The sequence below is a fragment of the Paenibacillus gansuensis genome, from assembly GCF_042684925.1.
GTDB classification, from domain to species: Bacteria; Bacillota; Bacilli; order Paenibacillales; family DY6; genus Paenibacillus_N; species Paenibacillus_N gansuensis.
This window is the reverse complement of sequence record NZ_JBHUME010000009.1, coordinates 229,599-287,269: the sequence shown is the minus strand read 5'-3', so window position 1 is coordinate 287,269 and position 57,671 is coordinate 229,599. Positions and strand designations below refer to the sequence as shown.

General features: G+C 50.3%; 54 protein-coding genes, 1 tRNA gene and 1 other RNA gene (2 of these 56 cut by a window edge). 41 read left to right on the top strand and 15 right to left on the bottom strand.

The window, feature by feature from the left end; genetic code table 11:
- From hisD to ACFSUF_RS16430, 20 genes are all read left to right on the top strand, one after another.
- Window positions 1-545: the final stretch of a histidinol dehydrogenase gene (gene hisD, locus ACFSUF_RS16525; RefSeq protein ID WP_377604428.1), read on the top strand. 745 nt of this gene lie to the left of the window's left edge; only the last 545 of its 1,290 coding nucleotides appear in the window; the start codon falls outside the window, past its left edge; it ends in the stop codon at window positions 543-545.
- Window positions 546-1,148, top strand: a complete 603-nt coding sequence (gene hisB, locus ACFSUF_RS16520; RefSeq protein ID WP_377604425.1) for an imidazoleglycerol-phosphate dehydratase HisB — start codon at window positions 546-548, stop codon at window positions 1,146-1,148.
- The gene (gene hisH / locus ACFSUF_RS16515; RefSeq protein ID WP_377604422.1) at window positions 1,148-1,765 is read left to right on the top strand and encodes an imidazole glycerol phosphate synthase subunit HisH; all 618 of its coding nucleotides are present in this window, start codon (window positions 1,148-1,150) and stop codon (window positions 1,763-1,765) included. The genes hisB and hisH overlap by 1 nt, the downstream gene beginning before the upstream one ends.
- 16 nt (window positions 1,766-1,781) lie before the next feature.
- Window positions 1,782-2,519 (top strand): 1-(5-phosphoribosyl)-5-[(5-phosphoribosylamino)methylideneamino]imidazole-4-carboxamide isomerase, encoded by a 738-nt coding sequence (gene hisA / locus ACFSUF_RS16510; RefSeq protein ID WP_377604420.1) that lies wholly within the window; start codon window positions 1,782-1,784, stop codon window positions 2,517-2,519.
- Window positions 2,520-2,524: 5 nt separating this feature from the next.
- Complete coding sequence (gene hisF / locus ACFSUF_RS16505; protein ID WP_377604418.1) at window positions 2,525-3,283, top strand: imidazole glycerol phosphate synthase subunit HisF; 759 nt, start codon at window positions 2,525-2,527, stop codon at window positions 3,281-3,283.
- The gene (gene hisIE, locus ACFSUF_RS16500; RefSeq protein WP_377604416.1) at window positions 3,280-3,969 is read left to right on the top strand and encodes a bifunctional phosphoribosyl-AMP cyclohydrolase/phosphoribosyl-ATP diphosphatase HisIE; all 690 of its coding nucleotides are present in this window, start codon (window positions 3,280-3,282) and stop codon (window positions 3,967-3,969) included. Before hisF ends, hisIE begins: the two co-directional genes overlap by 4 nt.
- A 5-nt stretch (window positions 3,970-3,974) precedes the next feature.
- Entirely contained in the window at window positions 3,975-4,781 is an 807-nt protein-coding gene (gene hisJ, locus ACFSUF_RS16495; protein WP_377604414.1) for a histidinol-phosphatase HisJ, read from the top strand.
- Between the two features lie 134 nt (window positions 4,782-4,915).
- Complete coding sequence (locus tag ACFSUF_RS16490; RefSeq protein WP_377604412.1) at window positions 4,916-5,869, top strand: ribose-phosphate diphosphokinase; 954 nt, start codon at window positions 4,916-4,918, stop codon at window positions 5,867-5,869.
- Between the two features lie 150 nt (window positions 5,870-6,019).
- The gene (locus ACFSUF_RS16485; protein ID WP_377604410.1) at window positions 6,020-7,762 is read left to right on the top strand and encodes a tetratricopeptide repeat protein; all 1,743 of its coding nucleotides are present in this window, start codon (window positions 6,020-6,022) and stop codon (window positions 7,760-7,762) included.
- A gap of 48 nt (window positions 7,763-7,810) precedes the next feature.
- Window positions 7,811-8,758, top strand: coding sequence for a thioredoxin-disulfide reductase (trxB, locus tag ACFSUF_RS16480; RefSeq protein ID WP_377604408.1), 948 nt, complete (start codon window positions 7,811-7,813; stop codon window positions 8,756-8,758).
- 153 nt (window positions 8,759-8,911) lie between these two features.
- Window positions 8,912-9,862 carry an ROK family glucokinase gene (locus ACFSUF_RS16475; protein ID WP_377604406.1) on the top strand — a complete coding sequence of 317 codons (951 nt, stop codon included), beginning with the start codon at window positions 8,912-8,914 and terminating at the stop codon, window positions 9,860-9,862.
- A gap of 44 nt (window positions 9,863-9,906) precedes the next feature.
- Entirely contained in the window at window positions 9,907-10,794 is an 888-nt protein-coding gene (gene rapZ / locus ACFSUF_RS16470; RefSeq protein WP_377604404.1) for an RNase adapter RapZ, read from the top strand.
- A gap of 12 nt (window positions 10,795-10,806) precedes the next feature.
- Window positions 10,807-11,793, top strand: a complete 987-nt coding sequence (locus ACFSUF_RS16465; protein ID WP_377604402.1) for a gluconeogenesis factor YvcK family protein — start codon at window positions 10,807-10,809, stop codon at window positions 11,791-11,793.
- Between the two features lie 6 nt (window positions 11,794-11,799).
- Entirely contained in the window at window positions 11,800-12,729 is a 930-nt protein-coding gene (whiA, locus tag ACFSUF_RS16460) for a DNA-binding protein WhiA (RefSeq protein ID WP_377604399.1), read from the top strand.
- Window positions 12,730-12,871: 142 nt separating this feature from the next.
- Window positions 12,872-13,141, top strand: a complete 270-nt coding sequence (locus ACFSUF_RS16455) for an HPr family phosphocarrier protein (RefSeq protein WP_377604397.1) — start codon at window positions 12,872-12,874, stop codon at window positions 13,139-13,141.
- Between the two features lie 147 nt (window positions 13,142-13,288).
- A complete protein-coding gene (locus ACFSUF_RS16450; protein WP_377604395.1) occupies window positions 13,289-14,053 on the top strand; it encodes an SIMPL domain-containing protein in 765 nt (254 codons plus the stop codon).
- Window positions 14,054-14,121: 68 nt separating this feature from the next.
- Window positions 14,122-15,846 carry a stalk domain-containing protein gene (locus ACFSUF_RS16445; protein ID WP_377604393.1) on the top strand — a complete coding sequence of 575 codons (1,725 nt, stop codon included), beginning with the start codon at window positions 14,122-14,124 and terminating at the stop codon, window positions 15,844-15,846.
- A 22-nt stretch (window positions 15,847-15,868) separates the two neighbouring features.
- Complete coding sequence (locus tag ACFSUF_RS16440; protein WP_377604391.1) at window positions 15,869-17,650, top strand: stalk domain-containing protein; 1,782 nt, start codon at window positions 15,869-15,871, stop codon at window positions 17,648-17,650.
- A gap of 127 nt (window positions 17,651-17,777) precedes the next feature.
- Complete coding sequence (locus ACFSUF_RS16435; RefSeq protein ID WP_377604390.1) at window positions 17,778-19,226, top strand: MBOAT family O-acyltransferase; 1,449 nt, start codon at window positions 17,778-17,780, stop codon at window positions 19,224-19,226.
- A gap of 17 nt (window positions 19,227-19,243) precedes the next feature.
- Complete coding sequence (locus ACFSUF_RS16430) at window positions 19,244-20,335, top strand: hypothetical protein (RefSeq protein ID WP_377604389.1); 1,092 nt, start codon at window positions 19,244-19,246, stop codon at window positions 20,333-20,335.
- 184 nt (window positions 20,336-20,519) lie between these two features.
- On the opposite strand, the gene ACFSUF_RS16425 is transcribed toward ACFSUF_RS16430, so the two are convergent.
- Entirely contained in the window at window positions 20,520-21,236 is a 717-nt protein-coding gene (locus tag ACFSUF_RS16425; RefSeq protein ID WP_377604388.1) for an alpha/beta fold hydrolase, read from the bottom strand.
- A gap of 115 nt (window positions 21,237-21,351) precedes the next feature.
- Here ACFSUF_RS16425 and ACFSUF_RS16420 point away from each other — a divergent pair, with 115 nt between their 5' ends.
- On the top strand, window positions 21,352-22,308 hold the full coding sequence (locus tag ACFSUF_RS16420; protein ID WP_377604386.1) for a helix-turn-helix transcriptional regulator: 957 nt from the start codon (window positions 21,352-21,354) through the stop codon (window positions 22,306-22,308).
- A 175-nt stretch (window positions 22,309-22,483) separates the two neighbouring features.
- On the opposite strand, the gene clpP is transcribed toward ACFSUF_RS16420, so the two are convergent.
- Together clpP and ACFSUF_RS16410 are read right to left on the bottom strand one after the other, a co-directional pair.
- Window positions 22,484-23,065 (bottom strand): ATP-dependent Clp endopeptidase proteolytic subunit ClpP, encoded by a 582-nt coding sequence (gene clpP, locus ACFSUF_RS16415; RefSeq protein WP_377604383.1) that lies wholly within the window; start codon window positions 23,063-23,065, stop codon window positions 22,484-22,486.
- Between the two features lie 219 nt (window positions 23,066-23,284).
- Window positions 23,285-23,359: transfer RNA gene (locus tag ACFSUF_RS16410), tRNA-Arg, on the bottom strand.
- Between the two features lie 207 nt (window positions 23,360-23,566).
- On the opposite strand from ACFSUF_RS16410, the gene ACFSUF_RS16405 reads away from it, so the two are divergent.
- From ACFSUF_RS16405 to ssrA, 11 genes are all read left to right on the top strand, one after another.
- Window positions 23,567-24,592: a sugar-binding transcriptional regulator gene (locus ACFSUF_RS16405; protein ID WP_377604380.1), complete on the top strand. Its 1,026-nt coding sequence runs from the start codon at window positions 23,567-23,569 to the stop codon at window positions 24,590-24,592.
- A 74-nt stretch (window positions 24,593-24,666) separates the two neighbouring features.
- The gene (gene gap, locus ACFSUF_RS16400) at window positions 24,667-25,671 is read left to right on the top strand and encodes a type I glyceraldehyde-3-phosphate dehydrogenase (protein ID WP_377604378.1); all 1,005 of its coding nucleotides are present in this window, start codon (window positions 24,667-24,669) and stop codon (window positions 25,669-25,671) included.
- 122 nt (window positions 25,672-25,793) lie between these two features.
- Window positions 25,794-26,975: a phosphoglycerate kinase gene (locus ACFSUF_RS16395; protein ID WP_377604375.1), complete on the top strand. Its 1,182-nt coding sequence runs from the start codon at window positions 25,794-25,796 to the stop codon at window positions 26,973-26,975.
- A 265-nt stretch (window positions 26,976-27,240) separates the two neighbouring features.
- Window positions 27,241-27,993 carry a triose-phosphate isomerase gene (gene tpiA, locus ACFSUF_RS16390; RefSeq protein ID WP_377604373.1) on the top strand — a complete coding sequence of 251 codons (753 nt, stop codon included), beginning with the start codon at window positions 27,241-27,243 and terminating at the stop codon, window positions 27,991-27,993.
- A gap of 1 nt (window position 27,994) precedes the next feature.
- Window positions 27,995-29,536, top strand: coding sequence for a 2,3-bisphosphoglycerate-independent phosphoglycerate mutase (gene gpmI, locus ACFSUF_RS16385; RefSeq protein WP_377604371.1), 1,542 nt, complete (start codon window positions 27,995-27,997; stop codon window positions 29,534-29,536).
- A gap of 28 nt (window positions 29,537-29,564) precedes the next feature.
- A complete protein-coding gene (gene eno, locus ACFSUF_RS16380; protein ID WP_377604369.1) occupies window positions 29,565-30,851 on the top strand; it encodes a phosphopyruvate hydratase in 1,287 nt (428 codons plus the stop codon).
- A gap of 138 nt (window positions 30,852-30,989) precedes the next feature.
- A complete protein-coding gene (gene secG, locus ACFSUF_RS16375; protein ID WP_377604367.1) occupies window positions 30,990-31,223 on the top strand; it encodes a preprotein translocase subunit SecG in 234 nt (77 codons plus the stop codon).
- Window positions 31,224-31,349: 126 nt separating this feature from the next.
- A complete protein-coding gene (locus tag ACFSUF_RS16370) occupies window positions 31,350-32,135 on the top strand; it encodes an alpha/beta hydrolase (protein WP_377604365.1) in 786 nt (261 codons plus the stop codon).
- Between the two features lie 86 nt (window positions 32,136-32,221).
- On the top strand, window positions 32,222-34,726 hold the full coding sequence (gene rnr, locus ACFSUF_RS16365) for a ribonuclease R (protein WP_377604363.1): 2,505 nt from the start codon (window positions 32,222-32,224) through the stop codon (window positions 34,724-34,726).
- Between the two features lie 172 nt (window positions 34,727-34,898).
- Window positions 34,899-35,378: an SsrA-binding protein SmpB gene (gene smpB, locus ACFSUF_RS16360; RefSeq protein WP_377604361.1), complete on the top strand. Its 480-nt coding sequence runs from the start codon at window positions 34,899-34,901 to the stop codon at window positions 35,376-35,378.
- Window positions 35,379-35,542: 164 nt separating this feature from the next.
- Window positions 35,543-35,905, top strand: a transfer-messenger RNA (tmRNA) gene (ssrA, locus tag ACFSUF_RS16355).
- A 21-nt stretch (window positions 35,906-35,926) separates the two neighbouring features.
- On the opposite strand, the gene ACFSUF_RS16350 is transcribed toward ssrA, so the two are convergent.
- Window positions 35,927-36,310 carry a hypothetical protein gene (locus ACFSUF_RS16350; RefSeq protein WP_377604359.1) on the bottom strand — a complete coding sequence of 128 codons (384 nt, stop codon included), beginning with the start codon at window positions 36,308-36,310 and terminating at the stop codon, window positions 35,927-35,929.
- Between the two features lie 250 nt (window positions 36,311-36,560).
- Between ACFSUF_RS16350 and ACFSUF_RS16345 the strand changes: the two genes are divergently transcribed.
- The 3 genes from ACFSUF_RS16345 (at window position 36,561) to gndA (ending at window position 40,009) form a co-directional block, all read left to right on the top strand.
- Window positions 36,561-36,995: an organic hydroperoxide resistance protein gene (locus tag ACFSUF_RS16345; RefSeq protein ID WP_377604356.1), complete on the top strand. Its 435-nt coding sequence runs from the start codon at window positions 36,561-36,563 to the stop codon at window positions 36,993-36,995.
- A 233-nt stretch (window positions 36,996-37,228) separates the two neighbouring features.
- Window positions 37,229-38,572: a glucose-6-phosphate isomerase gene (locus ACFSUF_RS16340; RefSeq protein WP_377604354.1), complete on the top strand. Its 1,344-nt coding sequence runs from the start codon at window positions 37,229-37,231 to the stop codon at window positions 38,570-38,572.
- Window positions 38,573-38,590: 18 nt separating this feature from the next.
- Entirely contained in the window at window positions 38,591-40,009 is a 1,419-nt protein-coding gene (gene gndA / locus ACFSUF_RS16335; RefSeq protein WP_377604352.1) for an NADP-dependent phosphogluconate dehydrogenase, read from the top strand.
- A 60-nt stretch (window positions 40,010-40,069) separates the two neighbouring features.
- Here the strand turns inward: gndA and ACFSUF_RS16330 are convergent, their stop codons facing one another.
- Window positions 40,070-40,486 carry a CHRD domain-containing protein gene (locus tag ACFSUF_RS16330; protein ID WP_377604350.1) on the bottom strand — a complete coding sequence of 139 codons (417 nt, stop codon included), beginning with the start codon at window positions 40,484-40,486 and terminating at the stop codon, window positions 40,070-40,072.
- A 333-nt stretch (window positions 40,487-40,819) separates the two neighbouring features.
- Window positions 40,820-41,470 (bottom strand): SGNH/GDSL hydrolase family protein, encoded by a 651-nt coding sequence (locus tag ACFSUF_RS16325; RefSeq protein WP_377604348.1) that lies wholly within the window; start codon window positions 41,468-41,470, stop codon window positions 40,820-40,822.
- Between the two features lie 209 nt (window positions 41,471-41,679).
- Between ACFSUF_RS16325 and ACFSUF_RS16320 the strand changes: the two genes are divergently transcribed.
- On the top strand, window positions 41,680-41,907 hold the full coding sequence (locus tag ACFSUF_RS16320) for a DNA-binding protein (RefSeq protein WP_377604346.1): 228 nt from the start codon (window positions 41,680-41,682) through the stop codon (window positions 41,905-41,907).
- Window positions 41,908-42,029: 122 nt separating this feature from the next.
- Here the strand turns inward: ACFSUF_RS16320 and ACFSUF_RS16315 are convergent, their stop codons facing one another.
- From ACFSUF_RS16315 to ACFSUF_RS16305, 3 genes are all read right to left on the bottom strand, one after another.
- Window positions 42,030-43,202 (bottom strand): MFS transporter, encoded by a 1,173-nt coding sequence (locus ACFSUF_RS16315; RefSeq protein WP_377604344.1) that lies wholly within the window; start codon window positions 43,200-43,202, stop codon window positions 42,030-42,032.
- Window positions 43,203-43,555: 353 nt separating this feature from the next.
- Window positions 43,556-44,884 (bottom strand): glycosyl hydrolase family 18 protein, encoded by a 1,329-nt coding sequence (locus ACFSUF_RS16310; protein ID WP_377604342.1) that lies wholly within the window; start codon window positions 44,882-44,884, stop codon window positions 43,556-43,558.
- 216 nt (window positions 44,885-45,100) lie between these two features.
- A complete protein-coding gene (locus ACFSUF_RS16305) occupies window positions 45,101-45,298 on the bottom strand; it encodes a hypothetical protein (protein ID WP_377604340.1) in 198 nt (65 codons plus the stop codon).
- Between the two features lie 107 nt (window positions 45,299-45,405).
- Between ACFSUF_RS16305 and msrA the strand changes: the two genes are divergently transcribed.
- Complete coding sequence (gene msrA, locus ACFSUF_RS16300) at window positions 45,406-46,062, top strand: peptide-methionine (S)-S-oxide reductase MsrA (protein WP_377604338.1); 657 nt, start codon at window positions 45,406-45,408, stop codon at window positions 46,060-46,062.
- Window positions 46,063-46,302: 240 nt separating this feature from the next.
- Here msrA and lepB read toward each other — a convergent pair whose 3' ends face one another.
- A complete protein-coding gene (gene lepB / locus ACFSUF_RS16295; RefSeq protein WP_377604336.1) occupies window positions 46,303-46,857 on the bottom strand; it encodes a signal peptidase I in 555 nt (184 codons plus the stop codon).
- A gap of 133 nt (window positions 46,858-46,990) precedes the next feature.
- On the opposite strand from lepB, the gene ACFSUF_RS16290 reads away from it, so the two are divergent.
- The gene (locus ACFSUF_RS16290; protein WP_377604334.1) at window positions 46,991-49,405 is read left to right on the top strand and encodes a bifunctional diguanylate cyclase/phosphodiesterase; all 2,415 of its coding nucleotides are present in this window, start codon (window positions 46,991-46,993) and stop codon (window positions 49,403-49,405) included.
- Window positions 49,406-49,433: 28 nt separating this feature from the next.
- On the opposite strand, the gene ACFSUF_RS16285 is transcribed toward ACFSUF_RS16290, so the two are convergent.
- Entirely contained in the window at window positions 49,434-50,252 is an 819-nt protein-coding gene (locus ACFSUF_RS16285) for a DUF6597 domain-containing transcriptional factor (RefSeq protein ID WP_377604332.1), read from the bottom strand.
- Window positions 50,253-50,377: 125 nt separating this feature from the next.
- Here ACFSUF_RS16285 and ACFSUF_RS16280 point away from each other — a divergent pair, with 125 nt between their 5' ends.
- The 3 genes from ACFSUF_RS16280 (at window position 50,378) to ACFSUF_RS16270 (ending at window position 54,234) form a co-directional block, all read left to right on the top strand.
- Window positions 50,378-50,827 carry an SRPBCC domain-containing protein gene (locus tag ACFSUF_RS16280; protein WP_377604330.1) on the top strand — a complete coding sequence of 150 codons (450 nt, stop codon included), beginning with the start codon at window positions 50,378-50,380 and terminating at the stop codon, window positions 50,825-50,827.
- Window positions 50,828-51,380: 553 nt separating this feature from the next.
- Window positions 51,381-53,390 carry a right-handed parallel beta-helix repeat-containing protein gene (locus ACFSUF_RS16275; protein WP_377604327.1) on the top strand — a complete coding sequence of 670 codons (2,010 nt, stop codon included), beginning with the start codon at window positions 51,381-51,383 and terminating at the stop codon, window positions 53,388-53,390.
- A 133-nt stretch (window positions 53,391-53,523) separates the two neighbouring features.
- Window positions 53,524-54,234: a DUF421 domain-containing protein gene (locus ACFSUF_RS16270; protein WP_377604324.1), complete on the top strand. Its 711-nt coding sequence runs from the start codon at window positions 53,524-53,526 to the stop codon at window positions 54,232-54,234.
- 303 nt (window positions 54,235-54,537) lie between these two features.
- Here ACFSUF_RS16270 and ACFSUF_RS16265 read toward each other — a convergent pair whose 3' ends face one another.
- The 4 genes in view from ACFSUF_RS16265 to ACFSUF_RS16250 are tightly spaced (at most 14 nt apart) and all read right to left on the bottom strand, a layout consistent with a single transcriptional unit that may run on beyond the window.
- Window positions 54,538-55,557 (bottom strand): acyltransferase, encoded by a 1,020-nt coding sequence (locus tag ACFSUF_RS16265; protein WP_377604322.1) that lies wholly within the window; start codon window positions 55,555-55,557, stop codon window positions 54,538-54,540.
- Complete coding sequence (locus ACFSUF_RS16260) at window positions 55,550-56,398, bottom strand: D-alanyl-D-alanine carboxypeptidase family protein (RefSeq protein WP_377604319.1); 849 nt, start codon at window positions 56,396-56,398, stop codon at window positions 55,550-55,552. Before ACFSUF_RS16260 ends, ACFSUF_RS16265 begins: the two co-directional genes overlap by 8 nt.
- A complete protein-coding gene (gene alr / locus ACFSUF_RS16255) occupies window positions 56,350-57,522 on the bottom strand; it encodes an alanine racemase (RefSeq protein ID WP_377604316.1) in 1,173 nt (390 codons plus the stop codon). The genes ACFSUF_RS16260 and alr overlap by 49 nt, the downstream gene beginning before the upstream one ends.
- Before the next feature lie 14 nt (window positions 57,523-57,536).
- On the bottom strand, window positions 57,537-57,671 hold the 3' end of the coding sequence (locus ACFSUF_RS16250) for a D-alanine--D-alanine ligase family protein (RefSeq protein WP_377604313.1). 942 nt of this gene lie beyond the right edge of the window; 135 of the gene's 1,077 nt are visible here — the last part of the coding sequence; the start codon falls outside the window, past its right edge; it ends in the stop codon at window positions 57,537-57,539.

Below are 57,671 nucleotides of genomic sequence, written 5' to 3'. Positions count from 1 at the left end.
CCGACATCCTTTCGCAGGCGGAACATGACGAGATGGCCTCCGCCATTCTCGTCACGCCGTCGGCCAAGTTGGCGGAGGCCGTCGCTCTCGAAGTCGAGCGACAGCTGAAGCTTCTGCCGCGCCGGGATATCGCGCGGCAGTCGATCGATAACTACGGCGCCGTGCTGATCGTGGACACGATCGAAGACGGCGTCAGCCTGATCAACCAGATGGCTCCGGAGCATCTGGAACTGATGACGGCCGAGCCGATGAGCCTGCTCGGCAAGATCGAGAACGCCGGCGCCATCTTCCTCGGCGCGTACAGTTCGGAGCCGGTCGGGGATTATTTTGCAGGGCCGAATCACATTATCCCGACCAACGGCACGGCGCGGTTCTCCTCGCCGGTCAACGTGGATGATTTCATGAAAAAATCCAGCATGATTTACTATAGCAAAGAGGCTTTGCTCGAGAACGGGCACAAGATTATGACATTAGCGCGGCACGAAGGCTTGGAGGCACATGCCAGAGCCATTGAGATCCGATTGCAGAAAGAAGGGAAACTGTAAATGGCAGAGCAGGAAAACGGACGGATATCGAGCATAGCCCGGAAGACGAACGAGACGGACATTCAATTGTCGTTCGGTGTCGACGGGACGGGGAAAGCGGAGATTGAAACGGATGTGCCGTTTTTGAACCACATGCTGGATCTGTTTACGAAACACGGACAATTCGACCTGAAAGTCGAGGCCAAAGGCGATGTAGACATCGATGACCACCATACGGTGGAGGATATCGGCATTTGTCTCGGCCAGACGCTTCGCGAAGCGTTAGGGGATAAGAAAGGCATCAAGCGCTACGCGAGTGTGTTTGTGCCTATGGACGAGGCGTTGGCTCAAGTAGTGATCGATATTTCCAACCGGCCGCATTTTGAATACAGAGCCCAATACCCTTCCCAGCAAGTAGGCAGTTTCTCTACGGAACTGGTTCATGAGTTTCTGTGGAAGCTGGCGCTGGAGGCCCGCATTACGCTGCACGTGATCGTACATTACGGACAAAATACCCACCATATGATCGAAGCGGTATTCAAGGCGCTTGGACGCGCTTTGGACGAGGCAACGAGCATCGATCCGCGGGTGCAAGGAGTGCCTTCGACGAAAGGAGTGCTGTAATGATCGCCATTATCGATTACGGCATGGGCAATCTGCATAGCGTTAGCAAAGCCGTGGAGAGGCTCGGGTTTGAGGCGCTGGTTACTTCCGACGAAAAGGAAATTCTGGCGGCGGACGGAGCTATTTTGCCCGGTGTGGGGGCTTTTGGCGATGCGATGGAAAATTTGAGGGTAACCGGCCTGGAAGAGACAGTACGCAAATATGCCGCATCCGGAAAGCCTCTGCTCGGCATCTGCCTGGGCATGCAGCTTCTGTTCGACCGCAGCGAAGAATACGGGGATCATAGGGGGCTGGGACTGCTTCCCGGCAGCGTTGTCCGCTTCCAAGGCAGCTACAAGGTACCGCATATGGGGTGGAACCGGCTGGAAGCGAAGAGAGGCTCGGCATTGCTTGAAGGGACCGGCAACGGCCACGTTTATTTTGTCCATTCCTATCATGTCCTTCCGGACCGGGAGGAAGATTTGCTGGCCGTGACGGATTACCATCAGCCGGTGTCAGCCGTGGTAGGAAGGGATAATGTGTACGGAATGCAGTTTCATCCGGAAAAAAGCGGCGAAGCAGGCATGCGTCTGCTGCGGAATTTCTTAGAGCTGGCTGAATCCACAGCAGCGGTATAAAGGGGAGCGAGAAGGCATGTCATCATTCATCATCTATCCGGCAATCGATATCCGGGGCGGGAAATGCGTCCGCCTAGTGCAAGGCGATTATAATCAGGAAACAGTCTATAACGAGAATCCGGGAGCGGCTGCCAGAGCATGGGAAGAGCAAGGCGCTTCCTGGATCCATCTGGTCGATCTGGACGGGGCTAAAGCCGGGCATCCGGTGAACGACGAGCTGATCGGTGAAATCGCGCGCAGCGTCAGCGTACCTGTGCAGATGGGCGGAGGCCTGCGGACGGAGGCAGATGTGGAGCGGCTGCTGACATTAGGCGTTTCCAGAGTTATTCTGGGTACGGCTGCCATTGAAGATAAGGCGTTTGTCCGTAAAGTGCTGCAGGAATACGGTGAACGCATCGCCATCGGGTTGGATGCCCGTGACGGCTATGTAGCTACCCGCGGCTGGCTTGAGACTTCGGAAGTAAAGGCTGAGGATCTGGCAGTAGAATTAGCCGGGTATGGAGCCAAAACCTTCATCTTCACCGACATTTCCCGAGACGGCATGATGGGCGGACCGAACGTGGAAGCGATTGTGTCTTTGGCGAAGGTATCCGGTCAAACGGTCATTGCTTCGGGCGGCGTAAGCCGGTTTGGCGACTTGGAGCGGCTTGCGGGGCACCGGGAGGAAGGCGTTGGCGGAGCGATCGTCGGCAAAGCGCTGTATACCGGCAGCATCGAGCTGTCCCAAGCGGTACGTGAACTGGAACGGAGGTAAACGGTATGCTGGCCAAGAGAATCATTCCTTGCCTCGACGTCAAAGACGGCCGGGTAGTCAAGGGAGTCAACTTCGTGAACCTGCGTGACGCCGGGGATCCGGTGGAACTGGCCTCTTTGTATGACAGGGAAGGCGCGGATGAACTTGTATTTCTCGATATCTCGGCTTCCGTTGAGGGCAGGGCCACGATGATCGAAGTCGTGAAACGCACAGCCGGCGAGATTACGATTCCCTTTACGGTGGGCGGCGGGATTTCCCAAGTGGAAGATATGAAGCGGATTCTCCGGGCGGGAGCGGATAAGATCGGGATCAACACCGCAGCTTTGAGCAACCCGGACCTGGTAAAGGACGGCGCGCGCAAATTCGGCTCCCAATGCATTGTGGTGGCGATTGACGCCAAGTACAACGACGCTTGGGGCGAGTGGGAAGTGTACACGCATGGCGGCCGCAATGCTACGGGTATCAAAGCGCTCGAATGGGCCAAAGAAGCGGAGAAGCTAGGTGCGGGCGAAATCCTGCTGACCAGTATGGATGCCGACGGAACCAAAGACGGATTCGACGTAAAGCTTACCCGGGCTGTTTCCGATTTGCTTACAATTCCGGTCATCGCTTCCGGCGGTGCAGGCAGAGTGGAACACTTCGAACAGATTTTCACCCAAGGGCACGCTGATGCGGGGCTTGCGGCAACGATTTTTCATTATAAAGAAATAGCGATTCAGGAAGTGAAGGAAGATCTGCGCAGAAAGGGAGTGGAAGTGCGATGACGAACGAAGCGGCTAACCCGGATTTACAGATCAAGTGGGATGCTCACGGTCTGATCCCTGCCATCGTGCAGGACGCGGCCAGCAAAGAAGTGCTGATGCTTGCCTATATGAACGAGGAGTCCTTAAAGCTTAGCATAGAGAGCGGTGAAACCTGGTTCTGGAGCAGATCGCGCCGGGAGTTGTGGCATAAAGGCGCAACTAGCGGGCACACACAGCGTATCCAGTCGCTCCGCTACGATTGCGATGCAGATACGCTGCTGGTGCTTGTGGAGCAGCAAGGAGCTGCATGCCATACCGGCAAATATACCTGCTTCCATAACGAGATCCCCATACATGACGGAAAGCCGGGGGCTGGGTCACTTTCCTCTGAAACCGCAACGGAGCGGTTCGGCATTCTGGCGTCCCTGGAGTCGCTGATTGCGGAGCGGGAAGCGGAACGTCCGGAAGGTGCATACACTACCTACTTGTTTGAGAAGGGTGTAGACAAAATCCTGAAGAAGGTCGGCGAAGAAGCGGCAGAAGTCATTATTGCCGCCAAAAACCGCGACAAAGACGAGCTGCGGTATGAAGCAAGCGATTTGCTTTATCACCTGCTTGTTCTGTTGCGCGAGCAGAAGCTTCCGCTGGACGATGTAATGAAAGAGCTGGGCAACCGCCATCATAAACCGAAAGCAAACAAGGAGTAGTCAAGATGCTGATCGATTACCATACCCACCATGCAAGGTGCGGGCATGCGCAAGGCAGCCTTGAGGAGTACGTAAAGCGCGGCATAGAGATCGGATTACAAGAGCTTGGGCTCTCCGATCACATGCCGCTGCTTCACGTTAACCCTGCGGAGTACCTGCCCGAAATGGCCATGCCGATGGAAGAGCTCCCTTCCTATTTTGAAGAATGCCTGGCGTTGAAAGAGAAGTACAAAGACAGGATCGATATCCGCATCGGCCTGGAAGGGGATTATATAGAGGGGCATGAAGAGAAGATCCGGCGCATTGTGGAAGGCTATCCATGGGATTATGTGATCGGCTCGGTCCATTTTCTGGGGGAGTGGGATATTACTGATTTCCGACAGACGGCCGGTTGGGAGAACAAGGATATCCATAGCGTGTATGAACAATACTATGATGCAGTGAAGAAGGCGGCGGCAACCGGCATGTATGATTACATAGGGCACATAGACGTAATCAAGCGGTTCGGGTATAAGCCGGAACAGGATGTAACCCCATTGGAGAACGATGCTTTGGATGCAGTCAAAAAAGCGGGCCTTGCCATAGAATTAAACGCTTCCGGCCTGCGGACGCCCGTTGCAGAAATGTTCCCAAGCAGGCGTATGCTTGAATATGCTTATCACATAGGAATTCCCGTTACCGTTGGATCTGACGCCCATCAACCAGAGCGGCTCGGCCAGTATTTGGAAGAGGCCCGTACCCTCCTGAAAGAGATTGGATATACTCAGCTGGCTACATTTCGACAAAGACGACGATTTTGTGTCGATTTTTGAATTATTGTAAATTCAATGTATAATAGAGCTGTAAATCAATAAATTCGTAAGTCCTATTTCCCATATATTTTTCGACATGATGCGAATTTTTCAAGGATTTCTTTTCTTACAATCTCTTTAGGAGGGTTTTTAAGTTGAACGACAATAAGATACGTATTTTTTCCGGATCTTCGAATCCGGAACTGGTCGAACGCATTTGCCGGGAACTAGGTCAGCCGGTAGGCAAAATTAAGCTTTCCCGTTTTAAAAGCGGAGAAATTTATGTGCACTATGAAGAGTCCATCCGGAACTGCGACGTGTTCCTGGTGCAGTCCTTCTCGCACCCGATTAACGAAAGCTTTGTAGAGCTGATGGTCATGATCGATGCAGCAAAGAGAGCGTCCGCCAAAACCGTAAATATTGTTGTTCCTTACTATGGCTATGCAAGGCAGGAGCGTAAAGCGGCTCCGCGGGAACCGATTTCCGCGAAGATGGTGGCCGACGTCCTGACAACGGTCGGCGCTACCCGTGTAATTACACTGGATCTGCACGCTCCGGCCATCCAAGGGTTCTTTAACATTCCGGTGGATCATTTGACGGCGCTTGACCTGATCAGCGATTACCTGAAGGCGAAGAATATCCCGAATCCGATTGTCGTGTCTCCTGACGCAGGACGCGCGGCAACGGCGGAGAAGCTGGCCAATTATCTGGATTCTCCTTTTGCGATTATGATTAAGAAGCGCCCTGCCCATAACGAATCCGTCATTACGCACGTTATCGGTGAAGTAGAAGGCCAGACACCGATTATTATCGAAGATTTGATCGACACGGGCAGCACGATTGTAAATGTAGTAGAAGGCTTGAAGGAAAGAGGAGCCAATGACGTGTATGTGTGCGCAACTCATGCCGTCTTCTCGGGCCCGGCGATTCAGCGCTTGGACCATCCGAACATCAAGGAAGTCGTCGTAACCGACTCCATCGCGCTGCCGCGTGACAGTTCGGACCGCTTTAAAGTCATTTCCATCGCTCACCTGCTGGCGGATGCCATCCAAATCATTCTTCAAGGCGGATCTATCAGCACGCTGTTCAAGAATAACGGCGGACTATAAGCTCCGAACCTCATGACAGGTGCCCTCCGGGCACCTGTATTCGCGTTTAAGGGGTTCGTTTCACAAGTCAAAAACTTAGGTAAACGGTAAGAACTATGATATACTTTGGCTTATGGACCAACTCAAAATGAAAGCAACCGGAGGTGCCTTATGAATAAAGAAACGAAGCTTGCAGCGAAACCTGCGAAGCCTAAAGTGATTTCCGTGCGTATGGACGCAGCGTTCTTCTTCGAGCGTGCCGTTCAGTCGATGGATCGGTTTCATTACGATAAGGCATTGAAATATTTTCGGCGGGCCGCCGAGTATGAACCGGAGAATCCGGTAAATCACTGCAATATGGCCGGCATCCTGTCCGAACTTGGCAACTATGAAGAGTCGAACCGCATTTTACATAACATATTGGCGGAGATTGATCCTACCATGACGGAATGTTATTTCTACATGGCTAACAATTACGCGAACATGGAACATTTTGAAGCTGCGGAACGCGAACTGATCCGGTATCTGGAACGTGATGAGGAAGGCCAGTATCTCGAGGAAGCCGAAGAGATGATGGAATATTTGAGCTTTGAACTGGAGCGTCCGGCGAAGAAAGCCGTTATTAAGAGCAGGCAGGGACTGAACGAGCATGACCGGGCCCGTGCACTGCTGGAAGAGGGCAAGTTCGGCGAAGCGGTCCGCGTTCTGGAGAAATTGATTGAACAGCACACAGATTTCATGGCAGCCCGCAATAACCTTGCGCTGGCCTATTATTATATGGGATATTTCGAAAAGTCCATCGAGGCGATCCATACGGTATTGGAGATGGAGCCGGGCAATCTGCATGCCCTCTGCAATCTGGCTATTTTCTATCAGCATATGGATAGAAAAGATGAATTGGCTGAGCTGACCTACCTGCTCAAAAAAACCTATCCGTTCCATCAGGAGCATGTGTTTAAGCTTGCTACAACGATGGGGATTCTAGGAGAACATGAGACGGCTTACCGCCATTTCCGCCGCTTGCTGAAGGACGGCGAGGCTTATGGGGACCCGAGCCTGCACCATTACACAGCCGTTGCAGCTTGTAATATCGGCCGCTACGATGATGCTGCAAGGCATTGGCTGCAGACCCAGAAGCTTGATCCGCAATCGGAGATTCCCCGGTTCTTCATGAGCCAGCTTCAGAAGATCCGGCTGGAAGAGACGAAATGTCCGCTGAATTATCACTACCATCTTCCGTTTGAGGAACAGTTTCAGCTGCTGGAGCGTTCCAAAGACGGCATTCCGGATCACATGAAGCGGGATCCCCTCGTCCGTTCGTCCTTCTTTTGGGCGTTGAGGCACGGGGATCATGAAACGAAGCTTCAGGTCATTCAGGCGCTGGGCATGCTGGCCGATGGAGAGGTGAAAGACGCCTTGCGCGCTTTCATCCTGGAACCTGACGAAGATGAGTATTTGAAGAAGGTGGCCATTTTCGTTCTTCGTACCATTGGCATGAAAGAGCCGATTCATGCCCATTTGGAAGGGAAACCGACCGTGGTCCATGCGATGACGCTCTCGCCCAACCTTCCCGTGTGGGAGGAGCAGTGGCAATCCGTGATGGAAATGGCGCTCAGCAAGATGGATAAGCGGTACGATATGGTACAGCAGCACGATCTTCAGACTTTATGGGTAGAATATTTATCGCGGGTTTACCCGAATGTGCCGAAAGTGGGTAAGAAAGAAGGGTGGGCCGCTGCGCTGGAATATTTAACGGCAAAGATGCATCGCCGGACCATTTCCTACCATGAAGTAGCCACGATTTACGGCGCATCGATAACCACAATCAGCAAGTATGTGAAGCTGATGGACGAAGCTTGCGGTATCCGCGAGAAGATGGAGGCCATCTTCAGGAAGTTTAATGAAAAGCTTTGATTCTCAGCATTCTAACATAGAGCAAATTATCTATAGGAGGCAATTTCTATGCACAAATCGATTATTATCGGTACCGGCCCGGCCGGACTAACGGCAGCTATTTATCTCGCGCGCGCGAACATGAACCCTTTGATTATCGAAGGGCCTGAGCCGGGCGGTCAGCTTACGACGACTACTGATGTTGAAAATTTCCCGGGCTTTCCTGACGGTATTATGGGGCCGGAACTGATGGCTAACATGCGCAAGCAGGCCGAGCGCTTCGGTGCGGAATTCCGCACTGGCTGGGTAAATAAAGCAGATCTGTCCCAGCGTCCGTTTAAGCTCCAAGTGGAAGGAATGGGTGAATTGGTTGCCGAATCGATCATCATTTCCACAGGAGCTTCCGCTAAGTATTTGGGTATTGAGAACGAACGCGAAAATGTAGGCCGCGGAGTGAGCACCTGTGCCACATGCGACGGGTTTTTCTTCCGCAACAAGAAGATCATCGTTGTAGGCGGCGGAGATTCCGCTATGGAGGAAGCCAATTTCCTTACAAAGTTTGCCTCCAATGTACGTCTTGTTCACCGCCGAGAGGAATTGCGGGCTTCCAAGATCATGCAGGACCGCGCACGCGAGAATGAGAAAATTTCATGGAGCCTTAACAATATTCCGCTTGAAGTCATCGCGGGTGAGAAAGGCGTTACCGGCCTGAAAGTCCGTAACAATGCAACGGGCGAAGAAGAAATTCTGGAAACAGACGGTATTTTCGTAGCGATCGGCCATACCCCGAATACGAAATTCTTAGAGGGCCAGATCGAAACCGATGAGGTCGGCTACATCAAGGTAAAGCCGGGCACAACCGAGACTAACATACCGGGCGTTTTCGCCTGCGGCGACGTTCAGGATAATAAGTACCGCCAGGCTATTACGGCTGCAGGGTCGGGTTGCATGGCCGCACTGGATTGCGAAAAGTTTTTGGATGGCCATATCGTACATGACTGGAGCGTATCGCTCTAAAACAAGGTGGGAAGGCGCCAGCCGCGGCAAGCGGGTGGCGCCTTCTTTGGCTTCGTGATGCCTGCGCCCGGAATGCCTTGACCTTCCACAGGGGTTAGCTTATAGTGGGTACAGAATAATTATTTTAAACATAAATATGAGGTGACTTGTAGGATGTCAGAAAAAATTTACATTGGTGCGGACATCGGGGGAACGGCAATTAAAGTGGGCATTTGCGATGAGAACGGCAAATTGCTTCAAACATTTGAAGGGCCGACCGGCACGGAGCAGGGCCAGGATGCGATCATGAACAATATCGCAGCTTATGTCCGCCAAATTGTAGAAGACTCCCCGTTTACATGGGAACAAGTCGAAGGCGTGGGCATCGGCATCGCGGGCTTCATGGATATTCCAAGTGGTTTCATGAAATCCTCTCCGAACCTTCCGCTTCGCAATGTGCCTATTAAGCAGATCCTGGAAGAGAAGCTGGGCAAAGTCGTCAGAATCAATAACGACGCCAATGTTGCGGCACTGGGAGAAGCTTGGAGCGGTGCGGGCGCTGGCATTCCTAACATTGTCTGCTACACGCTGGGAACGGGCGTAGGCGGCGGCATCATCATCAATAGCAGAATATATGAAGGCTTTAACGGCATGGGCGGGGAACTCGGACACATGTCGATCGTTCCTGATTTGGAAGCAATCCAATGCGGCTGCGGTAAAATGGGCTGCCTGGAAACCGTTTCTTCCGCAACGGGCATCGTGCGAATGGCCAAAGACGCGGTTGAACGGGGAGACCGTACCTCCCTGTCCCACATCGAAGTGTTGACGGCCAAGGACGTTTTCGATGCGGCGAAGGCCGGCGATGAAGTGGCCGCGCGCATTATCAGCCGCGCAGCTTTCTATTTGGGTAAATCCATGGCTGCAATCGCCGTTGTGGTGAATCCGCAGCGTTTCATTATTGGAGGCGGCTTGTCCAAAGCGGGAGAATTCCTGTTTGAACAAATCCGTGAAGTGTTCCATAAGTTTACTCCTGAAACAGCACAAGAAGGCGTGGAAATCGTGCCGGCTATCCTTGGCAACGATGCCGGGATCGTGGGTGCTGCAGGACTTAATCTGCGCTCCTAAGAGAATTTGGAAACTTGGCTTTAGCTAGTAAAGGAGGATTCAACGTGGAAGATTCCATTGCATTAGGAAAGCTGGTCATCATTACGGGAATGTCGGGGGCCGGGAAAACCATTGCGGTTCAAAGCTTAGAGGACCTGGGTTATTTCTGCGTAGATAATTTACCGCCGGTGTTAATCCCGAAGTTTGCCGAGCTGATTGAACAGTCCAAAGGCAAGATCGGGAAGGTCGCGCTTGTGATCGACTTGCGCGGACGGGAATTTTTCACGGCGTTATCCGAATCCCTTAAGTATTTAAAAGAAAACCGTACGCTGAACTACGAGATCCTGTTTCTGGATGCTACGGATTCGGTTCTGGTGCAGCGCTATAAGGAAAGCCGCCGGCTTCATCCTTTGGCTACGGGAGGCCTGCCGCTGGACGGCATTCATGCGGAACGCAGGCTCTTGGAAGAGCTTAAAGGCGTAGCAACCCAAATTATCGATACCAGCAGTTTGAAGCCGGTACAGTTGAAAGAGAAGATCGCTTCGCGGTTTAACAGCTCCGATAAACGCGGGCTCTCGGTCAACATTACGTCGTTCGGCTTCAAATACGGAGTTCCGATCGATGCCGACCTGATCTTTGACGTCCGCTTTCTGCCGAACCCGCATTATATCGATACGCTGCGCCCGAATACCGGTATGGATCAAGACGTGTATGATTATGTAATGAAATGGCCGGAAACAAACCAGTTTCTGACCAAACTGCTCGACATGCTCCATTTCCTCATCCCTCAATATGAGAAAGAAGGCAAGAGCCAGGTCGTGGTCGGGATCGGCTGTACGGGAGGAAAACACCGTTCGGTTGCGATCGCCGAGTTTCTGGGGAAAACGCTGGGAGCGAGTGAAACCGAAAATATCCGGGTCAGCCATAGAGATTATGAGCGGGATCGGCACTAAGAAGGTGAAGGCATGAGCAAGGACCGCAGAGGGCAGCGCCTCCCCAAGATCGTTGTGATCGGCGGCGGCACGGGGTTGTCCGTTATGCTGCGCGGGCTGAAGGAGATGCCGCTCGACATAACGGCGATCGTTACTGTAGCCGATGACGGCGGCAGCTCCGGCATTCTGCGATCCGAGATGCAGATGCCGCCGCCCGGCGATATCCGCAGCGTTATCGCTGCGCTGGCCGATGTAGAACCGCTGCTGTCGGAGCTGCTGCAGTACCGCTTCACAAGCGGTGCTGGATTAGCTGGGCACAGTTTGGGCAATTTAATTCTGGCGGCGATGACGGATATTTCCGGAGACTTTGTCACCGGTATCCGGGAGCTCAGCCAGGTGTTGGCAGTACGGGGGCAGGTCCTTCCGGCTTCGGGCCAGGCGATTGTGCTGAGAGCTGAGATGGAAGACGGGACGGTCGTCATCGGTGAATCGAATATCCCCAAAGCCGGCAAACGGATCAAAAAAGTATTTATCGAGCCTGAGAACGTCCAGCCGCTGCCTGAGGCGCTGAAAGCCCTGGAAGAGGCCGACGCCATTCTGGCAGGACCGGGGAGCTTGTATACCAGCATTTTGCCCAATCTGCTGGTGCCGAAGCTGGCGGAGGCGATCCTCAAGTCGGAGGCTGTCAAGATTTTCGTCTGCAATGTCATGACTCAGCCCGGCGAAACAGATAACTACTCCGTGAGCGACCATCTTACCGCCGTGCATCAACATGTAGGCCATCATCTGTTTGATTATGTCATTGTCAACAACGGTGAAATTCCGCCCCAAGTTCAGAGTAAGTATGCCGAACAGGGCTCCAAAGCCGTGCATCTGGACATCGACGAGGTGACCAAGCGCGGGTATAAAGTCATAGCCGACCGGCTGGTGCTGTTCCGCACCTATTTGCGGCATGACGCGAAACGGTTAAGCGAACATATCTATCAATTAGTGGACAGCTGGATGGGTAGGAAGAGGTGATCCCCTATGTCCTTTGCGGCACAAACCAAGAAAGAATTAACTATGATCGAAGCAGACAGCTGCTGTGAGAAAGCGGAGCTTTCCGCTCTGATCCGCATGAACGGGTCCGTTCAGGTGTCCAGCCAGAAGGTGATTCTGGATGTCTCGACGGAGAACGCGGCGATTGCGAGGCGCATTTATTCTTTGATCAAGAAACTGTATCAGATGCATACCGAGCTGCTGGTCCGCAAAAAAATGCGGCTGAAGAAGAACAACGTGTACATCGTCCGTATACCGGGACGGGTTCAGGAACTTCTAGCCGATTTATATATCGTATCTGAGGGATTCCTGTTTACGGATGGGATTGACGAGAAGATTGTGAAGGACAGCTGCTGCAAGCGCGCTTATTTGCGGGGCGCATTCCTGGCGGGGGGTTCAGTGAATAATCCTGAGGGATCTTCTTACCACCTTGAGATTTCTTCAATGTACGAAGAGCATTGCAATGCTCTTGCGGATCTTGCGAACCGGTTCGATTTGAACGCACGCTGTATCGAGCGGAAGAAAGGGTTTGTCTTCTACATCAAAGAAGGCGAGAAGATCATCGAACTGCTGAATATTATCGGGGCTCATCAGGCGCTCTTCAAATTCGAGGATGTCCGCATCATGCGCGACATGCGTAATTCCGTGAACCGTATCGTGAATTGCGAGACGGCCAACTTGAATAAGACGATCGGAGCTGCTGTCCGCCAAATCGATAATATCAAGCTTCTGCAGAAGGAAATAGGCCTGGAAAGCTTGCCCGACAAGCTGCGCGAAGTTGCCGAAATCCGCCTCGCGCATCCGGATCTTAACTTGACGGAGGTGGGAGAGATGCTGAAAGGCAAAGTCAGCAAATCCGGGGTAAACCACCGTCTCCGCAAAATCGATGAACTTGCCGAAAAAATCAGAAACGGGTAAAATGAAGATTCGTTGACATTCTCCATTACCTGTTAGACGTTTGTATTGGAAAATGTTATAATGGCAATAAAATGTTTTTTTGAAAATGATTTCGATCACGACGCAAAAAACGTAAAATAGGTATATAGGGGGTTAAAGCTGAATGACGAAGCACCCGGTAGTTGTTAAGCTTAAGACAGGCTTGCATGCGCGTCCTGCAGCATTGTTCGTCCAAGAAGCGAATAAGTTCTCTTCCGAGATTTTCGTGGAGAAAGACGACAAGAAAGTAAATGCGAAAAGTATTATGGGGATCATGAGTCTTGCGATCAGCTCCGGCACCGAAGTATACATCAGTGCGGAAGGCCCTGACGCTGAGCAGGCTGTAAACGCTTTAGTCACATTGGTCAGCAAGGAAGAACTAGAGAACCAATAAGAGCGGAAGAGAAGCTTCGTTGGAGGCTTTTCTTTTTTTTGTGCATCAAGATCATGTGGTTTTGGGATAAAAATGGCCGATTTGTGCAACCTTTCCATCATCGAAGCGTCTAATTGTAGGACTACCGAAGGAAAGGGGTTCAGGAAAATGGATCTAAAATCCAGAAACAAACTTGTTGTAGGCGTATTGGCAGGGACTTTGGTGCTGCTTAGTTTCACGGCGGGCAACTCTGTTACGTGGAAAACGGCTCCCACTGTCCATGCAGAAGGGGTGACTCAGCCTGTGAATCACACGATTACAGTAAGCGGGCAAGGCGAAGTGAAGGCGGAACCGGATGTCGCTTATGTTTCAGTTGGTGTCGAGACCCGGGGGAAAACCGCTGCGGAAGCACAGAAAGCCAATGCTGCCTCCTTTGCCAAGGTCAAGAAAGTGTTGTTTGAACAGTATAAACTGGCAGCTGCCGATGTAAAGACAAGCGGCTTCCAGGTACAGCCCGAGTACGATTACACCCAGAACAAACAGAAACTTATCGGTTATGTCGCAACCCATACACTCGAGGTTACTTACCGGAAGTTGGACGAACTGGGCGCCTTGCTGGACGGAGTGTCCGCTGCAGGTGCGAACCGTGTCAACCAGATTCAATTCTCTACGGAGAAGAAAGAGGCCTATGAGCTTCAGGCGCTTGAGAAGGCGATGGTCAATGCCGAGGCAAAAGCGAAGGTGCTGGCAAAGTCGGCAAAGAGAGAACTGAAAGGTGTTTCAAGCATCGTTCAGACAGGGAATCAGCCTGTTCCCTACTTCGTGAATAATCAGGCAATGGCAGATACTGCAAGCGAATCAGCCGGAGGCACGTCCATTGAAAGAGGCCAAATTACAATCACGACCAACGTAAGTGTGCAATATGATTTTTAGAATGGGTACAGCAGCACCTGCAACATTGGAATAGCTGGCAACACCATGGGGAGAAGGAAACATAAGAAATGGCAGTCCGTAAATTTATTACAGCCGTCCTGGCTGCGGCTTTGCTCCTAACCGTGCTTCCGGCTGGAGCCCGGGCGGTATCAACTTCAAGTTCCATCCTAGTGCTGTATCTTAACAAGAAACAGGCGATGGTGAATAACAGCTCCGTACAGCTGGATGCTCCGGCAACGGTCGTAAAGGGAAGGACTTATGTACCGTTACGATTTCTGCAGGAATCGTTCGGCTTTCAGATGACGATGAAGAACGGCAGAATCAGTATTGTCACCAAGACAGCGACGCTGCTCATTGACACCAAGAAGAAGGCAGCTTACGCAAACGGTTATTATGTTCCTTATAGTCAGGCTGTAGCTGTGAAGAACGGCCGAACCCTGATTCAGTTGAAGTGGGTTGCCGACTACATGGGGGCCCGTTACGAATACCATCCGGGTTCCGGCCGTATTGAAATTTACTATGTGAAACAGAGCAATGGAGTCTATGAAGGCGACGGATCGAGTCCGGTTGCCAAGTTCACTTTCGGCAAAGAGGCATACAGGGTCGGGGAGCCGGTTAAATATGTGGACTTGAGTTATGATCCCGATGCAGAGGGCATTTATTACCGAAAGTGGTCCGGCAAACAGAGTGCCTTCTTTCAGCCCGGCCAATATACGGTTTCCCTCCAGGTTACTGATTCCAAGGGGCATGTAAGCGAAGTGTACGATCGTACATTGACCATTGTGAATGAGCCATTCTTAACGGAGCAGGCGTATCCTATCTACACTCAAGCCGCAGGGACTGAGGTCAAAGGCGGTCGCAGCTTTCTATCGGGACTGCCGCAGCTTGATAAATCGGTTTCGGATGATACCAGAAGGCCGCTGCTTGTCAGCGACAGCCCGGAATTAATTATGGAGCCCGGCATTCTTTATGAAGACCAGGTCAACGGCAGAGCCAGACTGTATGCTAACCATCAGAACGGGATGACTAGAAAAGTGCAGTTTGCCATTGCAGTCACGAATCATTCAGGTTCACCTGTCACAGTGACTACGACAAATAAAGGGGAAGTATACCCTTCTAAATATGCAAATCTCGCCGGCCATCAAGCTTCTGTCGAATTTTTGATGCAAGATTCACTTAATAAGAAAATGACCGTTCCTGCAGGGGAAACGCTTGTATATGTCATGATGCCCGATTTCTTTCCGGCTTCCGGCATCAATGCTTTCTACGATGTGGAAACAACCGGTCCCGTTACCTTCAGTTTTGTGGCGATGGACTCCGGTGCACCGATTGAGACACTTAGGAATATGAACCGCTTGGCTAAAGGAATACATAACCGCGGAACGTTCGGGTATTCCACAACGGAATGGGAAGTGCAAGAGGGAGCGATCGACAAGCCGTCCCGTATCATCGTGGGAGACGGTATAACGGACCCTTTCGGTCAAGGCTATGATGCGATGGATTCCAGTCCGTCGGTGAACAAAGGGAATTATGGCGTTCTAAAGAAGCTCCGAATCGTCAATCCGCCGAAAATGGCCGTGCTGGTCATGGCGCGCGGAGGCACATTTAAAGGGCCTTTTAAAATCAACGGTGATTTTGTGATGGTTCGGGACAACGGTGTACTAACGTACTTGGACGGGCCTTATATTATTGCAAAAACGACAGGAAGAGAACCTGTGTTGGACATTGAATTCACCCCGCCGGCGGGCTCGTCATTCCCGATCGATCTGATCTTTTACCCGCTGGGAGATTAACAGACTAAAGGAGAGAACACAATTGAAATTATGGCAACGTATAGGAACGGTATCCGTCATTGCTACTTTGCTGGCAGGAGGTTTGCCGCAGCCGCAGGCTGAAGCTGTATCGACAACTTCCAAGCTCATTTATCTGTATGTGGACAGCAAAGAAGCTTATGTAAACGGACAAAAATTTCTGCTCGATGCTCCGGCAACAGTAATGAAAGGTACAACTTATGTTCCGATTAAGTTTCTGGGCGACCAGCTTGGCTTTAAAGTAACCTACAATACAGCCAAGAAAATGACGGAAATTCTAGCAGGCAGCACGGTAGTGCAGCTTGATTTTGCCCGGAAAGTAGCTTATGAGAACGGCATGCCGGTCCCTTTGGATACGGTCGCTACGATAGACAAAAATCAGCGCACGCTGCTGCGGGTGAAGCAGATGGCCCGCTATTTAAAGATTAAAGAACCGGCCTACAACGCGACTTTAAAGCGTATTGAGCTGTCGTTTGTGCCTCCTACGGAAGGCCTGTATGATCCGGACAAGAAGAATTCACGCCCTGTGGCGAAATTTACGTTTGGAAAATCGGTATACCGGAAGGGAGAGCCGATTGAGTACGTAGACCTGAGCTACGATTCCGACGGCGATCCGATCAGTTTTTACACTTGGACCGGTAAGAAAGAAGCGTTCTTCGAAGCGGGTACTTACCAGGTCACATTAAAGGTGACTGATCGTACCGGACTTGTGAGCAACGATTATACACGCAGCATCACTATTTCCGATGAAACTTACTTGACACCTGAGCAATTCGCGCTCCAGATGCGCAAGCCGGGCAGTTATATTGCGGATGAGGAATTTCCGGAACTGTTCGCTTCGCTGAGAAAAGCGGAATATGCGCAAAAAACGGTGGAGAATGACAACACCCGGCCATTACTGTTCAGCGACAGTCCGGAAACTTATACGCAAAAAGGCATCCTGTACCAGGATCAGATCAACGGCAATGCCCGGCTTTATGCACATCACATTAACGGAATGAGTGAGCGGACGAAGTTCGCCATTTACTTAACAAACAATTCCGATCAGGAAGTACAACTGAAAACCACAAATAAAGGGGAAGCGTACCCTTCTTCTAATCCGGCTCTAGTCGGACATGTAGCTGCGATGGATTTCCTGCTGCACGATCCGCTGGATGAACAGATTACCGTAGCTCCGGGAGAGACACTGTTATACAAGGAACTTCCAACGTTCTTTCCGCAAATGGGGATGAACTCCATTTATGACGTAGAGACGACCGGACCTTTAACGGCTACTTTTGCTGCTGTCGATCTGACGGCCGGCCCGGAAAGCATTACGAACGGCACTTATCAGCCGTTGAACCGGAGTATTCATGTGCGCGGCACATTCCCATATTCGGACTCCCACTGGTATTTGGACGGTAACACAATGAACGGCGCTACCCGCGTCTCCATTGCTGACGGGACGACGGATCCTTTCGCATCCGGAACGGATGTATTGACCGGAACACCGGCCACCAATAAAGGAAGCTTCGGTGTAGTATACAATCTTCATATTGAAAACCCTAAGAAGATGGCGATCCTGTTTATCGCCCGGGCCGGAGGATATAAAGGTTCGGTGAAAATTAACGGCAAGATTGTACAAGTCCCTCAATCCGGGATTTTAACTCCGTTGGATAAATATATGCTTCTTGAACGGACAAAGGGTACAGAAGGGACCCTGGATATCGAACTGATGCCGCCTGCAGGCTCCAACTTGCCGGTAGACATGGTCTTCTATCCGCTCGATGAAGTAACTCAGCAATAGACTTTGAAGATTCAGGCCAAGGAAGAAACTCCTTGGCCTTTTTTTCTATTTCTATGGTTGATGTTCTATGGCATTAATAGTATATTTAGGGTTGTCTTTGAAACTATGAGGGAGGAGCCTGAACCCTTTGCTTTTTAATTCGTATCCGTTCTTATTTCTGTTTCTGCCGGTATCACTTGTTGTCTACTTCGTAATGAACCGCTTCAATTGGTACAACGGCGCAAGGCTATGGCTTGCGGCCTGTTCTTTGTTTTTCTACAGCTATTGGGATGTCAAGTACCTTCCGCTTATTCTGTGCTCCATACTCTTTAATTTTCTGATCGGAACTACGCTGACCAAGACGGCAGAGAAACCGGACAGCCAGCGTAAATGGATTCTAATTACAGGGATTGTTGTAAACGTATCCCTATTAATCTATTACAAATATGCTGATTTCTTTATTACAAATATCAACACAGTTGCGGGAACGCAGCTTACTTTGCTGAAATTGATTTTGCCGCTGGGCATCAGTTTTTTCACCTTTACCCAAATCGCCTATCTTGTGGATGCCTACCGCAGGCAAGTGAAAGAGTATAATTTTATTAACTATGTACTGTTTGTAACGTTCTATCCGCATTTGATTGCCGGACCCATTCTGCATCACAAAGAGATGATGCCTCAATTCGCTGACCGCGAAAATAAGCGTTTCAATATGAATAATGCATCCTTGGGCATATTTATTTTTGTGCTGGGTTTATGTAAAAAAGTGGTCATTGCCGATAATTTTGCACCAATAGCTACAAACGGTTTCAATCAAGCCGCCTCACTCGGGTTCGTGGAATCTTGGGTCACCTCGCTGGCGTACACCCTGCAGTTGTATTTTGATTTCAGCGGATACTCGGACATGGCGATCGGGATTGCTTTGTTGTTCAATGTAAGGCTGCCAATCAATTTCGATTCGCCGTATAAAGCGCTTAGCATCCAGGATTTCTGGCGCCGTTGGCATATGACGTTAAGCCGCTTTTTAAGGGATTATATCTATATTCCGCTCGGTGGAAACCGGAAGGGCCCGTTCAGGACATATTTCAACCTTGCCGCTACTTTCATAATCGGCGGTATCTGGCACGGCGCAGGCTGGACTTTTATCGTCTGGGGCGTTATGCACGGGGGCGGACAAGTTATTCACCGGCTGTGGGGGAAATTGGGCATACATATGCCGAAATGGCTTGCATGGTTTATTACGTTCCAATTTATTAACGTCACTTGGGTGTTCTTCCGTGCCGAGAATTTGACCCAGGCAATGAACGTTCTGAAAGGAATGGCAGGGCTTCACGGGATGGATTTGCCGAGCTTTTTTGCCACCCGCTTGAATCTGGCCTCCCTGAAATCGTATGGGGTAGAGTTTGCAGCAGTTTCACCGCTGAAACTCGCGATGATCGCACTGTTCGTGTTGGTTTGCGTCCTGTTCAAGAACACCAATCAGTTAAGCGACAACATGAAGCCGAAATGGTCCACCGCGATTGTATTGGCTGCTGTCTTCGTCTATTCGCTCCTGAATTTCAATCAAATCAGCGAATTCCTGTACTTTAATTTTTAGAATTAGAGGGATGAACCGTGAAACCGAAAACTTTTTTGCTGGGGTTCGTTGCGTTCTCCGTGCTGTTTGCCGGCCTCGTGATGGCATTTACTTATATCGTGGATCCATTTCAGTATTACCGGAAGGCAACTTGGTATGAGCCTCTGTTCTCCTTGGAAGAGCGCTTCCAGAATCCGGGTCTGGCGAAGAATTATGACTATGATACGATCATTATCGGCAGTTCAATGACGCAAAACTTCGTCCCCTCTTACGTTAACCGGAAATTAGGCGTGCAAACCATGAAGCTTTCCATGGAAGGTTCGACGTCCAAAGAGCATAACCTGATCGCCAATGTGGCATTGAAGACAGGTAAGGTCAAGAACGTGATTTGGGGGCTGGATTATTTCTCCCTGCGCGGCGGCAAGGATAGTGTGCGTGACGACCAGGGCGGCTTTCCGATGTTCTTTTACGATAAGAATCCGTTTAATGATGTGAAATATCTGTTTAATTTGACGACCATGAAGGAAATGGTGAAGATCGGGGACGGGCTGCTGAAAGGCGACCGCAAAGTAAAGAACCTCGATTACTTGAACAACTGGAATGCGTATGCTCAGTATGGGGCGGGCCGAGTTCTGAAAAACTGGCAGACCGCACGGGCGCTGGAAGTGGATTACGGCAAAAATGAGGATTCGCTGGACAGCGTCAAAGAGACGTTTGAGGCGAACATCCTGAATCTGGTCCGAAGCCGCCCCGAAGTTCAATTTCTGTTCTATTATCCTCCTTATTCCGTGCTGCGCCAGGAAGTGTGGTACGACTTGAATAAGAAGCGTTATGAAAATCAGGATTATATGCGCAAATATATGGTAGAGCAGCTTACCGCTTTGCCGAACGTCAAGATGTATGATTTTCAGACCGAAAAAAGCATTACGTTCGACCTGAACCAGTATAAGGACATTTCCCACCATTCCCAAAAAGTGAACGAGTATATCATCGATTCCATCGCACAGGATAGGCACCGGGCTACAGCAGGTAATATCGATGAATTGAACACGGCTTTGAATGAACAGGTGAGAACTCTGGACGTCAGCGTATTCGGCGCCCAAGTCGACACGCCTGCGGTGAAACAATAAAGAAAGCGACTTTCCGTATTAAACTGGTACCCATAGTCTGGACACTTTTTGGAAAAGGTGTTTTAGGCGGTGGGTACCTTATTTTCATTCGCAACTTGAATGTACAAGCTAGACTTTCTTCATGTGATAATCCTGATAATATTCTCCGGCTCTATAAATTATGGACGCAGGGAGTCAAATCCTTCTATAATATAAATCCTTCAATTATGGATCTCAGCCCGTCGGGGTTGCTAATCATGGGTAAATGCCCTGTATTTAATGTCTCGACCCGATGGGGCTGAAAGTTATTAATCATTTTATCCTGTATAGATGTACTAAGCTCATGATCGTTCTCCAGCTTTACATATAATTTAGGCACATCAGGTAGGCCTTCCACCCGTAACTTATCTGTAAAAATCCCTATAGCTTCAGGTATAAATCCCCGGATTACATCATCCGCCTGTTCCTTCGTCAAGTCATTGCATAAACCCCTGCGTATAGCTGACTCCGGAGGCCTTGTCCCTGCCATCCTTAAAATAATAGGCATAAGGTATCTGTTCGGGAACGGCAAGGATGACACGAAGGAACCGCCTATACGCGGAATGACCGCCCCCACTGCTGCAATTCCACATACTCTATCGGGGAAATCCTTGGCAAGTATCTGTGCAAATATACCTCCAATGGAATGAGCCACGATGACAACCCTCTTTATGTCCCACTTATTGAATTGTGATTTAACACAATGAATGTAATGTTCAAGGGACAGCTTGGATCTTTTTGGAATGTCGGCGTCATGAAAAGGAAATTCAATCAATAGATAAGGGTATTTGAATTTCTCTACAACTGGTTGCCATATGGAACTCCTAAGCCCTGCACCATGAATAAAGATGAAACCAATTTCATCTTGCTTGATATCATTCATACAGTACTTCCCTCATTTCCTTTTCTCGAGTATTGATAGCATACCATCAAAACAAGACGAATCCTGTCTTATTTATGTGATAATATGGAAATGAAACAGAGGGAGGAACGGCTAGATGCAAAAGTCAAAACGGCTTATCCGGCTTATTATGATCATCAATGCTAAAAAATCCTTTACAGTGCAAGAGCTGGCAGATGAATTCGGCCTTTCGACACGTACAGTGACAAGAGACCTTCTGGAATTAAGTGAACTGGGCATTCCTATATACTCTGTTCAAGGCCGAGGGGGAGGGTATAGATTATTGCAGGAGAGAATGCTCCCCCCGATCAGCTTTACGGAAAATGAAGCGATATCTATGTTTTTTGCTTATCAATCCCTTGAGCACTTCGGGTCTATGCCCTTTGGGAAAGGAGCACAAACGTCACTGGATAAGTTTTATCATTATTTACCTGGTGATGTGAAACAAAAGGTGGACCGGCTGAAGCATAAAATTACAATTTGGAGTCCGGGGCGGGCAATGTCGCAGGAAGTATTGGAGACGCTCTTTCACGCCATCATGAACAAAAGCGCAGCATCGATTGAATACCAATCCAGCAAGGGCGTCACGGCAAGGGATATTCAACCTGTCGGTCTGTACGCCAGTTCGGGATTCTGGTATTGTCCGGCTTTCTGTTATGCAAGCGGGGAGCTGCGCACATTCAGGGCGGATCGGATTCTGGCTGCGGTTCTCCAGCCTTCTATCCCTTACAGGGAAGAGCTTGAGCAATTCAAAATAAAAGAACAGCCTGTCCATGAAGTATCGGCTCAACTGCTTTTACGTTTAGAATTGACTGCAAAAGGGATATGGCAAATGAAACCGGATCCTAGGATTGGGCCTTTCATTGAAGAGCGCGGGGACGGCAGCGGTTCTGCGGAGGTACGGATCATTGCGGAGGATGTAGCATTTTATACGGAACACATTTGGCAATACGGAGCAGAAGTGAAGATTATTGCTCCCGAGGAAGCGGTCCTTCTTGTAAGGGAGAAGATCAAGAGTGTACAAAAGCTTTACGAAGAACAGCCATCCTCATGATCAGCAATCTTCTTATCCTGCTACTGGCTGCAGGAAATAATCCCCGGCTCGTAAAACTGCATGGATGTCCTTTAGTTTAGGGCCCTCTTTTCTTGTGGGGTGCATGTGTTGAGAGCCATAGGGGGTTGCAATAAAAAAAGAAAGCAGCATAAACGCCGCTTTCTTCGAAGGTAATTTAGATTCTCTCGATCACCTTATCAACCAAACCGTAATCGGAAGCTTCGGCTGCGGACATGAAGTAGTCGCGGTCCGTATCCTTCTCGATACGCTCCAGAGGCTGGCCGGTGCGCTCAGCAAGAATGTGATTCAACTTGTCGCGCATTTTCAGGATGCGTCTGGCGCGAATTTCGATGTCGCTAGCTTGGCCTTCAGCGCCGCCCAGCGGCTGGTGAATCATAACTTCGCTGTTCGGCAGGGCGAAACGCTTGCCTTTAGCGCCTGCTGCCAGCAGGAATGCGCCCATGGAAGCGGCCATACCTACGCAGATGGTGGAGACGTCCGGCTTAATGAACTGCATCGTATCATAGATGGCCATACCGGAAGTGATGGAGCCACCGGGGCTGTTGATGTATATGCTGATGTCTTTCTCAGGATCTTCCGCAGCCAGAAACAGCAGCTGTGCGATTACAGAGTTAGCGACTACATCGTTGATGCCGCTTCCCAGGAAGATGATCCGGTCTTTCAGAAGACGGGAGTAAATATCGTAAGCACGCTCTCCCCGATTGCTTTGTTCTACGACCATAGGAATGAAACTCATGGACTATTCCCTCCTGATAAGTAAGATGGTGCTAATTAGTCAGTATATCCCAATCAGCTAAATATAACCTTATCATACCCAATTCGAATCCAAAGGTCAAGGAAAGTCAAACTATGGTGGATGTTGTTGTCTAAAGGTGGGTATACATAGATGGGGGACAAAAAAAGCCTCGCCAACGGAGCCGATAGACTCTGTTAACGAAGCTTGTATTGGTATGTATGGCGCGCCCGCGAGGAATCGAACCTCGATCTCAGGCTCCGGAGGCCTACGTCATATCCATTGGACCACGGGCGCATTCAGCACAGTAATGAAAATTATAGGACACTATCAGTAAAAAAGCAAGTCTTTCCCCTATGAAAAATATTTACAATTAAAGTAAGCCTATTTTTCGTTCACAAACTTGCAATAGAGAGATGAATTAGTTATCATATTGGTGTGGGACTTAAAATCATCACGTGGGACGTTTTAGGTCCATCTTGAAGGCAGGAGTGAAGAGCGGTTTTGAGAACCTTATTGAATATTCAAAAGCAGCTGCTCCCCGACCTAATAGATGTCTTCCGCACACGCTACCGGATTCTGCACTATGTCATGCTGACCGGCCCGGTCGGCAGAAGAACATTAGCGAATGCCTTGAATATGACGGAGCGTGTTTTAAGGGCAGAAGTAGATTTCCTGAAAGAGCAGGGCCTGGTTGAAATTGAAACTATAGGCATCCGGATCAGCGAATCCGGGGAAAGCCTGTTGCTTGATATGGAATCGGTAGTAACCGAGCTGTTCGGCCTTACGGATATGGAAGACCGGATCCGGCAAGCCTTCGGTATCCAGCAGGTCATCATCGTTCCCGGCAATGCCGACGACGCTCCGCTTGTGAAGCGGCAGATGGGGCATGCTGTAGGTCAAGTGCTGCGCAAGCATGTGCAGCCGAACGACATTATCGCTGTAACCGGCGGTTCGACGATGGCAGAGGCGGCGGACCAGCTGAGCCGGACTACCGCCTGGAAAGGCACCTGGTTCGTGCCCGCGCGCGGGGGACTCGGCGAGAGTCTTGAGTTCCAGGCGAATACGATCGCTTCCATGATGGCGAAGAAGACGGGCGCTCAATACCGTTTGCTCCATGTCCCTGATAATATCAGCGAAGATGCCTATCAATCGCTGATGCTAGAGCCGAACATCCAGGATATTGTACAGCATATCCGCAAAGCCCGTATTGTAATTCATGGAATCGGGGATGCTATGGTAATGGCGAGACGAAGACGTGTCGGCGAGGATACCGTGCGCATTTTGCAAGAAAAAGGAGCGTTAGCCGAGGCCTTCGGTTACTATTTTGACAAAGAAGGCAAGGTTGTGCACCGGACCCTCATGCTTGGACTCCGTTTGGAGGACATCCAGGGCATGGAGCTTGTCGTAACGGTTGCGGGCGGACGCAGCAAGGCGGAAGCGATTCTTTCCGTACTGCGGTTCGGCCACCAGGACGTGCTGATTACCGACGAGGGCGCGGCTCTCGAACTGGTTAAGCACCTCCCCTGAAGGTTAGTTAATCATGACGGGCCTCACCGCCTGTCTTGAGAATAAAAGATTTTTATTTTTAGGAGGAATAACACATGGTTAAAGTAGGTATTAACGGTTTTGGACGTATCGGCAGAAACGTATTCCGCGCAGCTTTGAACAACCCGAATGTAGAGATCGTAGCAATCAACGATCTGACAGATGTAAAAATGCTTGCACACCTTTTGAAATATGACACGACTCACGGCAGATTGAATGCTGATGTGAAACCGACTGAAGGTGCCATCATCGTCAACGGCAAAGAAATCAAAGTCTTCGCTGAGCGCAACCCTGAAAACCTTCCTTGGGGAGAATACGGCGTTGAGATCGTTGTGGAATCCACTGGTATTTTCACAGCGAAAGACAAAGCGTCCCTTCACCTGAAAGGCGGAGCTAAGAAAGTTATCATCTCTGCACCTGCAACAGATGAAGACATCACAATCGTTCTGGGCGTTAACGAAGACAAATACGATCCAGCCGCTCACACTATTATCTCCAACGCTTCTTGTACTACAAACTGCCTTGCGCCATTCGCGAAAGTACTTAACGACAAGTTCGGTATCGTAAAAGGTATGATGACCACAGTTCACTCTTACACTAACGACCAATCCGTTCTTGACCTTCCTCATAAAGACGCTCGCCGCGCCCGCGCAGCAGCTGAAAACATCATTCCTTCCACTACAGGCGCAGCAAAAGCAGTTAGCTTGGTGCTTCCTGAGCTGAAAGGCAAACTGAACGGTATGGCAATGCGCGTACCTACTCCTAACGTTTCCGTAACGGATCTGGTTGTTGAACTGGCTCAAAACGTTACTGTAGAAGACGTTAACGGTGCTCTGAAAGTAGCTGCTGAAGGCCCGCTGAAAGGCATCTTGAACTACTCCGACGAGCCGCTTGTATCGAGCGACTACAACGGCGACCCTGCTTCTTCCACAATCGACGCTTTGTCGACAATGGTAGTAGGCGACAACATGGTGAAAGTCGTTTCCTGGTATGACAACGAGTGGGGCTACTCCAACCGTGTAGTTGACCTGGCTGCTTTCATCGCAAAAAAAGGCCTGTAATCTCATAAAAGCCAACTAGAAGAGGAGAATTCACGTTCTCCTCTTTGCCTAGTTGACACTTTGTTCTCATTACTTAAACATAAGCAAGAGTTGTCTTGGATCCGAAGGAGGAAGCGTAAAGAATGAATAAGAAAAGTGTACGTGATGTAGAAGTTAACGGTAAAAAGGTATTTGTACGTGTCGATTTCAACGTTCCGCTGGAGAACGGCCAAATTACGGACGACACACGGATCCGCGAAACGCTGCCAACGATTAAATTCCTGATCGAGCGTGGAGCGAAAGTGATTCTAGCGAGCCACCTGGGACGTCCGAAAGGCGCTGTAGTAGAAGAGCTTCGCTTAACACCTGTAGCAAAGCGTCTGGCTGAAATGCTTGGAAAAGAAGTAGTGAAAGTGGACGATGCTGTAGGCGAAGGCGTGAAAGCGGAAGTGGCGAAGCTGCAGAACGGCGACGTTCTTCTATTGGAAAACGTTCGTTTCTATGCGGGCGAAGAGAAGAATGATGCTGAATTGGCGAAGCAGTTTGCTGAGCTTGCGGACCTGTACGTGAACGACGCGTTTGGCGCTGCTCACCGTGCACACGCTTCTACCGAAGGTATCGCTCACTACCTGCCGGCGGTTTCAGGCCTATTGATGGAGAAAGAACTGGAAGTACTGGGCAAAGCCCTGAACAATCCGGACAGACCTTTCACAGCAATCATTGGCGGCGCGAAGGTTAAAGATAAAATCGACGTGATCGACAACCTGATCAATCTGGCGGATAACATCATCATCGGCGGCGGCCTTTCTTATACATTCTTGAAAGCACAAGGCCTGGAAATCGGGAAATCTCTCGTGGACAACGAGAAATTGGACCTTGCGCTTAGCTTCATCCAGAAGGCTAAAGACAAAGGCGTAAACTTCTTGCTGCCTACCGATATCGTTGTTACTGACGATTTCAGTCCGACAGCCAATACGCAAATCGTTGATATCGACAGCATTCCTGCGGATTGGGAAGGCATCGACATCGGTCCTGAGACTCGCGAGCGTTATGCTGAAGTTATCAAAAACTCCAAGCTGGTCGTATGGAACGGACCAATGGGCGTATTCGAGATGGAACCTTTCTCCCACGGTACCCGTGCAGTAGGCCAAGCTTGTGCCGAAACATCCGGTTACACCGTCATCGGCGGCGGCGACTCCGCAGCAGCGGCTGAGAAATTCGGCCTTGCCGACAAAATGGATCACATCTCCACCGGCGGCGGCGCTTCCCTGGAATTCATGGAAGGCAAAGCCCTGCCAGGCGTCGTAGCCCTGAACGATAAGTAATCTTTTGTTTCCCCCCCAGCCCAGCTGGTGGAACTAATTTAGCAAATGAACTGTCCTTCGAACAGGTACCGTACCGTAACGGGAGGCAGCAATGTCTGAGCGGAAAGTTTACGGCCGCCTTTAAGATCGATTTCTAACCTTGTTAATGTTTTATACAATAAAAGAAATTGATCTTAACAGCGGTGGAGCCAGATATTGATGCCGGAAGTGCAGGAAACGAAAGTGTCAGGAGGACGTTGTAACTTTTGATAAAGGAAGTGTAACCATGCGTAAACCGATTATTGCAGGCAACTGGAAAATGTTCAAAACCGTTTCCGAATCAACAGCATTCGTAAGCGAAGTGAAAGGCAAAGCAGAGGTTGACGGTGTTGAGAGCGTCATCTGCGCGCCGTTCACCAACCTGCCGGCACTTGTAGAAGCTGTGAAAGGAACAAGCCTGAAAGTAGGCGCGCAGAACATGCACTGGGAAGAAAACGGTGCGTTCACCGGCGAAATCAGCGGCGTGATGCTGAAAGACCTTGGCGTTCACTATGTCATCTTAGGCCACTCCGAGCGCAGACAATACTTCGCGGAAACGGACGAAACCGTGAACAAGAAGACCCATGCTGCGTTCAAGTACGGCATTACGCCGATCGTATGCGTAGGCGAAAAGCTGGAAGAGCGCGAAGCGGGTCAAACCAAAGAAGTGTGCCGCGTGCAAACCGAAGGCGCATTGAAAGGCCTTTCCGCAGATCAAGCAGCGGAAACCGTTATCGCATATGAGCCGATCTGGGCGATCGGAACAGGCAAATCCTCCACGGCTGACGATGCGAACGAAGTCATCGCTTACATCCGTGAAGTAGTGAAAGGCCTGTACGGCGAGCAAACAGCCAATGCGGTCCGTATCCAATACGGCGGCAGCGTGAAGCCGAACAACGTGAGCGAGTACATGCAGCAAAGCGATATCGACGGAGCTTTGGTCGGCGGCGCCAGCTTGGAGCCTGCCTCTTACATCGCACTCGTTGAGGGGGCGAAGTAAGATGTCCAGACCGAAACCGGTAGCATTAATCATCATGGACGGATTCGGGCTGCGCAACGATGTGGTGGGTAACGCCGTAGAACAGGCTAAGAAGCCGAACTACGACCGCTACATGGCGGAGTTCCCCCACACCACGCTTACAGCATCGGGTGAAGCGGTAGGACTTCCGGAGGGACAGATGGGCAACTCCGAAGTAGGCCATCTGAACATTGGCGCAGGTCGGGTCGTATACCAGGATCTGACCCGTATCAGCAAGTCGATCCGTGACCGTGAGTTTTTTGACAACGAGACGATTTTAGGCGCAATCAACCATGCCAAACAGAATAACAAGAAGCTGCACCTGTACGGGCTATTGTCCGACGGCGGCGTGCACAGCCATATTGCGCACTTGTTCGCTCTGCTCGAAGCATGCAAAGAACATAACTTCCATGAAGTGTACATTCATGCTTTCCTGGACGGCCGCGACGTAGCGCCGGACAGCGCGCGCAGCTACATGGAGCAGCTTCTTGGTAAGATCGCAGAGACCGGCGTAGGCAAAGTAGCTACCGTACAGGGCCGCTACTATGCAATGGACCGCGACAAACGCTGGGAACGTACAGAGAAGTCTTATAAGGCGATGGTATACGGCGAAGGCCCGAACTACACGGATCCGATGAAGGCGATTCTGGAGTCGTACGAAAAATCGGTATTTGACGAATTCGTTATGCCGACCGTAATCGTAGACGAAGCAACACAGCAGCCTGTAGGACTTGTTGAATCGAATGACGCCGTCATTTTCTTCAACTTCCGTCCGGACCGCGCGATTCAGCTGTCCCAAGTGTTCACGAACGAAGACTTCCGCGGCTTTGACCGCGGGCCGAAGCCGGCGTTAAACTTATACTTCGTCTGCCTGACGCTGTTCAGCGAATCCGTGCAAGGATTCGTAGCGTACAAGCCAAAGAACCTGGATAACACACTGGGTGAGGTTCTGGTTCAGAACAACCTGAAACAGCTGCGTATCGCCGAAACCGAGAAATACCCGCATGTTACATTCTTCTTCAGCGGCGGACGCGACGTTGAGCTTCCAGGTGAGACGCGCATCCTGATCAACTCCCCGAAAGTCGCTACTTATGACTTGCAGCCGGAGATGAGCGCTTATGAAGTAGCGGAAGCTGCCGTGAAAGAGATTGAAGCCGAGCGTCAGGACGTTATCATCCTGAACTTTGCGAATCCGGACATGGTGGGACACTCCGGTATGCTGGAACCTACCATCCGCGCCGTTGAAGCAACGGACGAATGTGTGGGCAAAGTAGTGGAGGCGGTCCTTGCCAAAGGCGGTGTAGCCCTGATCACAGCTGACCACGGCAATGCCGATATGGTCATCGACGAGAACGGCAAACCGTTCACGGCGCATACGACCAATCCGGTTCCTTTTATTGTCACATCCAAAAATGTTACACTAAGAGAAGGCGGCATTTTGGCTGACATCGCGCCTACGATGCTGGATCTCCTCGGAATTCAGCAGCCGGCTGAGATGACAGGCAAAACCATTATCAAAAAATAATTTTTAAAAACAGGAGTGAACCCGAACAATGACAATTATTTCTGATGTTTACGCACGCGAGGTACTGGATTCCCGCGGTAACCCGACAGTTGAAGTTGAAGTATATCTGGAGTCCGGCGCAGTAGGCCGCGCTATCGTGCCATCCGGCGCATCCACAGGCGCTTACGAGGCTGTTGAGCTTCGTGACGGCGACAAATCCCGTTACCTGGGCAAAGGCGTTCTGAAAGCTGTTGAGAACGTGAACGAAATCATCGCTCCGGAAATCATCGGTTTGGATGCATTGGACCAAGTAGGCGTTGACCAAAAAATGATCGAGCTTGACGGTACGCCGAACAAAGCGAAACTGGGCGCTAACGCAATTCTTGCTGTTTCCATGGCAACAGCACGCGCTGCAGCTGAAGCTTTGGATGTGCCTCTGTATGTTTACCTTGGCGGATTCAACGCTAAGACACTTCCGGTTCCTATGATGAACATCATCAACGGCGGCGAGCACGCGGACAACAACATCGACGTTCAAGAATTCATGGTTCTTCCTGTAGGCGCTGAGAACTTCAAAGAAGCTCTTCGCATCGGCGCAGAGATCTTCCACAGCCTGAAAGGCGTTTTGAAAGAAAAAGGCCTGAACACAGCTGTAGGTGACGAGGGCGGTTTCGCACCGAACCTGGGATCCAATGAAGAAGCTCTTCAAACGATCATCGCTGCTATCGAAAAAGCAGGCTACAAGCCAGGCGAAGATGTATTCTTGGGTATGGACGTGGCTTCCACCGAGTTCTTCAAAGACGGCAAATACCACCTGGAAGGCGAAGGCAAATCCTACACTTCCGCAGAGTTCGTTGACTTCCTTGCTGCTTGGGTAGACAAGTACCCGATCATCACGATCGAAGACGGCTGCTCCGAAGACGACTGGGAAGGTTGGAAGCTGCTGACTGAGAAACTGGGCGGTAAAGTTCAATTGGTTGGTGACGACCTGTTCGTTACAAACACAGAGCGCCTGAGCCAAGGTATTGAAAGAGGCATCGGTAACTCCATCCTGGTAAAAGTAAACCAAATCGGTACGCTGACTGAAACTTTCGACGCTATCGAAATGGCAAAACGCGCTGGTTACACTGCAGTAATCTCCCACCGTTCAGGTGAGAGCGAAGACAGCACGATTGCTGACATCGCAGTTGCAACGAACGCCGGCCAAATCAAAACGGGCGCACCTTCCCGTACAGACCGCGTAGCGAAGTACAACCAATTGCTTCGCATCGAAGACGAGCTGGCTTATGTAGCTCAATACGCAGGCCAAAAAGCTTTCTACAACCTGAAGAAGTAATTCAATTCACATAGAGAAGGCCCGGGAGTACATTCCCGGGCTTTTTTCATAGGTTATCGGCATTGCTTAAGGGCATCCCTTTATGATAGAATAAGAGTGCTGAAATTTGGGCTCTAGGAAATCGAATGAGGTGGAACCATGGAAATCTTTTTGAGAGTGTTATTGATCATATTTTCTCTAGGACTTATTGCAGCCGTTCTTCTGCAGAAGGGCAAGAGCGCAGGCCTATCCGGTGCGATTTCCGGCGGTGCGGAGCACTTATTCGGTAAACAGAAAGCACGCGGTATGGAATTGTTCTTGGAGCGCCTGACGATGGGATTGGCGGCAGGATTTTTCATACTTACCATAATCGTGGCTTACGTCACGAAGTAATGAAACGTGAACGGCAGGGGATACTAAGCCCCTGCCGTTCTTTTTTTTGTTTATAAAGCGGCAGGGGGCGTTAAATACTTTGCATATGCGGTATTTTACCATCGTCGGTAAAGGGGAAATGGAGATATGGAACGGATTTATAAAACGCCGGATCCTTTTTTTCTCGATGGCCATGGAGATCGGAAGCGTCATGGGGTGCTGCTGATTCACGGGTTCACGGGCTCTCCGGCAGAACATAGGAAACTAGGCTATTTTCTGAATGACGAAGGCTACACGGTAAATGCAGTTCAGCTTCCCGGACATGGCAAAACACCTGAGGAGATGAGCTTGACCGGATGGAACGATTGGTGGGGACATGCTAAGGAATCTTTTCTAGCCATGGAACAAGAGGGATATGATTCCTTAAACGTGGTCGGTTACTCCATGGGCGGTCTGCTGGGGCTCAAATTGGCTCAAGAGTTCAAGGTGAACTGTATGATCTCCTTGGCTGCTCCCATTTTTGTGAATCGGACAAGGATTCTGCTTGCAGCGTTAGTGAACCAGATGGTGAACTCGTTTCAAAAGGGACCTAAAACGAATGATTTTGAACGTATGTTTACGTATTCGACTACGCCCATTCCTTGTGTATTCAGTTTGCAAAAGTTGATGCAGCAAGTAAAGTCCACTTTAGCCCATGTGAAAACACCTTTGATGGTAGCCCACGGCATGAAAGATGTGGTGGTGCATCCACGAAGCGCCTCTTACATTTATCATAATGTTTCTTCCCCAAACAAGAAGCTGGTGTACTACCCTTATGCCACTCACGGTATCCTTCATGATTCAGAGCACGAGAACGTGTATCGGGATATTGTCGGTTTTTTGCAGTCGGCGGCGGGCAAGGAGGATGCAAATCAGCTTTTTCGTGTATACTAGATAGTATATATTTGCCATCATTACAAAATAGACAGACGCACTAATGCATATGGCATGTGTTCAGGAAACGGATGAGGTGACAAACCATGATAACAGAGCAGCAGCTGCTCGAATTGATGATGTCGGACGATTACAAGCCGATGACTTATCAGGAAATTGCGCAGCATTTTGACGCAGAGGGCGCCCAGAAATTCAGGGAGCTTGTACAGACATTAAACGGATTGGAAGAAGAGGGAAAAGTATTTCGTTCCCGAGGGGACCGTTACGGGATTCCGGAGCGTATGGGTTTGGTGAAAGGGAGGCTGCAAGCTCACGCCAAAGGCTTCGGCTTCCTGATTCCCGAGAACCGGGAGCATCCGGATGTATATATTAATGCCAGCGATCTGAAAAGCGCGATGAACGGCGATACCATTCTTGTTAAAGTTACGCACCGGAGCGCATCGGGCGGTAAATTGGAAGGGGAAGTCGTGACGATTGCCAAGCGGGCAGTTACGCAGATCGTAGGTACGTTTCAGCACCATGAAACCTATGGCTTCGTGCTTCCTGACGATAAGAGGATTAACAGGGATATTTTCATACCGCAGCCGTCGATGAAAGGCGCTGTAGAAGGACAGAAAGTGGTAGTTAAGATCGTGAACTATCCGGAAGGGCGTTCCGCGGCTGAAGGCGAAGTCGTTGAAATTTTGGGCCACAAAAATGATCCTGGTGTCGATATCTTATCCATCATCCGTAAGCATGGCTTGCCGGAAGCTTTTCCGGAGGATGTCATGGCTGAAGCGGAGCGGGCGCCGGAATCGATTACCGAGGAAGAGATTGTACAACAGGGACGCCGTGATTTGCGCGGAGAGCGGAATATCGTCACCATTGACAGCGAAGATGCCAAGGACTTGGACGATGCGGTTCAGGTGGTTCGACTGGAAAACGGGAACTATAAGCTGGGCGTACATATTGCGGATGTAGGTTATTATGTGCGCGAAGGGTCCAAGTTGGATCAGGAAGCATATAACCGGGGCTGCAGCGTGTATTTGGTGGACCGGGTAATTCCGATGCTGCCGCACAGGTTGTCTAACGGGATTTGCTCTTTGAACCCTCAGGTGGACAGGCTGACGCTATCTTGTGAAATGGAATTTGAACCGGATACGCTTAAGGTCGTTAATCATGAAGTGTTTACCAGTGTCATTAAAACCGCCGAGCGGATGAGCTATAATAATGTCCGGAAAATCGTAACGGGTGAAGCTGATGAAGAACTGTTGAACAGGTATGCCGGTCTCGTGGATGATTTCAAACTGATGGAAGAACTGGCCATGAAGCTTCGGAAGCGCCGGATGAACCGCGGGGCGATTGATTTTGATTTTCAGGAGTCCAAGGTGCTGGTTGATGAAGAAGGCAAGCCTACGGATATCGTAAAGCGGGAACGTTCGATTGCCGAGATGATTATCGAGGAGTTCATGCTCGCGGCCAACGAAACGGTAGCGGAGCATTTCCACTGGCTGAAGGTGCCGTTCCTGTACAGGATCCATGAGGATCCGGATCAGGAGAAGCTGATGAATTTTGCGGAGTTTATCGTGAACTTCGGGTACCATCTGCGGGGAAAAAGCAATTCGGTACATCCTAAGGCTTTGCAGGGTTTGCTTGAAGAGATTAAGGGAACCAAGGAAGAAACCGTTATTTCTACGGTAATGTTGAGATCCATGAAACAAGCGAAGTATGATTCGGAGAGTACGGGGCATTTTGGTTTGGCGGCAGAGTTTTATTCTCACTTTACGTCTCCGATCCGTCGTTACCCGGATTTGGTCATTCATCGCGTGATCCGTGAAGTGCTTGATAATGGCGGTCATTTGTCGGACAAAAGGCATGAGTATTTAACCGGCCGGATGCAGGACATCGCCCAGCAGTCATCGGAGCGCGAGCGTGTGGCTGTGGATGCGGAGCGGGATACCGACCAGTTGAAGAAATGCGAGTTCATGCTGGACAAAGTCGGCGAGGAATTCGACGGCATCATCAGCAGCGTAACCGGCTTCGGGATGTTTATTGAGCTGGAGAACACCGTGGAAGGCTTGATTCGTCTGGCTGATATGACGGACGACTATTATAACTTCCACGAGAACCAGCTGGCGCTGATCGGCGAACGCACGTCGCGCATGTTCCGCATCGGCGACGAGGTGAAGATTCGTGTGGCTCGCGTCAGCATGGACGACCACACGATCGACTTCGAGCTCGCCGAGATGAAGCCCCGCTCGACGAAGGATAAGATCGTCGAGCGGTTTACCGGACGCGGCGCCCGTGAGGGGCGCGGCGGCGGCAATGGCCGCGGCAGCCGGGAGGGCGGCGGGCGCGGGGGTTCGGCCGCGTCTGCGCGCAGCGGACGCGGGGGAGCTGCCTCGTCCGAGCGAAGCGGACGAGGGCAAGGCGGGAGTCCTTCGGGCGAAGGCACGAAGGACAACAGCTACTACGCCGAGCGCCGCAGGAAGGCGAAGGCGGCGAAGGCCGCCGGCGGTGCCGCGGGATCTGGCGGCAGCGGCGGGGGCCGCTCCGGCGGCGGCGGGCTGAAGGCCGTCGCCAAGCGTGCGGGCAAGCGCAAGAAGAAGTAGCGCTTGCGAACCGGAGTACCAAACGCGTAAAGCCATTCTCTCCGCTTGATTCCTCAGGCGGAGGGTGATACAATTTACTCCTGAGCCGGTGATTCGCGGGTTGCGGGGACGGTTAAAGTCCTTGTAATGCGGCGGCGGTTCGGGAGTAATTTTCGTTTAAGGGAGTGAGGACATGGGTAAGAAGAATGACGGCAAACAACTGGCCCAGAATAAGAAAGCTTCCCATGACTACTTCATCGAAGACACGTTTGAAGCGGGCATGGTGCTGACAGGGACGGAAATCAAGTCGGTAAGGGCGAGCAAGGCGAACATTAGCGACGCTTTTGCTACCATCCGGAACGGCGAGATGTTCATCCACAACATGCATATCAGTCCGTTTGAGCAAGGCAATCGGCACAATCCGACAGATCCTACGCGGGCGCGGAAGCTGCTGCTGAAGAAAGTTGAAATTCACAAACTCATGGGTCTGTCGAAACAGGAAGGTTACACGATTGTGCCACTGAAGATTTATGTGCGCAACGGGTACGCCAAACTTCTGGTCGGTTTGGGCCGAGGGAAGAAGAATTACGATAAGCGTGAGACGGCGGCAAAGAAAGATGCTCAGCGTGACATCCAGCGTGCGCTTCGAGAGAAGCAGAAGGTGGCGCGGTAATTTTTTCAGGTTGCTTGTGAGAGTTAGGTTGATATTCCGGTTACAGTGGTGACCTCGGTTTCCATTAACATTTTGTGAAGAAATGAAGGGACCTGTGATATACTGTTGTTGTAGTACTTTTGTGTATGAGTTTCGTGATTAATGCGGCTCATGCTCAACATCCCGGGGGCGTTCTTGGATTCGACGGGGATAGTTTGAGCATCGGTTGCGGGTAGTGGGGACGCGTCCGCTTCATCAACGCTAAAGCCTATTAAATGGCAACCAACGTACAACTTTAGCAGCAGCTTAATAACCTGACTGTTAAGCTTCTACCTTACATCGCCCATGTGTTTGGATAGGGGCTCACTTTAGTGGGATACGCCGGTAGGTCTCCGCCTGGGGTCTACCGGAAGAAGACAATCAGGCTGACCTAGGACGAAGCCGGTTACGGGGCGTCAGCCTAGGTGACATCAAAACTGTGACTACACCCGTAGAAGCCGGTGTGGCGATATCTTCGGACAGGGGTTCGACTCCCCTCGCCTCCATCGAAATACAAAAAAGCATCGATCTTAGGATCGATGCTTTTTTGTATTCAGAGGACTACGAGGGGAGGCGAAGCCCAGGAAGGGGTTCAGTCCGCGCGGACTGGAGCGAAGCGAAGGGAGCACGGCATCGATATCTACCTCTAAGGTAGTCATCGGCGAGTAAGCATCGTCAGCCAGTTCAATCAGGATTATCGATACTCCCCTCGCCTCCATACCAATGAAAAGCACCCAGTAGGGTGCTTTTTTCATTAGTATGAGAGGGGAGGAGAACCCCTTGGGGTTCAGTCCGCGCGGACTGGAGCGAAGCGAAGGGAGCACGGCATCGATATCTACCTCTAAGGTAGTCATCGGCGAGTAAGCATCGTCAGCAAGTTCAATCAGGATTATCGATACTCCCCTCGCTTCCATACCAATGGAATGCACCCAGTAGGGTGCTTTTTTCATTGTATGAGAGGGGAGGAGAACCACTTGGGGTTCAATCCGCGCACAGAAAGCGGTTATGGTTGCGTCTAAGCTACCAAAGGCATTCACCTTTTTTAAGGCAACCATATAGATTTTATAAAATTTAATTGTTGATAATTTATTTAGACTATTATATGATGACTTCAGATCAGTTGTACACAAATTAATTTAACAAAACTAATTGGAGGTTGTAATCATGAGCGCATTATACACAGCTACTGCAACAGCACAGGGCGGAAGAGAAGGGCAAGCGGTAACCGACGATGGAAGGCTGAATGTGTCGTTAGATATGCCTAAGGAACTGGGAGGAGCAGGAGGCGAGGGGACGAACCCTGAGCAGTTATTCGCTGCGGGATATGCTGCCTGCTTCGAAAGTGCGCTTGCACTGGTGGCACGCCGCCAGAAGGTAACAACTGAGGGAGCCGCGGTTACAGCGCAAGTATCTCTGTACAAAGACGGGGAGGCCTTCAAACTAGGGGTGGAACTGAATGTCTACATTCCGGATCTGGAGTTTGAAGAAACAGAAAAGCTGGCTCAAGCGGCCCATCAAGTTTGCCCTTATTCCAGAGCTACACGCGGCAACATCGACGTAACGATTCAGGCTGTAGGAAAGCAATATGTTTCTTTCTAAAACCATATCAGAGCCGGCATCTTAGGATGCCGGTTTTTTTGTGTCGCTACAGATCGCCGCCCCATAGATGTGATCTATGGATGACGTAAAATATATTTATTACTTGTATAGCTTCTTTTTGTAATATAGTGGATTCAGGAAAGTGAAACAAAGCTTGCTATTCGAAACCGCTATGTGCACATGGCAACATCAAGAGATTTTCATCCATTGTATTGAAAAGGAGACAGACCTACATGGCTATCAAATTTAGTTATTCCAGCGCATTACCCTTTCTGCAGCAGCATGAAGTGGATTACTTCGATAAGTTCGTAAACGCGGCTCACCATATGCTTCATGAGAAGGAGGGTCCGGGATCCGATTACCTCGGCTGGGTGGATCTACCCCTTCAATATGACCGTGATGAGTTTGAACGGATCAAGCAAGCCGCCGAACGGATCCGCAGCCATTCTGATGCTTTAGTAGTTATCGGCATCGGGGGTTCCTACCTCGGCGCGAGATCCGCCATCGAAGCGTTATCCCATACATTCCATAATCAGATGAGCGGCAACACACAAGTATATTTTGCGGGGCAGAACATCAGCTCCACCTACATGACTCATCTGCTGGAACTGCTGGAGGGCAAAGAGATTTCCCTCAATGTCATTTCCAAGTCCGGGACTACAACAGAACCGGCTGTCGCGTTCCGCATTTTGAAAGAACATATGGAAAAGAAATACGGCAAAGAGGAAGCGAAAAAGCGCATCTTTGCTACAACCGACGCATCTAAGGGCGCTTTGAAGAAGCTTGCCGATGAGGAAGGGTATGAAACCTTCGTAATTCCGGACGATGTTGGCGGCCGATATTCCGTATTAACTGCCGTGGGGCTTCTCCCGATCGCAGCTGCAGGACTTGATATCGATCAGATGATGGCCGGCGCCGCCGCCGCAGCCAAAAAATACAACAATCCCGACCTTGCTTCCAATGAGAGCTATCAGTACGCGGCTGTCCGCAATGCACTCTACCGCAAAGGCAAAACCATTGAGTTGCTGGTGAATTATGAACCGTCGCTGCATTACGTCTCCGAATGGTGGAAACAGCTGTTCGGCGAGAGCGAAGGTAAAGACCAGAAGGGCATATATCCGGCATCCGTAGATTTTACAACTGATCTGCATTCGATGGGACAGTACATCCAGGAAGGACGCCGAGATCTGATCGAGACGGTGTTGTCCGTGCAAAAACCGAAGGTCGAGCTGGCCATACAGGAAGATAAGGGCAACCTGGACGGCCTAAATTTCTTGGCAGGCATGACGATGGACGAGGTGAACAAAAAAGCGGCCGAAGGCACACGGCTGGCCCACGTTGACGGTGGAGTACCTAACCTGATCGTCGAGCTGGACGAGCTTACGGAATACACTTACGGAGAAATGGTGTACTTTTTCGAAAAGGCATGCGGGATCAGCGGGCTGCTTCTTGGCGTGAATCCGTTTGATCAGCCGGGTGTCGAGGCGTACAAAACCAATATGTTCGCACTGCTTGGCAAACCCGGTTTCGAAGCGCAACAGGAAAATCTTCTCAAACGCTTATCCGCAGAAAACTAATAAAAGGGGACATGAAACATGAATAAACAGCAAATTGGCGTGGTCGGTCTCGCTGTCATGGGAAAGAATTTGGCACTTAACATAGAAAGCAAAGGGTTCTCAGTTTCCGTTTTTAACCGCACTCCTGAGAAAACGAACGAACTTGTTGCAGAGTCTCAGGGTAAAAATCTGGTTGGCACCTTCAGTGTTGAAGAATTCGTGCAGTCGCTGGAGACACCCCGCAAAATTCTGATCATGGTAAAAGCAGGCCAGCCAACGGACGATACCATCAACCAGCTTGTTCCTTACCTGGATGAAGGCGATATTCTGATTGACGGAGGTAATGCGTTTTTCCCGGACACTCAGAGAAGAAATAAAGAACTGCAGGCCAAAGGCTTCCGCTTTATCGGAGCAGGGGTTTCCGGCGGAGAAGAGGGTGCGCTGAACGGTCCTGCCATTATGCCGGGCGGGCAGAAGGACGCATATGAACTTGTTGAGCCCATCCTGACTGCGATTTCCGCAAAAGTAAACGGCGACGCTTGTTCCACGTACATCGGACCCGAAGGCGCCGGGCATTATGTGAAAATGGTGCATAACGGCATTGAGTACGGCGACATGCAGCTGATCGGGGAAGCGTATCAGCTTTTGAAAGACGTGCTGGGCGCATCGGCGGAAGAACTTCACGAGATTTTCAGCGAGTGGAACAAAGGTGAGCTGGACAGCTACCTGATCGAAATTACAGCCGATATTTTTTCCAAAACCGATCCGGAAACGGGCAAACCTATGGTGGATGTGATCCTGGATGCGGCAGGGCAGAAGGGAACCGGTAAATGGACAAGCCAAAGCGCGCTGGATCTGGGCGTTCCCCTGCCGATCATTACGGAATCTGTATTCGCCCGCTTTATTTCCGCGATGAAGGAAGAGCGTAAAGCGGCAAGCAAGCTTTTAAAAGGGCCTGCACAAGCGAACTTTGACGGCGATAAGAAGGAATTCGTTGAATCCGTTCGCAGAGCGCTTTTTGCAAGCAAGATCGTTTCCTATGCGCAGGGCTTTGCCCAAATGAGAGCCGCGTCCGAAGAATATAACTGGAACCTCGAGTATGGCAGCATTGCGATGATTTTCCGCGGCGGCTGTATCATCCGCGCAGGCTTCCTTCAAAATATCAAGGATGCATATGACCGCAATCCGGAACTGAAAAACCTGCTGTTGGATGAATATTTTGGCGGGGTCATGGAGAATTACCAGGATGCTTGGAGAGAGGTTATTGCTCTAGCTGTGAAAAGCGGAATTCCGGTTCCTGCCTTCGCTTCGGCGCTCGCTTATTATGACAGCTACCGTTCGGAGAGACTGCCGGCGAATCTGCTGCAGGCGCAACGTGATTATTTTGGGGCGCATACGTTTCAACGTCTAGACAAAGAAGGTACATTCCATTTCCAATGGATGGACGCTTCGAATTGAACATGATGTGGAACTAAAACAAAAGCACTGATCCTCTGGATCAGTGCTTTTTTGTACTATTCATGTTCTATTACGAATGAGCTGGCCGCGTATTTCTCCATTTGGATTTTGTATAGTGTGCACATTGACATAGGCGTTGCCACTTTCAATTTCACGAACTAGATCACGGATCGTCATTCCGCTAAGAGGGCCGACTAAATCATTACGAGTCAAGGTCCCCCGGATAACTCCTCGTCTTACGGAAATGCCAAATTTCGATGGCCCGAAAAGGAAGGCGACTATAGGGCCGTTCTCACCTCTTCGTCCAAGATGAATATGGGCTTGAGTTACTCGGGTAATATTTTGGATGACTAGCCTAAATAACAGCCTATTACCACTTCTGTTTAGCTGAATAACAGCATTTCCTGTAGCAATTGTCCTTACAGGAGGTACTTCGTTTCTTCCTCTTAGGAAAGCCTTGAACGTTTTGATATCCATCACCCCTCATTTGTTGATGCTGTAGTTTATTCCGTGTGGGAGGGAGGGGTTTGTTCACTTGTCTTGTGATGGATGGATTTTTCTGTGAAACATCGAAACCGTACAAACGGGTTAAGCTCAAAAAGCACCGATCCAAATGAACCGGTGCTTAGCTTCGAAACCGGGATCAATACAAAAACGTATCCCAACGTGTACGGTTCATAGGACTGGAAGGAGCACGCAGCAGATGCTCGAAATACCCGTAAGTACGGTTCAGCTCGGAAGGTTGGAGCTTTCCTGAGTAGAGGCTGCCCGCGACAAAGCACCCGGGAGGGTGCTTTTGTAAATATATCTCTATCTTCGAGCCGCCAAATAAGGCACCAACCCGCGCGCAATGACCTGATGCCCGCGGTCGTTTGGATGGATAGGGTAGGAGCCGCTCAGAGCATATTCGATTTTGCCGGTCCGGTAGCCGTAAATCAAGTCGGCCTGCTTTCCTTCAAACCATGCATGAGAGGGCGCGACAGCTGCACCGAATTGATGGGAAACCTCGTGGACTACCCCGTTGAGGCGGGCTATCGATTCCGCTGCGACGGGACTGTTGGGAAAAGGATTATACTGGGTGCAGCAGACGATCCGGGCACGGCTTTCTTTGCGGATGTGAGTCAAAATGGCGCCCAGATTGCGCTTGTAGCTGTTTATTGCACCGGCTGCAGCCTGTGACTGCTTGCTTCTAGCCAGGGTAAGGGCGGCGTTGACCAGGTCTATGCCTCCAATCCATACGGTGACTACCGAGGAGCGGCCGAGGACAGGAGACCCTTTCCAAATGACTGCATCCAACAGGTCGTAGCTGCTCCAACCCCGCCGGGCCAGCACCAGACCGTGAGCCTTTCGCGATTCCGAATTCAACATAGATACAGCTGCTTGTGGATAAGCCTTTTTCCAGGCAGAAGCATTTTCGCCAAACGTAATCGAATCTCCGAGTGCCGTGTAGATCATCAGCATATCACCAACCCTTACATTGTCATTCTGCCTGGAGGCCGTATAAGGTATTGTATTACGGTAAGGTACAGGTTGTGTGGACTCCGGCGGGCATGGGAGTTACATGAAATCTGAACAGGATCTAGCCAAGGGGGTTATTTCTAGGGAAAACGGGATATTCATGATATAATGAAGAAGTTCCGATCGAATAGGAACCAGAAGGGTTGCCATACATGCAAAGGTTTAATGACTGGAACCTGAAAGTAAAGAAAACATTCAATGCGACAAGCAATGAAATTGTATTGACCGTCACAGAAGCGGGCCTATCGCTGGGCTTGACTAAAGACCGCATGAAAGAATATGTTGATAAGCACAAGCTGACCAAAGTGCCGATTACGAGAAGCGTTCATCGGTATTTGCTGCTAAAAAGCGAAATCGATCTTATTGTAGAGGGCAGCTAAGTTGTGTCGGGTAGAAGCACGGGTCGCTGGCGATCGGTGCTTTTTTGGCATGCGCACAACAGAAAATGTCCTCCGTTGAAAAAGGGCTTTCCGCCGTGATATTGGAGGAAAGCCCTTTTTGCTTAAATGGTGGATTTCGTTTTTCTTAAACCAATTACATAGATGACTAAAAACGCAACCAAAAGGATCGCGGACCAGCGATACATGACAGCAAATCCGGTCGCGTTGGCGACTAGACCTAGTAAGAATGCACCGATCGTAATGCCGACATCGACTCCCATTAAAAACATGCTGTTCGCGGCGCCTCGTTTTTCCGGAGCTGCCCTTTGAAGCGTCCATGCCATAACGGTAGGCTGTATAGCTCCAAAAGAAATCCCGTATAATACGGCAGCTATAATCATGCCTGCGACTCCGGTCGAGAAAGACAACACCAAGATCGAAGCGATCCCTATAACAATAGCTGGTATCAGAATCGAAGAATGCCCTTTCGTATCGAACAGTTTCCCTGTGATGGGCCGGACCAAGATGGCAGCGATATTGTTTAACAAGAAGAACCAACCGATATTGCTTATATTCAGCTCTTGACCGAACAGGCTGATAAAGGACAAAATTCCGCCATAGCTGATGGAGAATAATAACATTAATAATGCTGGAAAAAGAGACGAACGTTCGAACAATGCAGATCCGATGGTTGTTTTTTGACCGGTGCTGCGCGATCCCCGCTTATAGGTGATCCATTGCGTCAGTATCAGGGATGAGAGAACCACTATCATGGCAGTAATAAAAAGTGTATATGAGCCATATTCCAGAATCAGCCACTGGCCTGTAACTGGACCTAATGACAGACTGATTAATGTAAAAACGATATAAGTTCCTATCCCTCGTCCTTGAAGTTCGGCTGGGATTAAATCGGCGACAATCGTACCGAACGTAACTGTCATAATCCCCCAACCGATCCCAAGCAGTACGCTGACCAACATGATCCAGTTGAGATTAACCGATACGGTGTAGCCGAATGCTGCAAGAGCAAAAAGCGCTGACCCAAAAATGACGATGAGCCGCCTGCTCATCACGGCAAGGGCATACCCGGCAAAAGGCCGTATCAGAACTGCTATTATGGTAATAACCCCCGTAATAACACCAACGTAAATATTACCAATACCGCTTTGGGTAAGGTGTATCGGCATGGCCAGTAAGATCATTTGAAATCCTAAATAAAAAAGCATCGCGCCTAAACATGTTAACAAATAGTCTTTGGACCAATATCCTCTTTGGCCTTCTTGTTTCGTTTTCACATGTGTTCCCCCTTGAGTGTGATCCCTAATGCAAAGCAGGTTTACTTCCTATCAATCCTTTTGTAATAATTATAGATATTCTAATTGTAGGACATATTTATCCTAACATTAGGGTATCTAAATGTCAACACTCTTGGCGTGGGAGCCGATGCTAAGCCATGATGACCGCTAGATTTCGTGAATAACCCATCACCCGGTCTCACGTGACCAAGTGGATGGTTTCACCGGACCCGGAATGTTTCTCGCGATAGTGTCGACCGGGAGGCTTAGTGTTAGCAGCTTGCTGAGCTGCAACTGGCCAAATGAGAAAGACCCTCCGCCGTTCGGCGGAAGGCCCTTATGGTTGTCATGCGTTACCGTTTGATGATAAACTCATCCATCAAGATCCGCTCTGTCTGCGGCATAGTCAGGCCTAGATGCCAGGCTCCGATTCCGTACAGTCCGAACTCTTTGACCAGATGAAATTTGGCCATCAGGCTGCGAGGGTCTTCGAACCATACTTCATGCTGGGAGCCGTCTTTGTCAACATAGCGGAAGGAAGGTGCGGCCGCCTGTTCGTCGTACCGGATCTGGCTCCGGTAGCCCGTATACAGATCAACGGCGCGCTGAGCCGAATAGGCTTTGCCTTGGCGGCTGCTTCCTGACAGATCCCAATCGTAGGCGTACTGCGGGATGCCCAGCATAATCTTGGACTTGGGCGCTACAGTAAGCGCATAGCGGATCGTTGCCCTTACCCGGTTAATTGGGGCGATAGGGCCCGACGGGCCGCCCGGCCAGTGCCAGTCGTACGTCATCAGGAACAATTTGTCCACGGATTTCCCCAGCGACTTGTAATCATAGGCAGCGGAGTGTGAAGGGACCTTATCTCCTTCTTTCGGAGGGACTGCGATCAGCACCTGCATTCCTGCCGGATGCACCCTAGCTCCAAGTTCTTTCATAAACAAATTCAGCCAGTGGCGGTCCTTAGGCCATACCTGTTCAAAGTCAATGACAACACCCTTATAATTCTTGGCATGCAGCAGCGAATAGATGTTGTTGATAAACGCTTTTCGCCGCGCAGTATTAGCCATCAGATGGTGGGCCAAAGCAGGGTCAAATCCTTTGGAACTGATATTCGTTACCGTTGCATACGGAGGAATGCCCTTTTTCCATGCTTCCGTAATGGCTTTGTTTTCTGTTGCCAGGGGAGTCAGGCTGCCGTCGTAATTTGCAGGATATTCAAACACGAAAGCAGCTGACAATGTTTTGCGGTAGTTGCCTAAGATCCACTCGTTAAAGTACTGGTCTTTCGGCACGAAATATGCGCCGTTCCAAATCATCGTTTTCGGAGGATGCGGAATGTACAGCTTTTGGCCCTTTCTAATGGCGGAGCTTGGCAGGCGGTTCGCCTTCTTCAAGGAGGCCTCCGTGATCGCATGCCGCTTGGCAATTTCCCATAAGCTTTCGCCGTTTTGCACAATATAGGTGGTTCCAGGCAGCAAAAGTGCTTGTCCGAGGACGAGGCCGCTGTTTTTCGCTAATCCGTTCAGCTTGGCGAGCGTTTGCGATTTGACTCCATACTGCTTGGAAATGCTGCTCAAGCTGTCGCCGGACTGCACCTCATGAATCACTTGGGCGTGCGCGGCCAGAGGGAAACAGAGCATAAAGACGGCGAAACCGAGAGAGAGTAACCCTTTTTTCAACAATTTTATTCCTCCTATGTATCCAGTAACTATTGAACGAGGTTATTTTGTACAAGGGGTTGTAGCGTTATTCAAAAATCTTCCTCTGCAGTTTCAAATCCATTATTTGAGGACCTGCTAACTAACATGAAAAAGAGCCTCTGCACAAGTTGCAGGGGCTCTAGTTCAGGAGCTGGCTGGTAATATTATTGACATACACATTAGACTGTAATTCACTCAACTGCAGAGACGTAAAAGCCTGTCCGCCAGCTCCCGGGTTCCGCACTCGGCAAACACCTCTACTGTTATCTTGCGGCCATTATTGGTTTCGATCTGCCGGATGTCCTTCTTGTCAATGCCCATCCACTCGGGAGAGTGCCATGTTTTGCGGCAAACGAGAAAGCGGCCGTTTACTTTAAGGACCTTCCAACGCATGACGAGGCTCCTTTCAGCTTATAGTAACGGTTAGGTTTTGAGACAAGGTTATCATAAAATAGAAAGAAAAGACTCTAGCATAGTCATATAACGGAGGTGACCATGAAATGCCTGCTGCAAATCAATCGGACATTGAATCGCTAACGCTCGGCATGGGCTGCTTCTGGGGCCCGGAGGCGCTGTTTGGGCATTTACCGGGAGTGATCCGCACCCGAACCGGCTATGCCGGCGGGACTACACCTGATCCGACATACCGGGAGATGGGGGACCATTCGGAAACGGTTGAAGTTCAATTTGATCCTGCACAAATCACGCTTGCCGCCTTGCTAGATGTGTTCTGGACAAACCATAACCCGGCTAATATTAACGGCTACAAAGGGCGGCAGTACTGGTCGATCCTGCTGTTCCGGGATTCCGCTCAGCAAGAGGCTATCCGGCAGGCAGCAGCTGAACGCGCACAGATTGGAGGTTTAGGGCGGGCCCGGGAGGAAGAAACGGAGATCGCACCGTTTCATGGCTTCTACCCTGCAGAGGAGCGGCACCAAAAATATTACTTGAAACGTTACCCCGACGCGATCGCCAAATTGAGCAGCCTATACCCGAATTTGGATGACCTGCACAACTCTACGCTGGCCGCACGCTTGAACGGGTTAGCCAAAGGATATACGAACCGGGCACGAATTGAGCAGGAAATCGCACACTGGCAGGCAGATTCCTCCAGTAAGGAAAAGATGCTGCATACCATCAGGCAAATCCGATGGTAGACTACAGCGCCGCCTACTCTGTATGATTTCGTATATAAACTCGACTAAAGTCGTATATTCTGCAAATCTATACGAAATATCGAATACAAATGCTCATGAAAAATCTAATACATTGTCCCATTGTTACGATTATTCGAAAAAATCAAACAGATTCACGCCGGGACCCATAGCCCACAAAAAACAAAAAAGGCTGTCCGCCAAGGTACGATCTACCTTATGGACAGCCTTTATACTTTACTCTCAAGGAAACTTCTTCACGCCCAGCACGTGGTCGATCGGTATAAACCCGATGGCGCGGCTATCCAGGCTGTTATTGCGGTTGTCCCCCATGACGAAGACATGCCCTTCCGGTACCACCCATTTCTGATAAGACACGGCCATCATCGGCTCTTTAATATAAGCTTCTTTCAAAAGCTCGCCATTGCGGTACATTTGCTGTTCCTTCAGTTCCAGTACGTCGCCCGGCTTGCCGATCAATCTTTTGACATAAAAAATATCTTCTTCCTTCCGCCCCGTCAACAACGCGATTAAAGGATGCTCCGCAATGCGGTCCTCCCACGTTCTGCCGCGGTCTACCCGGCTGTCGATCACTACGATATCGCCATAGGCCGGAAGATAGGAGAGGGTGTTGGATATTTTGGAAACGTAGATCCGTTCTTTATCATGCAAAGTCGGGTCCATCGAATGCCCGGAAACTTTAAACGGTTGAAACACAAAGATGCCGATAATCAGCACCAACACGAAAGCCAAGCCGATCGAACCGATCCAACTTCGAATTTCTTGCCACAGCTTCATCTGCCTATGACCTCCTTCATCTACCTTCTTATTTTAGCATGTCTGGCGCCCGCAGAAAACTTATGCAGGATTTGTAAAAAATCCGTCGAATAATAGGAGTCACGAACTATAGTGTAAGGAGATTTGTCCTACAATGAAGATGCATACGAAAATTTTGATCTATGTAGGGCTGACTACGGTTGTTATATTATCGATTCTGTACCTCCTCTCTGAGCGGATGATTTTGAACAATTACAAAAAGATGGAGGGCGACTACTCTAAAGAAGGCATGAGACGGGTGATGCTTTCTTTTTTTGACGAATATAACAATCTCGGGGCCTTAACCATGAATTACTCCGCCCGCGATGAAACATACCGGATGCTTACGCAGCCCAAAATCCCTTCGGCAGTTACGGCATACGCCAACCGGACCTATCCGGATACCTTCCTTGACTCGATGCGGCTGAACGCGGTCCTTGTATTTGACCAGAAAAGTGAGGTGTACTGGGCCAAGGCGTTTGACTTTGCGAGGAATGAGAGACTTGCTTACCCGGCGGATTTAATCCGGGCGCTGACTGCCTATAATTCGTTTTATATAAAGCACAGGGACCCGGATGCCCACAGGCTCGGTATTGTCGTTGCAAAAGGATACCCTTATATCGTTTCTTCTTACCCCATCGTAACAAGCTACAAAGAAGGGCCGGTTCGGGGGACGCTTGTTTTTGCCAGAAGGGTGGATAACGAGTTCGTCAGGTGGCTGTCAGAGAAATCGGACATGACGCTGGAATACAGCACGCTTGGGGATTCTTTCCGGCTTCCGGGCGGCGCTTCCATGCTCCTGCTTGGCCAAAGCTGGCTGCGGTACTGGTCTGCGGCGGACACCGCTACCATTACTTCTTACGGCATGGTCGGGGACATTAACGAGAAGCCTGCGCTCCTGTTAAGCTTCGCACAGCCCAGAGATTTTTCGATACAGGCACAGGAGAATCTGCGCTTTTATCTTGCCTTCTTTGCGGTATCGGGACTCTCCTTCTTTCTGCTTGTCAGCTTTGTGTTGAAACGGATCGTGTTCCGCAGGCTGAATGAAGCAATCGAGGGCATGAGGTATATCGACCGGCAAAAAGAGTTCCATCTCCGCATGAAAGTAACCGGAAACGACGAAGTGACCCAGCTGGAGAGCACCTTTAACAGTATGATGACCTCACTGGATTTATCGCAGCAGGCGATTTCTTACCAGGCTAATCATGATGTGATGACCGGGCTGGCGAACCGCAAATCCTTCTTTGGGGCACTGGAGAAGCATATTGCGGAATGTCCTGAAGGATCGCGGTTTGCCGTCCTGTTTATCGATCTGGATCATTTCAAAATCGTGAACGATACGATGGGACATGATGCGGGGGACCGGCTGCTGAAAGAAGCGGCCAAACGGATCAAAGCCTGCGCAGGGGAAGAGCGGTTTGTGTGCAGGCTGGGAGGCGATGAATTCTGCATTATTTCCGAGTTTTACACGGAAGAGGGCGGAGTCGAGGAGCTGGCCGGGGAGATACAGAAGCAGTTGAACCAGCCGTTCCGCCTGCAGGGACAGAACGTCTCGGTTTCAGCGAGCATCGGGATCAGCTGCTATCCGGATCACGGCACCGATACGGAAAGCCTGCTGCATCGCTCGGATGCAGCCATGCTGGGCACGAAGGAAGCGGGGAAAGCCGGTCACCGCTGGTACAGCGAAGAGGTAGAGTCGCGGCGTACGAGGCGCTTGCTGCTGGAATCCGCCTTGAGGACAGCGCGTAAAAATGACGAGCTGCAGCTGCATTATCAGCCGAAATGGAATTTGGAATCCGACCGGATGACCGGGGTGGAGGCGCTGCTTCGATGGAATAATCCGGAGCTGGGCTCAGTGTCACCGGCTGAATTTATTCCGATCGCCGAATCCACGGGGCTCATTAATGAGCTGGGGGAGTGGATCATGCGGACAGCTTGCCGCCATTACCGTTCCTGGCAGGAGCAAATGCAGCTGCAGCAGGAGGGATGGGACGGAGTATCCGGGAAAGAGCAGGAGTTTCCGCTGACGGTTGCGGTGAACACTTCCGGCGTGCAGCTGCTGCAGCCGAACTTTGTCGAGCGGACGATGCAGATTTTCCGGGAGGAGGGCGTCGACCCGTCCGGGTTCGAGTTCGAAGTTACGGAAAGCTTCGCGATTACGAATTTCAACGATGTCATCGACATTTTGACGGAGTTGCAGCAGTGCGGATTTACAGTTTCCATCGATGATTTCGGTGAAGGATACTCTTCCATGAAATATCTGTGCCAGCTGCCGATCCATCTGGTGAAAATCGACAAGTCCTTGATCGATCCTTTGACGGATAACAAGCGAAGCCGCGTGATTGTATCCGCGATCATGGACATGGCGCACCGCTTAGGAGTGACGGTGGTGGCGGAAGGTGTGGAGACGCAGGAACAGCGGAGGCTGCTGGAAAAGTACGATTGCGACATGATCCAGGGGTACCTGGTGAGCAGGCCGATGCCGGCGGAGGAATTCGCACGCAGTCTGGTTGGAGGAGCGAGGGTGTAAGGAAATCGGAAGGGCACTGACAAGGAGGTCAGTGTCCTTCTTTGCGCTGGAGGCCCATGACATACTCTTCGGGCGTTTGGCCGATGACGGTGCGGAAATCTTTTATGAAATGAGACTGGTCATAATATCCGAGCTCTGCTGACAGACCGGCCCAATCGGCGGTAAGGGCGGCTTCCAGGCGTTCGGCTGCATTTTGGAGACGATAGAGCTGAATGACCCATTTGGGGCTGACCCCGACATATTGTTCAAAAAGCCGCTGCAGCGTTCTTTTGTTCATTGACAGGGTTTCACAGAGTTCGTCAACTTTGGTGAGGCTTCGGTCGTGCTTGATCTGCTCTATGATGCTGTGGATGCGCTCTATCATTCCGTCAGGACCCGGCATGCTGTTGATGAGGATCCGCTCCATCTCGGTGACCATGTGCTCTTCAGAAGTCTGGTGTAAAATGAGCGCCTCCAGTTGATCGGAGTTAATATTCAGCGCTTGATGGATCGGCAGAGGGCTGCCGTTCCAGCCGCTAACCGGTTGACGATAGAACGGATAGAAGCCGCCTGGACGGAATTTGACGCCGAATACACATCCTTTTCCGCTTAGACGGGAAGAAAATTTCTCCTTGGCCGGCCCGTAAATCGCAGTCCGGTTCCGTTCGACGACCAGGTTGACGCAAGGGTTGGGCACCACGTGCTGATCATAGGGAGGAAGCCCCTTCAAGTCCCAGCTGACCGTCCAGTAATGAAGAACGAAGGGCTTGAGCGTTTCGGCAGGGGAGTAGCGCATCAGCCTGAAATTTTGCTCTCCGCCTTGAAGATTTAGAATCCCCATGCTGGGAATGCCGGTTCGTTGGACCATTATATTCACTCCTTGGACAAATTCTGTCGCGTTTTTACAATACGGCTATGACAAAATGGGATATACTTCTAGTACGACCATAACAAACGTAATCAGAGAGTTCAATAGCGAATGGAGGAGGCGGGATGGATTTGAAGTACGAATTTTATATCAACGGAACGCGGGAGCAGGTGTGGGATGCGCTCGTGTCGCCGGAAGGGACCAAAGCGCTGTTATTTGGAAGCGTGCTGGAGTCGACGTTTGAGGTTGGCGCGCCCTTTGCCTATGTCGGATCGGGGAACGACGGGGACCGGACGGTTCACGTGTACGGTACAGTGCTCGAGTATGAGCCTAATGTGAAATTCAGCGTGATTGAACATCCGGGGCCGTCCTATCAAGAGCGGCATGAAGAGCTGGAATCCAGGATGACATTCACTCTTGAGACGGTGGGGAGCACGACCAAGCTGACTTTGGTCAACGACCAGTGGACGGAGAATCATCCGTCCCGGGAGCGTACGGAGAGCAGCTGGTGGATGATTATGAGCAACTTGAAGACGTATGTGGAGACTGGAAAGACAATGGATTTTGGATGGTAAAACCCGCACGAAAGGCAGCTGAGTCCCCTGGGATTCGGCTGCTTTTCATTTGGATCTCCGTTGCCGGCGTACCCGCTATAGTTACCTATGGAGCGTAAAAACTACCCACCATCCTGCTAGAGCAACCCATGGAGCGTAAAAACTACCCACCATCCTGCTAGAGTTACCTATGGAGTATAAAAACTACCCACCATCCCCCGCGAGTTACCCATGGAGCGTAAAAACTACCTACCATGCCGCCCGAGTTACCCATGGAGCGTAAAAACTACCCGCCATGCCGCCAGAGCAGCCGAGCAAGCGTAAAACTTGCCGCCCAACCTGCAGCAACGCGGAAGCAAATCGCCCGCAGCGGGTGAAATTAGATCGAATACCCGCGATAAATGAGACGGGAGGCGCATATATTTTCCCTTTTTATGGTAAAAATAGGTATACAATGTGCGCGGTTTGTCCCTGTCGGCTGTGGAAATCTACCATATGATAAAGTATCTCGAAAGAGATGAGTTGGAAACTGATAGGAACCCCGGTTCCTATGAACCATAAGGAGGAGGAGCGTATGTGCGCAGCAACCGACCCCTCGGTGGAGAAAACTTACAATCTGGAGTTGACCCGGTGGGGGATCTCCAATAACGGCACGCGGCCGGTAGAGACAACCAAAGGGATCAACAACGCATTGGTATGGGCAAATCAAAACGGCTACGACGTCTTCAAAGTACCGGCGGGAACGTACCTGATCGACAAAGACAGCCGGATTTATATGGTAAGCGACATGACGTTCTGGCTGGATGACCGCGCTGTCATTCAGAAGCAGACAAACGGGTATCAGCGTTATGAGACGTTGTATATCGACAAAATGAAACGAGGCATCACCCTCAAAGGCGGCACCTACAAAGGAGACCGGTACACGCACGATTACTCCAGCGGAGGTACGCATGAAAGCGGCTATGGGATTCTGGTAGAAGGCGGCTATAACATTATCATCGACGGCGTAAAAGCGATAGAGTTTACCGGGGACGGGCTGTGCCTTGGTACGAATGACGAGAACTTTATCAAGGACGTCACCCAAAGCGACGTGGAGTCCGGCGCCATCGACAACAATGGAAACCTGACACCCAGCACCTCCAAAATCCGCCTGAATAAAAACCTGCCCCTCACTAACAGTGTATTCAAGATCGTTCCGTTCTTCCAGCTGTCGTATCCCAAGGGCCCGGCCAAAACGTCCCTGTATGATGTATACTTTTATAAAGCCGACGGCACCTTCTTATCCAGCAAAAAGGGAATTACCTACTCGACCCAGGACGTATATATCCCGGCAGGGGCGGCCTCGTTCCGCGCGGTGTTCGACACGGCATCTACAGCTAACTTCTATGTGCGCTACGATGTAAAAGTGCGGACTACCAACGCGGTGGTCAAAAACTCCGATTTCGGCTTCAACCGCCGTCAGGGCATCACGGTAGGCGGCGTAGAGAAAGTGCTGATCACGGGCAACAAGCTGCACGACAGCAAAGGAGCTAAACCGGAATCCGGGATCGACCTGGAAGGCGGCTTGTTCCTCAACAATAACGTGATCATCCGCGGTAATGAGTTTTATAACAATGCAGCGTACGACCTGATTCTTTTTGACGGAAAAAACGCTACCATAGAGTACAACACCTTCCGTTCCAAAGCGGGCGGATTGACAACCAGCACCGACTTCTACAACGCGGTCGTTCAGCGGAATACGTTTGACGGGGCATTCGCGTTGCTGCTCCACGATATTCTGTTTGCCAACAACACCATCAAAAACACCTTTGTCCGCCACTACGGACCGAATATTACCGCAACAGGCAACTTATATGAAAATGGAACACTTGATCTGGAAGCTAAAGTGCCGTTCAGCATGAATATTTACAATGAAACTTTGAAAAACACCGGGACTACTCATTACTCCATCGTAGTAAAAGGGGCTCCCCAGTATCTGAAAGACATTACGGTAGACGGCCCGAACCTGCTTCGCGCCATGACAGGACCGGGCAGCAGCGAGTCCGTGTATGAGAACCTGAAGCTGCTCAATTACAATGCCAGCGAGCTTCCGGCCGGCAGCTACCTGGACTGCCAGTTTGTTTCTGCATCCGGTGCAGCTCCGCAGGCCAATGCTGCCGGGAAGTATTTGTTCGACCGCTGTTCCTTCACAGGCAAAAACGCAAGTCTCCTGTTCAACAACACAGCCGGGGAATACACGGTGCGGAACAGTAAGTTTACAACTACGGGGAACAGCGAAACAATCTCCATGGAAGCTGCCAAATCCGTTAGTATTCTCAATAATACGTTCGCTTCCCAGAATCTGACCTCAACCGATACTGCCGTAATCAATGTAAAGCAGTACTGGGCAACGCCGGCACCATTTGATGTGCTTCAAGCGGAGATGACAGGCAATACGATCAGGACCAACATTGCAGCCAAGGGCATTCAAACCACGTACGCAGGTACCGGCGCCCCCGGCTATACAGTACAGAAGAACGCTTTGTATAACGCTAAACTGAATTTGCGGCCGGTGGACGTCAGTTCCAACAATGTACTGAAGTAGGAACAGCTTCTTTTTACCAAAAGACAGCCCGCGCATCTGCGCGGGCTGTCTCTTGGATGCGGAGATCATTTACATATAATTTTAGCCTAGCGGATAAATTATCTAGGTATCATTTTTATGGGAGGTGAGCAGCATGCAGTGGTGGTGGACAGTTGTATCGGCGTTTAGCGCTTATCTTTACTTGCATGTACTTTGCCGGCTCCTTGGCCGCAAAGTCCTATCACAATTCAATTTCTTTGATTTCGCATCGGCCATTACGATTGGCGCCCTGACATCCCAAATAGCGATTCCATCAAAGGACTGGAAACAGGCGGCCCTTGCGGTCGGCATTTTCACAGTCCTTACCTTATTGCTGGATTACCTCATTCAGAAGTCACCCGGCCTCCGCAGCTTAGTAAATTCTAAGCCCAAAATGGTCATATACAAAGGGCAGATCGATTCCCAGCAGCTGCGCAAAGCAAGGTTGAACCTTGATGAACTGCTGACCATTTTGCGCCAAAAGAATGTATTTCACCCTGGCGATGTTTACTGTGCCATACTTGAGACCGATGGACAGCTGTCCGTCCTGCCTAAATCCGACAAGATGCCGATCACTCCGAGCGATCTGAATCGTAAGCCCCCGGAGAAGGGAATGATGAATGATGTGATCAAGGACGGTAACATCATTACCAAGAACCTCCGCCATGCCGGGTATGATGATAAGTGGCTTCAACAGAAGCTCCGTGAGCAGGGAGTACAAAGCATCGGGGAAGTGTTCTATGCAGGAGTTGACGGCCAAGGCGCATTGTACGTTTCGAAACGAGATAAGGCCGGCATTGAGAGCGGGAATATTTATCTTCAATAAAAATGAGGGAAGGAACAGCCAACAAATCATGATTGGTTGTTCCTAATCCATAGTTCAGTTGAATGCGGTCCGCCGCCATGGTGTACTGTACCGGTTCGTTGGTTCCGATGCAATGCCAGTCGCTGAATCTCGTGAGATCAAAAGGGCTAGTTAAAGACAGTTCACGCAATCATTGCCGTTGTAAAATACGGGCATAAGTAATAAAGAGGGTAGCCCTTCGGATCCCTTCGGCTGCCCTCTTTTCTTAATTTATACACATAGTTACACACATATTAAGGATGTCTTCTGTCAGATACTTGTTCATTATCGGAATTTCCGGCTGACAGTCATTAGCCATACCGTTATTGCAGCCATCCCGATTGATACTACGCAAACAGCAATGAAATGGATCAGGCTGTTCGTGATAAACAGCTGTTCGAGCTTCGTTACTTCCGCGGCTCCGCGAACAAGCACGATGGCTAGAGGATGCAAAATATAAACCCACACCCGCCACTCCCGGAATGTTTTATTTGCCTTGAGTTTCCACTGCAGGGACCATTGAAACAAGAAATAAGTGGCCGGCAACGTGAAAATATACATGCTGTCATGCCTTGGAATATCCTCCGAGTGCAGGAGTATGCCTTCTACGTACATCAATACGAGCGACACTGCAAATAAGGCTGCATTGGCGAATGGCGTTCTAACCGAAATCGGCTGTTTGGCTGCCCAGGCTCCAACGGCCAAATAAATCGGGGCGTAGAACAGCCCGTTACGGGTGTAGTCGAACACATTAAACATGCCCTCATAGATATGGACGAGTCCATTGCTATTTTGCATAATACCATAGTAGCTGTCCCCGAGAAGACCCATGATATACAATAAACCAGCCCAAGCCAATGTCGCATTCATCGATAATTTTCGATACATACTATAAATTATAAAAAAGCCAATAATTGACGCCGGCAAATACCATAGATGATAAAAGGTTCCGTCAAACACGATGTCCTTAAGCAAGGTGTAAATCGTGAAAGGATCGGAAAAATAACCTGTATAGACATTTAGCGGAATGTACACCAAGACGGCAATCGCATAAAGCTTTAAGATTTTCAACATATAGCTGCGCAGAGCGATCCGGTCCGTTAACGAATTCCCAGTCAGTTTGCGGAAAAATAAAAACCCGGCCGTCATAAAAAAGACAGGAACGGCAATGCGGCTAAGCAAATTGCTTACAAGAAAATCGGCAGTGGCGCTGTAAGATAGAAGCGGGCTCGTATGGTTGGCAACGACCATCAGGGCGGCTGCAAATTTTAGCCAATCGAGTCCGCCGTAATTCGGCCTAGACATGAGCGCGCCTGCTTTTATCCCAATATGCTGTAACGATAAAGCCGTCTCTGTTGTTTCCCGATAAGTGGGACCGGTGGCATAGTACAAGGGGGATCGTTGTATAAGCTCCCGCTTCCGCCGCCACATAGTAAATCTCAACGAATGTACGGTCATCCTCGAATAGGAGATGGCCGTTGTTGTACGTGTGGCTTTTAAGGGTGTCGATATATTCCTCCAGACACCAATCGTTCCGCTCCATAATATCTGCGTGTGGATAACCGACATAACGGAAATGCCACGGCTCGCACGAGATTTGAGTAATAGCTTCCTTTCCTTCCTTATATCGCTGAATGAAACCAAAGCTTGCGGCAAGCTGCTTGAATGCTTTATAGACTTCGGTATCCGGGAATGCCGGTGCGATAAAATCCACGTCCTTGCTCAGCTTGCCGACGTCGATGGCCAGTCCCGTCTGATGTTCGCTCCGATCAGGCAATGCGACGTAGCATGCGGTATATTCCGCACCTCTCTCGGCTAATGTAGATTGATAAATCCGCTCTTGCTCCTGTTTGGTCCGATAGCCGCTGACAGCGACAATATCGTTGATCCCGTCACTTGCCTCAAGCAGCTTTGTCAACTGACGTAAACAGTTCTGCTCCAAGAGCATGCCATCCCTCAACGTATGGATAGCCGGAATCGAGCTGAGCGGCAGTAAACTGCCGGATGATATGGACTGTTGAATGGGGTTCTCACGATTGATCAAAACCAGATGCCCCTGATAGATCTCCGAATTCGCTGCCTGAATCATCTTAAAGGTTATATGACGGCCTGATTGAGTTCCTTTGGCCAAATTTGTTTGTCCCATGCTGTACGTTCCTCCTCCATATCGAAATAGGTTCTCGCTATTCTGGCTCCAAGCGAAGTGGATACTTCCTGCGACACGCTTCCGATATGGGCGGCAAGCTCCGCAAACGTAATGCGTTGGTCACCTTGAGCACCGATTAAGGTGACCAGCGTTCCTTCCGCATGCGGGCCCGGAAGCTTGATCATCAGCTGGTCCATGCAGATTTTGCCTACAATGGGGACTCGCTGCCCTTTGATGAGCACATCGGTACCTTGCATCCGCTGCGACCAGCCATCGGCATAACCGATGGGTACCGTACCGATCCATTCGTCCTCCTCGGCACGGTAGGCATTGTCGTAGCCGAGATATTCCCCTTTAGCGAGCTTCTTCACCTGGATAAGACGGCTGTGAAGACTTAAGGCTGGTTCCAGCTTAACCGGACAAGCAAGCTTCTCCGGATAAAAGCCGTACATCGCCGCCCCGATCCGAACCATATCCATCGCCAGATGAGGAAACCTTAGCGCTGCAGTGCTTCCCGCGCAATGGTAATGCCGGATCGTCAGGCCGGACGCGCGTCCCCATTCCTTCATCTGAGCGAAGCGCGCGGCTTGCTGCTCCAGAAAGCCGGTATCAGCTTGCCCGGCCGTCGCGAAATGCGTGTAAAAACCGTCCACCTCGATATCCTCTGCCCGCAGACACATAGCGAGCTCGTCCCATTCTTCTTTCGTCCGTATGCCGATCCGTCCGAGTCCCGTATCCATCTTTACATGAATTTGAAGCTTTCCCGCAGAGGCGTAAGGCTTATAGGCACGCATCTCAGAAAACCATTTGGCGCTCGTGACGGTTAATGTCAACCTGTGCTTCAGCGCCAATTGCACCTGCTCCGGCCGAATGGGAGTCAATAGGAGAATGGGCATTTTTATCCCGGCATCGCGCAGCCGCAGCGCTTCGTCAAGATAGGCAACAGCCAAATAATCCGCCCCTGCCTGAACGGCAGCCTTGACCGACTCCAAGTCGCCATGGCCGTAGCCGTTTGCTTTCACGACGGCCATTAGCTTGACCGTATTCGGCAGCGACTTTCGAATGTTCAGCATATTCTCGCGAATGCGGCTCAAACTAATCTCAGCCCAAGTATCTCTTAGCATGACGTTCACCTCATTTATCTGGTATATCGAATCGTTTGTTTGTTCTCGTGACGGGCGATGGCGTAAGCAATCAATTTTTCAATGAGCTCTGAATAGGACGTTCCATCGGTACGTTCCCACATAACCGGATACATGCTAAAGTTCGTAAA

What these genes read in the sequence shown, in the direction of transcription:
- ACFSUF_RS16345 (WP_377604356.1), top strand. Translation starts at nt 36,561, where the DNA reads ATGAGCGCATTATACACAGCTACTGCAACAGCACAGGGCGGAAGAGAA.
- hisB (WP_377604425.1), top strand. Translation starts at nt 546, where the DNA reads ATGGCAGAGCAGGAAAACGGACGGATATCGAGCATAGCCCGGAAGACG.
- smpB (WP_377604361.1), top strand. Translation starts at nt 34,899, where the DNA reads ATGGGTAAGAAGAATGACGGCAAACAACTGGCCCAGAATAAGAAAGCT.
- ACFSUF_RS16475 (WP_377604406.1), top strand. Translation starts at nt 8,912, where the DNA reads ATGTCAGAAAAAATTTACATTGGTGCGGACATCGGGGGAACGGCAATT.
- ACFSUF_RS16445 (WP_377604393.1), top strand. Translation starts at nt 14,122, where the DNA reads ATGGCAGTCCGTAAATTTATTACAGCCGTCCTGGCTGCGGCTTTGCTC.
- ACFSUF_RS16280 (WP_377604330.1), top strand. Translation starts at nt 50,378, where the DNA reads ATGGATTTGAAGTACGAATTTTATATCAACGGAACGCGGGAGCAGGTG.
- hisJ (WP_377604414.1), top strand. Translation starts at nt 3,975, where the DNA reads ATGCTGATCGATTACCATACCCACCATGCAAGGTGCGGGCATGCGCAA.
- gndA (WP_377604352.1), top strand. Translation starts at nt 38,591, where the DNA reads ATGAATAAACAGCAAATTGGCGTGGTCGGTCTCGCTGTCATGGGAAAG.
- ACFSUF_RS16270 (WP_377604324.1), top strand. Translation starts at nt 53,524, where the DNA reads ATGCAGTGGTGGTGGACAGTTGTATCGGCGTTTAGCGCTTATCTTTAC.
- ACFSUF_RS16395 (WP_377604375.1), top strand. Translation starts at nt 25,794, where the DNA reads ATGAATAAGAAAAGTGTACGTGATGTAGAAGTTAACGGTAAAAAGGTA.
- trxB (WP_377604408.1), top strand. Translation starts at nt 7,811, where the DNA reads ATGCACAAATCGATTATTATCGGTACCGGCCCGGCCGGACTAACGGCA.
- ACFSUF_RS16340 (WP_377604354.1), top strand. Translation starts at nt 37,229, where the DNA reads ATGGCTATCAAATTTAGTTATTCCAGCGCATTACCCTTTCTGCAGCAG.
- alr (WP_377604316.1), bottom strand. Translation starts at nt 57,522, where the DNA reads ATGCTAAGAGATACTTGGGCTGAGATTAGTTTGAGCCGCATTCGCGAG.
- gpmI (WP_377604371.1), top strand. Translation starts at nt 27,995, where the DNA reads ATGTCCAGACCGAAACCGGTAGCATTAATCATCATGGACGGATTCGGG.
- hisA (WP_377604420.1), top strand. Translation starts at nt 1,782, where the DNA reads ATGTCATCATTCATCATCTATCCGGCAATCGATATCCGGGGCGGGAAA.
- msrA (WP_377604338.1), top strand. Translation starts at nt 45,406, where the DNA reads ATGCCTGCTGCAAATCAATCGGACATTGAATCGCTAACGCTCGGCATG.
- hisH (WP_377604422.1), top strand. Translation starts at nt 1,148, where the DNA reads ATGATCGCCATTATCGATTACGGCATGGGCAATCTGCATAGCGTTAGC.
- ACFSUF_RS16260 (WP_377604319.1), bottom strand. Translation starts at nt 56,398, where the DNA reads ATGGGACAAACAAATTTGGCCAAAGGAACTCAATCAGGCCGTCATATA.
- clpP (WP_377604383.1), bottom strand. Translation starts at nt 23,065, where the DNA reads ATGAGTTTCATTCCTATGGTCGTAGAACAAAGCAATCGGGGAGAGCGT.
- ACFSUF_RS16455 (WP_377604397.1), top strand. Translation starts at nt 12,872, where the DNA reads ATGACGAAGCACCCGGTAGTTGTTAAGCTTAAGACAGGCTTGCATGCG.
- ACFSUF_RS16485 (WP_377604410.1), top strand. Translation starts at nt 6,020, where the DNA reads ATGAATAAAGAAACGAAGCTTGCAGCGAAACCTGCGAAGCCTAAAGTG.
- ACFSUF_RS16285 (WP_377604332.1), bottom strand. Translation starts at nt 50,252, where the DNA reads ATGGTCCAACGAACCGGCATTCCCAGCATGGGGATTCTAAATCTTCAA.
- whiA (WP_377604399.1), top strand. Translation starts at nt 11,800, where the DNA reads ATGTCCTTTGCGGCACAAACCAAGAAAGAATTAACTATGATCGAAGCA.
- ACFSUF_RS16425 (WP_377604388.1), bottom strand. Translation starts at nt 21,236, where the DNA reads ATGAATGATATCAAGCAAGATGAAATTGGTTTCATCTTTATTCATGGT.
- ACFSUF_RS16450 (WP_377604395.1), top strand. Translation starts at nt 13,289, where the DNA reads ATGGATCTAAAATCCAGAAACAAACTTGTTGTAGGCGTATTGGCAGGG.
- lepB (WP_377604336.1), bottom strand. Translation starts at nt 46,857, where the DNA reads ATGAAGCTGTGGCAAGAAATTCGAAGTTGGATCGGTTCGATCGGCTTG.
- ACFSUF_RS16330 (WP_377604350.1), bottom strand. Translation starts at nt 40,486, where the DNA reads ATGGATATCAAAACGTTCAAGGCTTTCCTAAGAGGAAGAAACGAAGTA.
- hisIE (WP_377604416.1), top strand. Translation starts at nt 3,280, where the DNA reads ATGACGAACGAAGCGGCTAACCCGGATTTACAGATCAAGTGGGATGCT.
- ACFSUF_RS16370 (WP_377604365.1), top strand. Translation starts at nt 31,350, where the DNA reads ATGGAACGGATTTATAAAACGCCGGATCCTTTTTTTCTCGATGGCCAT.
- ACFSUF_RS16325 (WP_377604348.1), bottom strand. Translation starts at nt 41,470, where the DNA reads ATGCTGATGATCTACACGGCACTCGGAGATTCGATTACGTTTGGCGAA.
- ACFSUF_RS16305 (WP_377604340.1), bottom strand. Translation starts at nt 45,298, where the DNA reads ATGCGTTGGAAGGTCCTTAAAGTAAACGGCCGCTTTCTCGTTTGCCGC.
- ACFSUF_RS16420 (WP_377604386.1), top strand. Translation starts at nt 21,352, where the DNA reads ATGCAAAAGTCAAAACGGCTTATCCGGCTTATTATGATCATCAATGCT.
- eno (WP_377604369.1), top strand. Translation starts at nt 29,565, where the DNA reads ATGACAATTATTTCTGATGTTTACGCACGCGAGGTACTGGATTCCCGC.
- ACFSUF_RS16265 (WP_377604322.1), bottom strand. Translation starts at nt 55,557, where the DNA reads ATGTCTAGGCCGAATTACGGCGGACTCGATTGGCTAAAATTTGCAGCC.
- ACFSUF_RS16320 (WP_377604346.1), top strand. Translation starts at nt 41,680, where the DNA reads ATGCAAAGGTTTAATGACTGGAACCTGAAAGTAAAGAAAACATTCAAT.
- hisF (WP_377604418.1), top strand. Translation starts at nt 2,525, where the DNA reads ATGCTGGCCAAGAGAATCATTCCTTGCCTCGACGTCAAAGACGGCCGG.
- tpiA (WP_377604373.1), top strand. Translation starts at nt 27,241, where the DNA reads ATGCGTAAACCGATTATTGCAGGCAACTGGAAAATGTTCAAAACCGTT.
- ACFSUF_RS16350 (WP_377604359.1), bottom strand. Translation starts at nt 36,310, where the DNA reads ATGGAAGCGAGGGGAGTATCGATAATCCTGATTGAACTTGCTGACGAT.
- ACFSUF_RS16290 (WP_377604334.1), top strand. Translation starts at nt 46,991, where the DNA reads ATGAAGATGCATACGAAAATTTTGATCTATGTAGGGCTGACTACGGTT.
- gap (WP_377604378.1), top strand. Translation starts at nt 24,667, where the DNA reads ATGGTTAAAGTAGGTATTAACGGTTTTGGACGTATCGGCAGAAACGTA.
- secG (WP_377604367.1), top strand. Translation starts at nt 30,990, where the DNA reads ATGGAAATCTTTTTGAGAGTGTTATTGATCATATTTTCTCTAGGACTT.
- rnr (WP_377604363.1), top strand. Translation starts at nt 32,222, where the DNA reads ATGATAACAGAGCAGCAGCTGCTCGAATTGATGATGTCGGACGATTAC.
- ACFSUF_RS16275 (WP_377604327.1), top strand. Translation starts at nt 51,381, where the DNA reads ATGTGCGCAGCAACCGACCCCTCGGTGGAGAAAACTTACAATCTGGAG.
- ACFSUF_RS16465 (WP_377604402.1), top strand. Translation starts at nt 10,807, where the DNA reads ATGAGCAAGGACCGCAGAGGGCAGCGCCTCCCCAAGATCGTTGTGATC.